General features: G+C 68.9%; 58 protein-coding genes and 1 pseudogene (1 of these 59 cut by a window edge). 30 read left to right on the top strand and 29 right to left on the bottom strand.

The window, feature by feature from the left end; all coding sequences use genetic code 11:
• From C5E07_RS17800 to C5E07_RS17770, 7 genes are all read right to left on the bottom strand, one after another.
• Positions 1–433: the start of an MFS transporter gene (locus C5E07_RS17800; RefSeq protein WP_181058162.1), read on the bottom strand. 791 nt of this gene lie to the left of the window's left edge; 433 of the gene's 1,224 nt are visible here — the first part of the coding sequence; it begins with the start codon at positions 431–433; its stop codon lies off the left edge, out of view.
• Between the two features lie 83 nt (positions 434–516).
• Entirely contained in the window at positions 517–1,737 is a 1,221-nt protein-coding gene (locus C5E07_RS17795; RefSeq protein ID WP_258064034.1) for a zinc-binding dehydrogenase, read from the bottom strand.
• A complete protein-coding gene (locus C5E07_RS17790; protein WP_104301218.1) occupies positions 1,734–2,501 on the bottom strand; it encodes a phosphonatase-like hydrolase in 768 nt (255 codons plus the stop codon). Before C5E07_RS17790 ends, C5E07_RS17795 begins: the two co-directional genes overlap by 4 nt.
• A complete protein-coding gene (locus tag C5E07_RS17785; protein ID WP_104301216.1) occupies positions 2,498–3,670 on the bottom strand; it encodes a TIGR03364 family FAD-dependent oxidoreductase in 1,173 nt (390 codons plus the stop codon). Before C5E07_RS17785 ends, C5E07_RS17790 begins: the two co-directional genes overlap by 4 nt.
• Entirely contained in the window at positions 3,667–5,412 is a 1,746-nt protein-coding gene (gene phnE, locus C5E07_RS17780; protein ID WP_104301214.1) for a phosphonate ABC transporter, permease protein PhnE, read from the bottom strand. Before phnE ends, C5E07_RS17785 begins: the two co-directional genes overlap by 4 nt.
• Positions 5,409–6,236, bottom strand: coding sequence for a phosphonate ABC transporter ATP-binding protein (phnC, locus tag C5E07_RS17775; RefSeq protein ID WP_104301308.1), 828 nt, complete (start codon positions 6,234–6,236; stop codon positions 5,409–5,411). The genes phnE and phnC overlap by 4 nt, the downstream gene beginning before the upstream one ends.
• Before the next feature lie 49 nt (positions 6,237–6,285).
• Positions 6,286–7,206 (bottom strand): phosphate/phosphite/phosphonate ABC transporter substrate-binding protein, encoded by a 921-nt coding sequence (locus tag C5E07_RS17770; protein ID WP_104301212.1) that lies wholly within the window; start codon positions 7,204–7,206, stop codon positions 6,286–6,288.
• Between the two features lie 209 nt (positions 7,207–7,415).
• Between C5E07_RS17770 and C5E07_RS17765 the strand changes: the two genes are divergently transcribed.
• The 3 genes from C5E07_RS17765 to C5E07_RS17755 all read left to right on the top strand — a co-directional run bounded on the left by C5E07_RS17765 (position 7,416) and on the right by C5E07_RS17755 (position 9,018).
• On the top strand, positions 7,416–8,165 hold the full coding sequence (locus tag C5E07_RS17765; RefSeq protein ID WP_258064033.1) for a GntR family transcriptional regulator: 750 nt from the start codon (positions 7,416–7,418) through the stop codon (positions 8,163–8,165).
• A gap of 154 nt (positions 8,166–8,319) precedes the next feature.
• Complete coding sequence (locus C5E07_RS17760; RefSeq protein WP_104307365.1) at positions 8,320–8,796, top strand: hypothetical protein; 477 nt, start codon at positions 8,320–8,322, stop codon at positions 8,794–8,796.
• A gap of 3 nt (positions 8,797–8,799) precedes the next feature.
• Positions 8,800–9,018: a helix-turn-helix transcriptional regulator gene (locus C5E07_RS17755; RefSeq protein ID WP_104239862.1), complete on the top strand. Its 219-nt coding sequence runs from the start codon at positions 8,800–8,802 to the stop codon at positions 9,016–9,018.
• A gap of 47 nt (positions 9,019–9,065) precedes the next feature.
• Here the strand turns inward: C5E07_RS17755 and C5E07_RS17750 are convergent, their stop codons facing one another.
• On the bottom strand, positions 9,066–9,707 hold the full coding sequence (locus C5E07_RS17750) for a TetR/AcrR family transcriptional regulator (protein ID WP_104301208.1): 642 nt from the start codon (positions 9,705–9,707) through the stop codon (positions 9,066–9,068).
• 147 nt (positions 9,708–9,854) lie between these two features.
• Between C5E07_RS17750 and pdhA the strand changes: the two genes are divergently transcribed.
• The 4 genes from pdhA to C5E07_RS17730 all read left to right on the top strand — a co-directional run bounded on the left by pdhA (position 9,855) and on the right by C5E07_RS17730 (position 14,000).
• The gene (gene pdhA / locus C5E07_RS17745; protein ID WP_104301206.1) at positions 9,855–10,958 is read left to right on the top strand and encodes a pyruvate dehydrogenase (acetyl-transferring) E1 component subunit alpha; all 1,104 of its coding nucleotides are present in this window, start codon (positions 9,855–9,857) and stop codon (positions 10,956–10,958) included.
• Positions 10,955–11,950, top strand: coding sequence for an alpha-ketoacid dehydrogenase subunit beta (locus C5E07_RS17740; RefSeq protein WP_104301204.1), 996 nt, complete (start codon positions 10,955–10,957; stop codon positions 11,948–11,950). The genes pdhA and C5E07_RS17740 overlap by 4 nt, the downstream gene beginning before the upstream one ends.
• A 9-nt stretch (positions 11,951–11,959) precedes the next feature.
• A complete protein-coding gene (locus tag C5E07_RS17735) occupies positions 11,960–13,249 on the top strand; it encodes a dihydrolipoamide acetyltransferase family protein (RefSeq protein ID WP_104301202.1) in 1,290 nt (429 codons plus the stop codon).
• Between the two features lie 166 nt (positions 13,250–13,415).
• The gene (locus C5E07_RS17730; RefSeq protein WP_104301200.1) at positions 13,416–14,000 is read left to right on the top strand and encodes a TetR/AcrR family transcriptional regulator; all 585 of its coding nucleotides are present in this window, start codon (positions 13,416–13,418) and stop codon (positions 13,998–14,000) included.
• A 24-nt stretch (positions 14,001–14,024) separates the two neighbouring features.
• Here C5E07_RS17730 and C5E07_RS17725 read toward each other — a convergent pair whose 3' ends face one another.
• Entirely contained in the window at positions 14,025–15,428 is a 1,404-nt protein-coding gene (locus C5E07_RS17725; RefSeq protein ID WP_181058160.1) for an APC family permease, read from the bottom strand.
• Positions 15,429–15,578: 150 nt separating this feature from the next.
• Here C5E07_RS17725 and C5E07_RS17720 point away from each other — a divergent pair, with 150 nt between their 5' ends.
• Entirely contained in the window at positions 15,579–17,264 is a 1,686-nt protein-coding gene (locus C5E07_RS17720; RefSeq protein ID WP_181058158.1) for an amidohydrolase, read from the top strand.
• Positions 17,265–17,293: 29 nt separating this feature from the next.
• Here the strand turns inward: C5E07_RS17720 and C5E07_RS17715 are convergent, their stop codons facing one another.
• Together C5E07_RS17715 and C5E07_RS17710 are read right to left on the bottom strand one after the other, a co-directional pair.
• Positions 17,294–17,488 (bottom strand): hypothetical protein, encoded by a 195-nt coding sequence (locus C5E07_RS17715; protein ID WP_104301194.1) that lies wholly within the window; start codon positions 17,486–17,488, stop codon positions 17,294–17,296.
• 256 nt (positions 17,489–17,744) lie between these two features.
• A complete protein-coding gene (locus C5E07_RS17710; RefSeq protein WP_104301192.1) occupies positions 17,745–18,662 on the bottom strand; it encodes a MerR family transcriptional regulator in 918 nt (305 codons plus the stop codon).
• A 184-nt stretch (positions 18,663–18,846) separates the two neighbouring features.
• Here C5E07_RS17710 and C5E07_RS17705 point away from each other — a divergent pair, with 184 nt between their 5' ends.
• The 8 genes from C5E07_RS17705 (at position 18,847) to C5E07_RS17670 (ending at position 24,082) form a co-directional block, all read left to right on the top strand.
• Complete coding sequence (locus tag C5E07_RS17705; RefSeq protein WP_258064032.1) at positions 18,847–19,194, top strand: GntR family transcriptional regulator; 348 nt, start codon at positions 18,847–18,849, stop codon at positions 19,192–19,194.
• Positions 19,187–20,035 carry an ABC transporter ATP-binding protein gene (locus C5E07_RS17700; RefSeq protein ID WP_181058156.1) on the top strand — a complete coding sequence of 283 codons (849 nt, stop codon included), beginning with the start codon at positions 19,187–19,189 and terminating at the stop codon, positions 20,033–20,035. The genes C5E07_RS17705 and C5E07_RS17700 overlap by 8 nt, the downstream gene beginning before the upstream one ends.
• Positions 20,032–20,670 carry an ABC-2 transporter permease gene (locus C5E07_RS17695; protein ID WP_181058154.1) on the top strand — a complete coding sequence of 213 codons (639 nt, stop codon included), beginning with the start codon at positions 20,032–20,034 and terminating at the stop codon, positions 20,668–20,670. Before C5E07_RS17700 ends, C5E07_RS17695 begins: the two co-directional genes overlap by 4 nt.
• 95 nt (positions 20,671–20,765) lie before the next feature.
• Positions 20,766–21,158: a PadR family transcriptional regulator gene (locus C5E07_RS17690; RefSeq protein WP_104301186.1), complete on the top strand. Its 393-nt coding sequence runs from the start codon at positions 20,766–20,768 to the stop codon at positions 21,156–21,158.
• Entirely contained in the window at positions 21,155–21,694 is a 540-nt protein-coding gene (locus tag C5E07_RS17685) for a hypothetical protein (RefSeq protein WP_104301184.1), read from the top strand. Before C5E07_RS17690 ends, C5E07_RS17685 begins: the two co-directional genes overlap by 4 nt.
• An 85-nt stretch (positions 21,695–21,779) precedes the next feature.
• Positions 21,780–22,283, top strand: coding sequence for a hypothetical protein (locus C5E07_RS17680; protein WP_104301182.1), 504 nt, complete (start codon positions 21,780–21,782; stop codon positions 22,281–22,283).
• 219 nt (positions 22,284–22,502) lie between these two features.
• Positions 22,503–23,405, top strand: a complete 903-nt coding sequence (locus tag C5E07_RS17675; RefSeq protein WP_258064031.1) for an Abi family protein — start codon at positions 22,503–22,505, stop codon at positions 23,403–23,405.
• A gap of 125 nt (positions 23,406–23,530) precedes the next feature.
• On the top strand, positions 23,531–24,082 hold the full coding sequence (locus C5E07_RS17670; RefSeq protein WP_104301180.1) for a GNAT family N-acetyltransferase: 552 nt from the start codon (positions 23,531–23,533) through the stop codon (positions 24,080–24,082).
• 97 nt (positions 24,083–24,179) lie between these two features.
• On the opposite strand, the gene C5E07_RS17665 is transcribed toward C5E07_RS17670, so the two are convergent.
• Entirely contained in the window at positions 24,180–25,016 is an 837-nt protein-coding gene (locus tag C5E07_RS17665) for an SDR family oxidoreductase (RefSeq protein WP_104301178.1), read from the bottom strand.
• Positions 25,017–25,080: 64 nt separating this feature from the next.
• On the opposite strand from C5E07_RS17665, the gene C5E07_RS17660 reads away from it, so the two are divergent.
• Together C5E07_RS17660 and C5E07_RS17655 are read left to right on the top strand one after the other, a co-directional pair.
• Entirely contained in the window at positions 25,081–25,413 is a 333-nt protein-coding gene (locus tag C5E07_RS17660; protein ID WP_104301302.1) for a helix-turn-helix domain-containing protein, read from the top strand.
• Between the two features lie 106 nt (positions 25,414–25,519).
• Positions 25,520–26,632, top strand: coding sequence for an acyl-CoA desaturase (locus tag C5E07_RS17655; protein WP_258064030.1), 1,113 nt, complete (start codon positions 25,520–25,522; stop codon positions 26,630–26,632).
• A 35-nt stretch (positions 26,633–26,667) separates the two neighbouring features.
• Here the strand turns inward: C5E07_RS17655 and C5E07_RS17650 are convergent, their stop codons facing one another.
• Positions 26,668–27,330, bottom strand: a complete 663-nt coding sequence (locus C5E07_RS17650; protein ID WP_219820035.1) for an NAD(P)H-binding protein — start codon at positions 27,328–27,330, stop codon at positions 26,668–26,670.
• 184 nt (positions 27,331–27,514) lie between these two features.
• Here C5E07_RS17650 and C5E07_RS17645 point away from each other — a divergent pair, with 184 nt between their 5' ends.
• Positions 27,515–28,141, top strand: coding sequence for a TetR/AcrR family transcriptional regulator (locus C5E07_RS17645; RefSeq protein WP_104301172.1), 627 nt, complete (start codon positions 27,515–27,517; stop codon positions 28,139–28,141).
• A complete protein-coding gene (locus tag C5E07_RS17640; RefSeq protein ID WP_104301170.1) occupies positions 28,129–28,932 on the top strand; it encodes an alpha/beta fold hydrolase in 804 nt (267 codons plus the stop codon). The genes C5E07_RS17645 and C5E07_RS17640 overlap by 13 nt, the downstream gene beginning before the upstream one ends.
• A gap of 36 nt (positions 28,933–28,968) precedes the next feature.
• Here the strand turns inward: C5E07_RS17640 and C5E07_RS17635 are convergent, their stop codons facing one another.
• Entirely contained in the window at positions 28,969–30,156 is a 1,188-nt protein-coding gene (locus C5E07_RS17635; protein WP_181058152.1) for an MFS transporter, read from the bottom strand.
• 262 nt (positions 30,157–30,418) lie between these two features.
• Between C5E07_RS17635 and C5E07_RS17630 the strand changes: the two genes are divergently transcribed.
• The 3 genes from C5E07_RS17630 to C5E07_RS17620 are packed head-to-tail and all read left to right on the top strand — an operon-like array spanning position 30,419 to position 34,655.
• Positions 30,419–32,350: a glucose PTS transporter subunit IIA gene (locus tag C5E07_RS17630; RefSeq protein WP_104301300.1), complete on the top strand. Its 1,932-nt coding sequence runs from the start codon at positions 30,419–30,421 to the stop codon at positions 32,348–32,350.
• Complete coding sequence (locus C5E07_RS17625) at positions 32,337–33,791, top strand: family 1 glycosylhydrolase (protein ID WP_104301166.1); 1,455 nt, start codon at positions 32,337–32,339, stop codon at positions 33,789–33,791. The genes C5E07_RS17630 and C5E07_RS17625 overlap by 14 nt, the downstream gene beginning before the upstream one ends.
• 36 nt (positions 33,792–33,827) lie before the next feature.
• Positions 33,828–34,655 carry a PRD domain-containing protein gene (locus C5E07_RS17620; RefSeq protein ID WP_104239894.1) on the top strand — a complete coding sequence of 276 codons (828 nt, stop codon included), beginning with the start codon at positions 33,828–33,830 and terminating at the stop codon, positions 34,653–34,655.
• A gap of 27 nt (positions 34,656–34,682) precedes the next feature.
• On the opposite strand, the gene C5E07_RS17615 is transcribed toward C5E07_RS17620, so the two are convergent.
• Positions 34,683–36,110, bottom strand: coding sequence for an MFS transporter (locus C5E07_RS17615; RefSeq protein WP_258064029.1), 1,428 nt, complete (start codon positions 36,108–36,110; stop codon positions 34,683–34,685).
• Positions 36,111–36,171: 61 nt separating this feature from the next.
• Between C5E07_RS17615 and C5E07_RS17610 the strand changes: the two genes are divergently transcribed.
• Positions 36,172–36,810, top strand: coding sequence for a TetR-like C-terminal domain-containing protein (locus tag C5E07_RS17610; RefSeq protein ID WP_104301162.1), 639 nt, complete (start codon positions 36,172–36,174; stop codon positions 36,808–36,810).
• Between the two features lie 40 nt (positions 36,811–36,850).
• Here the strand turns inward: C5E07_RS17610 and C5E07_RS17605 are convergent, their stop codons facing one another.
• From C5E07_RS17605 to C5E07_RS17585, 5 genes are read right to left on the bottom strand one after another with little or no spacing between them, the layout of a single operon-like run.
• A complete protein-coding gene (locus C5E07_RS17605; RefSeq protein ID WP_104301160.1) occupies positions 36,851–38,098 on the bottom strand; it encodes an MFS transporter in 1,248 nt (415 codons plus the stop codon).
• A gap of 9 nt (positions 38,099–38,107) precedes the next feature.
• Positions 38,108–38,665, bottom strand: a complete 558-nt coding sequence (locus tag C5E07_RS17600) for a hypothetical protein (protein WP_258064028.1) — start codon at positions 38,663–38,665, stop codon at positions 38,108–38,110.
• Positions 38,662–39,741, bottom strand: a complete 1,080-nt coding sequence (locus C5E07_RS17595; protein WP_104301158.1) for a LacI family DNA-binding transcriptional regulator — start codon at positions 39,739–39,741, stop codon at positions 38,662–38,664. Before C5E07_RS17595 ends, C5E07_RS17600 begins: the two co-directional genes overlap by 4 nt.
• Positions 39,738–40,574, bottom strand: coding sequence for a TIM barrel protein (locus C5E07_RS17590; protein WP_104301156.1), 837 nt, complete (start codon positions 40,572–40,574; stop codon positions 39,738–39,740). The genes C5E07_RS17595 and C5E07_RS17590 overlap by 4 nt, the downstream gene beginning before the upstream one ends.
• Positions 40,571–41,584, bottom strand: a complete 1,014-nt coding sequence (locus C5E07_RS17585) for a Gfo/Idh/MocA family oxidoreductase (RefSeq protein ID WP_104301154.1) — start codon at positions 41,582–41,584, stop codon at positions 40,571–40,573. Before C5E07_RS17585 ends, C5E07_RS17590 begins: the two co-directional genes overlap by 4 nt.
• A gap of 130 nt (positions 41,585–41,714) precedes the next feature.
• Here C5E07_RS17585 and C5E07_RS17580 point away from each other — a divergent pair.
• Positions 41,715–43,226, top strand: a pseudogene (locus tag C5E07_RS17580) (sugar porter family MFS transporter); the annotation flags it as partial.
• A gap of 154 nt (positions 43,227–43,380) precedes the next feature.
• On the opposite strand, the gene C5E07_RS17575 reads toward C5E07_RS17580, so the two are convergent.
• From C5E07_RS17575 to C5E07_RS17570, 3 genes are all read right to left on the bottom strand, one after another.
• Entirely contained in the window at positions 43,381–43,881 is a 501-nt protein-coding gene (locus C5E07_RS17575) for a MarR family winged helix-turn-helix transcriptional regulator (RefSeq protein WP_104239921.1), read from the bottom strand.
• 21 nt (positions 43,882–43,902) lie between these two features.
• On the bottom strand, positions 43,903–44,076 hold the full coding sequence (locus C5E07_RS19580) for a hypothetical protein (RefSeq protein ID WP_181058150.1): 174 nt from the start codon (positions 44,074–44,076) through the stop codon (positions 43,903–43,905).
• Positions 44,077–44,144: 68 nt separating this feature from the next.
• Positions 44,145–44,894, bottom strand: a complete 750-nt coding sequence (locus C5E07_RS17570; protein WP_181058148.1) for an IclR family transcriptional regulator — start codon at positions 44,892–44,894, stop codon at positions 44,145–44,147.
• A gap of 174 nt (positions 44,895–45,068) precedes the next feature.
• Between C5E07_RS17570 and C5E07_RS17565 the strand changes: the two genes are divergently transcribed.
• Positions 45,069–46,091: a VOC family protein gene (locus C5E07_RS17565; protein WP_104239928.1), complete on the top strand. Its 1,023-nt coding sequence runs from the start codon at positions 45,069–45,071 to the stop codon at positions 46,089–46,091.
• 178 nt (positions 46,092–46,269) lie between these two features.
• Here C5E07_RS17565 and C5E07_RS17560 read toward each other — a convergent pair whose 3' ends face one another.
• On the bottom strand, positions 46,270–47,004 hold the full coding sequence (locus C5E07_RS17560) for an SDR family NAD(P)-dependent oxidoreductase (protein WP_104301150.1): 735 nt from the start codon (positions 47,002–47,004) through the stop codon (positions 46,270–46,272).
• Between the two features lie 140 nt (positions 47,005–47,144).
• On the opposite strand from C5E07_RS17560, the gene C5E07_RS17555 reads away from it, so the two are divergent.
• A complete protein-coding gene (locus C5E07_RS17555) occupies positions 47,145–47,387 on the top strand; it encodes a hypothetical protein (RefSeq protein ID WP_104301148.1) in 243 nt (80 codons plus the stop codon).
• Between the two features lie 15 nt (positions 47,388–47,402).
• On the opposite strand, the gene C5E07_RS17550 is transcribed toward C5E07_RS17555, so the two are convergent.
• Positions 47,403–48,188 (bottom strand): IclR family transcriptional regulator, encoded by a 786-nt coding sequence (locus C5E07_RS17550; protein ID WP_258064027.1) that lies wholly within the window; start codon positions 48,186–48,188, stop codon positions 47,403–47,405.
• Positions 48,189–48,768: 580 nt separating this feature from the next.
• Here C5E07_RS17550 and hutH point away from each other — a divergent pair.
• Both hutH and C5E07_RS17535 read left to right on the top strand, forming a co-directional pair.
• Positions 48,769–50,379, top strand: coding sequence for a histidine ammonia-lyase (gene hutH / locus C5E07_RS17540; protein WP_104301294.1), 1,611 nt, complete (start codon positions 48,769–48,771; stop codon positions 50,377–50,379).
• Between the two features lie 168 nt (positions 50,380–50,547).
• Positions 50,548–51,276, top strand: a complete 729-nt coding sequence (locus tag C5E07_RS17535) for a hypothetical protein (RefSeq protein ID WP_104301144.1) — start codon at positions 50,548–50,550, stop codon at positions 51,274–51,276.
• Between the two features lie 12 nt (positions 51,277–51,288).
• Here C5E07_RS17535 and C5E07_RS17530 read toward each other — a convergent pair whose 3' ends face one another.
• Positions 51,289–52,095 carry a nitroreductase family protein gene (locus C5E07_RS17530; protein ID WP_104301142.1) on the bottom strand — a complete coding sequence of 269 codons (807 nt, stop codon included), beginning with the start codon at positions 52,093–52,095 and terminating at the stop codon, positions 51,289–51,291.
• Positions 52,096–52,263: 168 nt separating this feature from the next.
• On the opposite strand from C5E07_RS17530, the gene C5E07_RS17525 reads away from it, so the two are divergent.
• The gene (locus C5E07_RS17525) at positions 52,264–53,133 is read left to right on the top strand and encodes a ThuA domain-containing protein (RefSeq protein WP_104301139.1); all 870 of its coding nucleotides are present in this window, start codon (positions 52,264–52,266) and stop codon (positions 53,131–53,133) included.
• A 247-nt stretch (positions 53,134–53,380) separates the two neighbouring features.
• Here the strand turns inward: C5E07_RS17525 and C5E07_RS17520 are convergent, their stop codons facing one another.
• The 3 genes from C5E07_RS17520 to C5E07_RS17510 form a co-directional block, all read right to left on the bottom strand.
• Positions 53,381–53,719, bottom strand: a complete 339-nt coding sequence (locus tag C5E07_RS17520) for a hypothetical protein (RefSeq protein WP_104301137.1) — start codon at positions 53,717–53,719, stop codon at positions 53,381–53,383.
• Entirely contained in the window at positions 53,716–54,492 is a 777-nt protein-coding gene (locus C5E07_RS17515) for a class I SAM-dependent methyltransferase (protein WP_258064026.1), read from the bottom strand. Before C5E07_RS17515 ends, C5E07_RS17520 begins: the two co-directional genes overlap by 4 nt.
• The coding region (locus tag C5E07_RS17510; protein ID WP_104301135.1) for a type III polyketide synthase at positions 54,489–55,606 on the bottom strand (1,118 nt) is incomplete at its 5' end. The genes C5E07_RS17510 and C5E07_RS17515, both read right to left, overlap by 4 nt.

Genomic DNA, 55,606 nt, shown 5'->3' with positions numbered 1-55,606 from the left:
CCTCCGCGAGCAGTGTCGCGCCCGGCACGTACAGCGTCGAGGCGAGGCCGGCAACGAGGGTGACCACCAGGAGAGGTCTTCCGGCGGCTGCTCCGTAGCGGAGCCCGATGACCGTGAAGGCGGCCTGGTAGAGCACGCCCGCCTGCGCGACGCCGACCACCACCCATGCGACGACGAACATGGGGAAGGTGCTGGCTGCGGCCACAAGCGCGACACCGGCAGTGGCGAGTGCCGATGACCACGCCATGACGACGCGGCCCCCGAAGCGGTCGAGCAGACCCCCGAAGCCGATACCGACGCCGGCCGAGACGAGAAGACCCGCGGAGAAGGCGGCCATGACGCTGACGAGACTCCACCCGGTGTCGGCGACGATCTCGGCGGCGACCGCGGGGAGGACGTAGTAGAGCGTGCCCCAGCTGATGAGCTGCGTCACGCAGAGGGTGACCAGCACCGGATCCGGACGCCACCGCGTCTTCTGTGCTTCCGAGCGCTGAGGAGACGTGGCAGCCGAGGCGGTCATCTGGGGGTGACCGCCGCCTCGACCTCACGGGTACGCCGCTGGCCACGCGGGGCAGTCCCCGCGCCGCACGATGTCGACAGGTCTATGCCGACGCGTATGGGGCCCCCGGTGGCAGCCAGCGCGACGCCGTCTCCGAGACGCTCGAGGGGGAAGGTGGCCTCGACGAGTTCCGCGAACGGCCACCGGTCGGCGCTGCCTTCGACGAACTCGAGAGCCGCCGCCAGGTCGGCCGAAGTGTAGTTGTGGACGCCGCGGACGGTCACGAGACCCCGGACGAGGGATTCCGGGTCGAGGGCGACGGGTTCAGTGGGGAAGACACTGCCGACGAGGACGACGGCACCGCCGACCTCGACGGCGTCGAGCGCGGCGGATACGGCGGCTCGCGACCCGGATGCCTCGATCACGATGTCCGGGCCAGGCAGGCCAAGCCCCGACCAGGCCTCGGCCGCGGCGCCGGGATCACCGGGATCGATGGCCGCGTGCGCGCCGAAGCGCGCGGCGAGGTCCCGCCGTTTGCCGTCCGGGTCGGCGACGACGACCGTGCACCCGCGGTCGCGCGCGAGCGCGGCGACGGTGAGGCCGATGAGCCCGGCCCCGGAGACCAGCACCGCGGGCGAGTCGAGCTCGAGGACACGGAGCCCGGCGCGCATCGCGGCGACCGCGGTCGCCGTGCCGCAGGTGACGGGGGCGAGGGCAGCAGCCGGCGTCGTCTCGTCGACGGCGACGATGCCCGTTCCCGACCGCAGATGCATGTGGGTCGCGAAGCCGCCGCTCAACTCCCACCTGGTGGTGAGGCGCTCGTGCCCGTACTTGAGCAGGCTCCGGCACTTCTGTGTCAGCCCTCGCGTGCAGCGGTCGCATTCGCCGCAGCTGGCCAGCACCGACCAGACGATCCGGGCACCGTGCTCGAGGGCTTCCCCGTCGATGGTGCGGGCGCCGCCGCCACCGGTTGCGACGACCCTGCCCACGTACTCGTGGCCGAGCACTCCCGGCGCCGGGGACTGCCGGTGGCCGAGCATGGTGTGCACGTCGGAGCCGCAGATCGTCGCGAATTCGAGGGCCACGAGCACCTCGCCCGGCCCGAGCACGACGTCGGGCACGGCGACAGCCTCCAGCGGCCTCTCGACGCCGAGCCACACCATGGCCGTCGCGGCGGGCTGCAGGTGGATCCGAAGCGCAGACGGCTCTTCGACTCTCGGCGCCGCGGCCGACCTCACGATGCGGGCCGCTGGAACGCGGGCAGCTCGCGGAGCGCGGCGACGCTGTCGATGACGGCGTGGGCGCCACTCGCTTCGAGCGTCTCCTGGTCGTGGGCGCCGCTGAGCACGCCGACTGCGAGGCCGGCCCCCGCGCGAAGTCCCGACTGCACGTCGCTCGCGGTGTCCCCCACCACGGCGACGGCCGCGACGCTCGAGGTTCCGGTGCGCAGCACGGCGCTCAGCACGAGGTCGGGGGCGGGACGGCCACGGCCGACGTCTGCGGGTGACAGCGCGAGATCGACGAGCTCCTCCCAGCCGAGGGCTCGGAGGATCGCGTCGCGCGTGACCGGCGCGAAGCCTGTCGTCAGCACGACCGAGAGACCGGCGTCTCGCAGGGACTCGATCGCCTCCCGAGCGCCAGGAATCTCCTCGACCCCCTCTTCCTCGACGAGCTCGGCGTAGGCGACCTCGAATGCGGCGGTCGCCTCCGCTGCGGCCGCGGTGTCTCCGTCCGCGAGGTGCGTGAAGACGTCGAGCTTCGATTGGCCCATCGTCTCGCGGACGTAGGCGAGGGCCTCGGGCCATGGGAGGTGCGCGGCGACCCCCGTGCGGTTCGCGGCACGCTCGAACGCGCGCTCCACGACGCCGTCGTCGAGCACGGTCGTTCCTGCCATGTCGAGCACGACGAGCTCGAGGGGCACGCGAACGGACGCGGCGGTCTGCGCCTGCGTCTGTGCCTGAGCCTGCGCCTGCGCCTGCGCGGAAGTGGTGAGGGTCGTCATCTCAGGCCTTTCGAAGGTGTTCGAGCGGACACGGCGTCCAGCTCGAGAGCAAGGTGGTGCTCGGCGAGGCCGAGCCCGGTGGTCATGCCGATGCCCGTGGTCGCCGCAATGGCGAGCACACCCGGCTGCGGGCGTTCGACGAGGAACTCGTTCGGTGCGGCCGCGTACACGCCCTGCCAGCGCTCCCGAACGCGCATCGGCCCGACGTCGAGGAGCCGTTCGGCTTCGGTGAGCATGAGGTTCACGGCTGCCTCGGATTGGAAGGGCGACACCGTCACGCCACGCCAGTGCGTGTCGCCGACCAGCAGCGAGCCGTCTGGGAGCTGCGTGAACATCTGGTTGAGATCGATGGCCGCGAGGTCCGGGCGTTCACCGTGGAGGCGTTCGCGGACCGCCGAAGCCTCCGGGAGCCCGGCGAACCCGCGGTAGCGGATGAGCGACCAGCCGGTGAGCAGCGGGGCGCCGAGCGGCCTCGCGAGGGGCGCATCCACTCGCAGCATGTCGAGCGCGCACCGTTCGACGGCGTTCTCCTCGGCGGCATCCGGGAGGAGCTGGTCGATGTCGTGGTTGACGGCGACGACCACGAGCCCCGTGGCGATATCACCCCGGCTCGTCTCGACGACGCCGCTGCGGACGCGGCCGACGGCCGTGCGCATCCGGAACTCGACGCCCATGCTCTGCAGGCGGCGGATGATCGCGGCGACCGCGGAACGCGGATCGGTCTGCAGGTCTGCCGCCAGGAATGCGCCACCGGCCGCGACGCCGTGTCTCACCGGAGTGCGATCGGCGACCTCGGCCGCATCGAGCATCCGGATCTCCTCCCCGACGGGGAGTCGGTCGGCTTCACCGAGCGGAGAGCGCCTGGCAGCGTCGAGCAGCGCCAGCTCATCGTCGTGCCGAGCGACGACGACGGTGCCCGTCTCCCGAAGCCAGAACCCGGCATCGGTCGCGAGCTGCAGCCAGAGTTCCCGGGCCAGCACCCCGTACCGTCGGGCGTCGCCCGTCTGCGGCGTGAAGCACAGGTGCCCGAAGTTGCGGATGCTCGCACCGATCGGCTCGCTCGTGCGGTCGACGACGACAACCGACAGGCCTCGCTTGGCTGCAGCGTAGGCGGCACCGAGACCGACGATGCCGGAGCCGACGACGGTGACGTCGAAGCCGCGGCTCATCGGAACACCCGCCTCATCCACATCGCGAGGCCCTCGACCAGGAGCACGGTGACCAGGATCATGAGCACGATGGCCGTCACGAGCGGGTAGTTCGAGCCCTGTCCGGCGTTGAGGAGGTAGTAGCCGACGCCACCGCCTCCGACGATGCCGAGCAGCGTCGCCGCGCGGATGTTCGTGTCGAGCAGGTAGAAGGTGTGGCCGATGAGGGCGGGCATGCCCTGCGGCAGTGTCGCGCTGGCATAGGTCTGCAGGCGGGTCGCTCCGGTCGCTCGGAGTGCCGTCTCGGGGCCGCGGCGCACCTCCTCGAAGGAGTCGGCGATGAGCTTGCCAAGCAGGCCGATGCCGCCGATCGCCAGTGCGATCGTGCCCGCCTGCGTGCCGAGCCCCGTGATGATGATGAGCACGATCGCGAGGATCACCTCGGGGATGCCGCGGATGCCGACGAGCAGCAGGCGCATCCCTCCCTGCACGGTGCGGTTCGGCGCGACGTTCCGGGCCGCGAGGGAGCCGATGACGAGGGAGACCAGGAAGGTGAGGAGCGTTGCCGCGAACGCGATGGCGATCGTGTCGCGCATCGCCTCGAGCATGGTCGCGAGGTCGTAGACGCCGAACGACGGCGGCCAGAACTGCACGGCGATCTCGGGGATGCGGGCCCAGAACGTGAGGAAGTCGAGCCAGTTGATGTCGGCGAACGTGACGGCGGCGACCACGACGAGCGCTGCCACCCACCCCCAGACGACGTGGCTCACGCGGGTCGCGTTCCAGCGGCGGCGGATCGCTTCCGCCGGCGAACGGAAGCGCCGTGCGCCGCCGAGCTGGCCGCTTCGCGAGGTGCCTCGCGAGCCGCGAATCCGGTCGACGAGCCGGTCGATGGGGTTGCGGCTGCCTTCGTGACCGCCGAGCATCGCGGCGCGCACCAGGCTCGACACCACCTCCATCGCGACGCAGAGGACGAAGATGACAAGCGCGATGCCGAGGCCCAGCGAGTAGTCGAGCGACTTGAAGGCGGTCGACATCTCGAGGCCGAGCCCGGCGACGCCGACGTAGCCGAGGATGACGGAGCCGCGAAGGTTGATGTCGTTGCGGTGGAGCACCGTCGCGACCCACGAGGGCAGCACCTGGGGCAGCACTCCCGACGTGAACTCCTGCAGCTTGGAGCCGCCGGCTGCGCGGATCGCGAGGCGCGGCCCCTCGTCGATCTGCTCGATCGCGTCGGCGAACATCTTCGAGATCATGCCGATCGAATGGATGCCGATCGCCAGAATTCCAGGGAGCGACCCGAGGGAGAACATGAGCACGAAGACCATGGCGAGGACCACGTCGGGAAGCGCGCGGGTGAAGACGCCGAGGAAGCGGGCGGAGGCGCGCCAGGAACGGCCTGGGGTCGTGTTGGCCGCAGCCAGGTACGCGACTGGGATCGAGACGACGGCGGCGAAGAGCGTGCCGCACAGCACGAGCCCCAGAGTGAGGCCCGTGAGCTCGAGCAGCTCGGGCCACTCCGGGAAGGCGAGTCCGCCGACGCGGGTGAAGAAGCGCTCGGCGTTGGACCAGCTCTCGAGCATCGCCGGCACGGAGATGTCGATCTCGATGAGCGCGGCGACCGCGATGCCCGCGAGCGCGAGGAGGGTGAGGACGGCGGCGATGCGCTCTGGGGTTCGGCGCTGGCGAGGAGCGCGCGCCTCGAGGTCCGTCTGGTGAGGGGCGGATGTGCGCGGGGGCGGGGGCGCGACGGTCGCGGTCATCGTGCCGCCTCCGCCGCGAGGAGTTCGTTCTGCACGGCCTCGAGCTCGGCGGTGCTGGTGGCGACCCGGCCGTAGATCTCCATGACCTCGGCCTTGGTGAGGCCTTCGACGGGGGTGTCCAGCACGACTGCCCCGTGGCGGAGCCCGACGATGCGGTCCGCCCAGGAGATGGCGAGGTCGACCTGGTGGAGGCTGCAGACCACGGTCAGGCCATCGGCGGCGGCGATCTCGCGGATGAGGCGCATGACCTGCTCGCTCGACTCGGGGTCGAGGGAGGCGACGGGCTCGTCGGCGAGGAGGATGTCCGGGCGCTGCATCAGGGCGCGCGCGATGGCGACGCGCTGCTGCTGGCCGCCGGAGAGCGTGTCAGCGCGCTGGTAGGCGCGGTCGAGCAGGCCGACCCGGTCGAGGTGGCCGAGCGCCTCCAGCTTCCTCGCCTTGGAGTAGCCGAACAGTCCGAGGCGCGGACCGCGGATGGTGGCGAGCGCCCCGGTCAGCACGTTCTCGAGCACCGTGAGCGACGGCACGAGCTCGAACTGCTGGAAGATGAACCCCACCCTGCTGCGCAGCCGCCGGAGTGGGCGGCCGCGCAGTCGCGACACCTGGTCGCCGAGGACGTTCACGTCTCCCGACGTGGGCTGCTCGAGCGCGTTCAGGTGGCGCAGCAGGGTGGACTTGCCGGACCCGGACAGGCCGAGCAGCACGACCATCTCGCCGCGAGCGACCTCGAGGCTCACGCCATCGAGCGCGGTGGTCTCGCCGAAGCGCTTGGTGACGTCGGCAAGCGAGATCACTGGGGACGTGGTGTCAGCGGTGGTGCTCATGTCGGTGCTCATCTCGGGTCTCGGCTGATCAGACGGGGTCAGGCGTGGGTCAGCTCTGGCACTGCGTGGCGTTGGTCGCCTCGCAGATGTCGCGAACCGTGTCGTAGTACTGGTCGTCGACCGGCTTGGTCTCGAAGAAGACGCTGCGGAAGCCATCGCTGTCGGCGCTCTCCACGCCGGCGGCGATGATGTCGTCGATCGTGACCTCGGAGAGGATGTCGCGGAGCTGCTGCTTGAGGTCGTCCGGCAGCTTGTCCGACTCGACGATGGGGGCACCGGGGACCATGGTCTCGGCGATGACCTTCACCTTGTCGGATTTCTCGACCTCGCTGTCTTCGGCGAATCCTGCCTCGCATTCGACGCCTTCGCCGACCTTCTGCACGCTGACGTCGTGCTTGCCCGCCATGACGGGGGTGATGTCCGCTTCGGGGTCGATGCCTGCTTCGAGGAGGTTGTAGCTCGGGAACAGGTAGCCGGAGGTGGAGGAGGGGTCGACGAAGCAGACCTTCTTGCCCGCGAGGTCTTCGATCGATGCGATGTCGCTGTCGACGGGCACGATGGCCTGCGAGTAGTAGCCGGGCTCCTGGCCCTCGGACGTCACGATGGAGGAGATCGGGGTGAGCTCGGCGCCGTTGTTCGTGGCGGTGACGTAGGTGAACCCGGAGAAGGAGGCCACGTCGACCTTGCCGGCGATCGCGGCTTCGATGAGCGCCGCGTAGTCCGTGGACTCGTGGTACTCGACGGTCTTGCCCGTCTCGAGCGCGATGTAGTCCATGAGCGGCTGGTAGTTGGTCTCGGTGTCGACGGAATCGGGGACGACGCCGAAGACGAGGGTGTTCGAGTCGACGGCGAAGCCGGAGGAGTCGGTGGATCCGGAGGCGTCTGCTGCGGGCGTGGAGCAGGCGGCGAGGCTGAGTGCGAGGATGCCGGCGCCTGCGAGGGCGATCGCGGGCTTGAGAGCGCGGGTCATGTGCTGTGCCTTTCGGGCGGGGTCTCGGAGCGGGACGTGAAGAGACTGCCAGAGACACCACCAACCTGTATGCCTATCTTTGCACAATTCACGAGTTGTTCACCTATGTTGGAGACTTCGGCAACCAGGCTTCGCGAGAAATGGCCTTTAAGAGCCCGGTTTCATGCTTCACCAGCACGCTGGCGGGCATGAGCAAGTAGTATGCCTATGTGGCCGACGTTATGTACAAGCAGATCGCTGACGACCTCCGACGACGCATCGCCAGCGGTCAACTCGCACCCGGCGATGACGTCCCGTCCGAAGGGGAGCTCGCCGAGCGCTGGAGCACCTCCCGAGGCCCGGTCCGCAACGCGCTCGCGGCACTGCGCAGCGAGGGCCTCATCGAGACCGGCCGCGGTCGACCGGCGCGGGTCGTCGAGCGCAAAGCCCACCAGGCCGTCGACGTGTCCATCCCGTTCACGAAGTGGGCCAAGGAGATCGGTACCGTTCCTGGCGCCGAGACGCAGGAGGTGAGCCTGCGGCGTCCAGACCCAGCGCAGGCTGAGACCTTCGGGATCGACCCGTCCCAGCTTGTTGTGCACGTCCTTCGACTCCGCAGCCTCGACGGCCGGCCGACGATGCTCGAGCGCCTCACGTTCACGGAGGAAGTCGGACGCCACCTCTTCGAGGTCGACCTGAACACCGTGTCCATCACCGAGTTCCTCGACAGCCGCGGCTACGGCTACACCGACATCGACCACGAGATCGACGCGAAGGCCGCCGATGCACTGGACGCCAGGCTGCTGGAGATCGAGGAAGGATCCCCCGTCCTGCGCCTGCGCCGGGTGACGCGAGACAACGACGGCCGCGTCTTCGAGGTCTCCGACGACCGCTACCGGAGCGACATCGTGCGCTTCACGGTGTCAGCATCCGGCAGGTCGCAGCGGGGGACGCACTACGTGCGGCCGATCGCGTTCTGACCTTCGACGGTCGGCGCCCGAGGCCGCCGGTACTGCCATATACCGACCCACTTGAGCCCGCCTGAACGGGCGCTGACCTCACCCTTGTGTCAAGCGTGCTTGACGTGTATAACTCTCTCAACAGTCAAGTTAGCTTTACACATGGGAGTGCAACATGGACACCGAGCGTTCTTCGTACACAGCGGACACTCGAAGCCGGTGGGGCCGAGTGAAGTTCGGCGGGCGCTGGTCGGCGCTCTGGCTGGCGATCCCCTCCGGCCTGCTCCTCGCCTGCGCTATCGCAACGATTCTGGTGCTGACAGGGTCCGCCGGCCCGCACCCGCTCGTCGGGTGGTTCGCGACGGTGCTGGTGTCGTTCTGGGCCTGTGCCGGTCTCGTGTGGGCGCTGTCCGTCGACCGGGACAGCCTTCGAGGGGCCACCCCGCGCCCCGAGCAGTCGGTGGAGTCGGCATGGATCGAACGCGCGACGAGCGGAGCGTTCGGCGACACCCTGCTCGTGACCGGACTCGGCACCGCGGTCATCGCGGTCGGGAACCTCGACATTCCCGCGCTCCTTGCTCTGGTCGCCGTGATCATCGTCGCGATGGGATCGGTGAGCATCCGGTATGGCCTCGAGCGAAGGCGAGGCTAGTAGGTGAAGAACGAGCTCCCGGCGCTTCGCAAGCAACGCGGGTGGTCGCAGCAGCGCCTCGCGGAAGAGCTCGGCGTCTCCCGCCAGACGGTCATCTCCATCGAGCGCGGCCGCTTCGACCCCTCGCTACCCCTCGCGTTCCGACTCGCGCGCGTCTTCGAATGCCCGATCGAGAGCATCTTCGACGACGATGACGCCGACGGGGCCGACGACACCGAGTGACGGGTCCCCTCTGACGACTCCCGCAGGCATCCGCGAGAAGGGCCGCGTCAGCCGTCGTCGCGCGGGCGTTCCGTCAGCCCGAGGAGGGCGATGACCTGCTCGGCGTGCGCGCGCGCAGCCGCCGCGCTCGGTGCGGGCGCCAGCCCGAGCAGGCGGCGCCGGTGCGGCTCACCGAGGAGCAGCCCGAACAGCGCCTCCGCCAGCGCCAGTGCCTCCGCGTCCGTCTTCACCTGCACGAGCCCGCTCGCAGGAGGGAGGCACTGCGCAAGCAGGGCGACGTAGCCCCGTGGGCCGCTGGAGTAGAAGCCCGACGCGAGCTCCGGGAACTGCGCCGCCTCTCCGATCATGAGCCGGTGCAGGCCGACGGCGTTGTCCGAGTGCAGGACGAAGACGAGCCGCGCTGCGGTCTCGAGCAGTGACTCGGCGGTCGCCCCGTGGTTCGCGAGGTCGCGAGCGCGGAACCGCTCGATCGCTGCGGTGAACACCTCCGCCTTGTCGCCGAAGTAGGTGTAGATCGTGCGCTTGGTGACCCGCGCCACTGCTGCGATCTCGTCGACGGTGACCTGGCCGTAGCCATTCGACACGAACAGCGCGACGGCGGCGTCCAGGATCTGGTCTCGACGCTCCTCCCGCTCCTCCGCGGTCGGGCGACCCCGCTTGCGGCTCGTGCTCGACACAGTCTCGCTCATCCGCAGTGCTCCCCACCTCGTGCTTCGCATGTCGACGCTCGACAACAACCATCCTATAATGAGACGTGTTCGTTTCATTACACGCGTGGTCATCCCTCGCGGTCGATCGCGCCGAGCCCCAGAAGGGCCAGGCGAGAGGAGCTCCCAATGGCTGCACGCAGATCCGCAACCCCGCGGAAGACAGCGTCGAATCCACCCTCAGCACACACCACGTCCCTCGACAGCGAGGGACTCGTCGAGTTCTACCGCCAGATGGTGCTGATCCGGCGGTTCGAGGAGCGCGCCGCCCGCTCGTACACGCAGGCGGAGATCGGTGGCTACTGCCACCTGAACCTCGGCGAGGAGGCGACGGTGGTCGGCCTGATGGCAGCGATGGAGTCGACCGACTACCTCTTCACGAACTACCGGGAGCACGGATACGCGCTCGGGCGAGGCATCGCGCCAGGGCGGATCATGGCAGAGCTCTACGGGCGCAGCGGCGGCGTATCGAAGGGGTGGGGCGGGTCGATGCACCTCTTCGACCTGGAGTCGCGCCTGCTCGGCGGGTACGGCATCGTCGGCGGGCAGGTGCCGCTCGCCACCGGTGCGGCCCTCGCGATCGACTACCGCAGCGGCCAAGAGGCCGTGGTCTGCGTCATGGGAGACGGCACCACGAACATCGGGGCGTTTCACGAGTCGCTGAACATCGCTGCCCTGTGGGACCTGCCGGTCGTCTACGTGGTCGTCAACAACGGCCTCGGGATGGGCACCACGGTCGAGCGCGCCTCCGGCGAGCCCGAGCTGCACAAGCGGGCATCCTCGTACCGGATGGCATCCGCCCGCGTCGACGGGAACGATCCCGTCGCCGTCCGGGACGCCGCGGCCAGCGCGCTCGCGAGCGCCCGGGCCGGCAAGCCGTTCCTGCTGGAGACGGTGAGCGAGCGGTTGAAGGGCCACTCGGTCGTCGACCCCGCGAAGTACCGCACCCGCGAGGAAGCCGAGGCCCTCAAGGCCGGTGACCCCATCGCCGCGTTCGCGGTTCGCCTCGCCGAGCAGGGACTCCTGGCTGACGACGCGATCGCCGACATCGACGCTGCCGCCATGGCCGCCGTCGCCGAGGCCGTCGCGTTCGCCGAGGCGAGCCCGCACCCGTCGGTCGACACGCTCTTCGACTACACCTACGCCACTCCGGTTCCCAACGATTCCCGCAGGCTGCCCGGCCAGCCGCTCTTCGAACCATCCCCCTCACCCACGATCGGAGCATCCGCATGAGCATGATGACCTACCGTCAGGCGCTCCACGACACCCTCCGCGCCGAGATGCTGCGAGACGAGAACGTGCTGCTCATCGGCGAGGAGATCGGCGTCTTCGAGGGCTCGTACAAGATCACCGCCGGCATGCTCGCGGAGTTCGGCGAGAAGCGCGTGCGAGACACCCCCATCGCCGAGGAGGGGTTCACGGGAGCCGCCATCGGCGCCGCGATGCTCGGACTGCGCCCGGTCGTGGAGATCATGACCATCAACTTCTCGCTGCTGGCCCTGGACCAGATCGTGAACCACGCCGCGAAGATCTATGGCATGTTCGGCGGTCAGGCCCGGGTCCCCCTCGTCATCCGCACCCCGGGCGGAGGCGGGCAGCAGCTCGGCGCCACACACTCGCAGAACATCGAGCTGTACTACGCGTTCGTGCCGGGCATGAAGGTCGTCGCCCCGTCCAGCCCCGCTGACGCGAAGGCGCTGCTGCTGGCCGCGATCCGAGACGACGACCCCGTGCTGTTCCTCGAGAACCTCGCGCTCTACAACACCAAGGGCGAGGTGCCGGACGACGACACCCCCGCCGAGATCGGCCGGGCCGCCGTGACCCGCGAGGGCGCCGACATCACCGTGGTCGCATACTCGCGCATGGCGGCCGTCGCCCTCGAAGTGGCCGAGCGGCTCGCCGAGACCGAGGGCATCGACGTGGAGGTCGTCGACCTCCGCAGCCTGCGCCCGCTCGACCGCGACACCGTCATCGCATCCGTGAAGAAGACCCACTGCGCCGTCGTCCTGGAAGACGACTGGCTCACCTACGGCATCGGCGCCGAGATCGCCGCGACCATCTCGGACGGCGCCTTCGACTGGCTGGACGCACCCGTGCGCCGGGTCGCGATGGCCGAGGTGCCCATGCCCTACTCCAAGCCGCTCGAGACCGCCGCGCTCCCCTCCGCGGACGACGCCGCCACCGCCATCCGGCAGACCCTCGCCGCGGTCTCCCGCCGCATCTAAGGACACCCCATGATCGATATCCTCATGCCCCGCCTCTCCGACACCATGCAGGAGGGCGCCATCGCCGCGTGGCACAAGCGACCAGGCGATGCCGTCGCCGTTGGCGACCTGCTCGTCGAGGTCGAGACCGACAAGGCCACCATGGAGTACGAGGCCTACGACGCCGGCGTCCTGCGCGACATCCTGGTCGCCGAAGGCGAGGTGGCGACCATCGGCACGGTCATCGCGCGCCTCGACGACGGCAACGACGACGCACCAGCCGCGAGCGCGGACGCTCAGGCTTCGGAGGCCGCTCGGGAGGTCGCTTCACAGGCCGACTCCCAGGACGCAGCAGGACAGCGGCTATTCGCGACGCCGCTCGCGCGCCGACTCGCCCGCGAGCACGAGATCGACCTGTCGGGCGTCCTGGGATCCGGCCCCGGCGGCCGGATCGTCCGCGCCGATATCGAGGATGCACGCGCACGTCAGGCCTCCCCCGAGGACACGGCCATCGCGTCGCCCGCTCGGTGCACGTCGCGCGCGACGGCGGGCCAGACCACCGGTGGCACCAGCACCAGCACCAGCACCAACACCAACACCACCAACACTCCTGATGCGCGACAGCCAACGGTCGTCCCGTTCGACAAGACCCGCGAAGTGATCGCTCGACGCCTCAGCGAGAGCAGCAGCACGGTGCCGCACTTCTTCGTCACGGCTGCGGCCGACGTCGAGGCCCTCATGGCGCTCCGCGCCGAGCTGAACGGCAGCCTCGAATCGACGGGGCGCCCCAAGATCAGCGTCAACGATCTCCTCGTGCGCGCCTGCGCCATCGCGCTTCGCGAGCATCCGGGAGTCAACGCCTCCTACTCCCCGGAGGGCCGCGGAGAGACCCTGCTCCACGGGCGCGTCAACATCGGCATCGCCATCGCCTCCCCGACCGGGCTCGTCGTGCCGGTGATCGACGACGCAGACCTGAGGCCGGCGTCGCAGATCGCGCGCGAGTCTCGGCGACTGGCCGGACTCGCGAAGGAACGCAAGCTCGGAGCCTCGGACATGGCGGGCGGCACGTTCACCATCAGCAACCTCGGCATGTACGGCGTCGAGCAGTTCACCGCCATCATCAACCCGCCGGAGGGGGCGATCCTCGCGGTCGGCGCGGCGAGGCCAGAACCCGTCGCCGTCAACGGGGCAGTCGAGGTGCGTCACCGCCTGCGATACACCCTCTCCGCCGACCACCGCATCATCGACGGAGCCCTTGCCGCGGAGTTCCTCGCCACGCTGACGGGGCTCCTCGAACGCCCCATGCACATCATCGCCTGAGCGACTGGAATCGCGGTCGCGGGGACGGTCGCACCCCCGCGACCCCGACCCGGTGTTGGCGGTCCGGCTTCCCGGGCGGCGATCTCGTACTGTGGTGGGACCGTCGCTCGAAACCGGAGAGCCCGGGCGACGCCCACTCCAGGTGGGAAGCTGAAGGAGGGACCACATGGGCCGACCGAGTCTTGTGCATGAGCGGCGCCCGCAGATCGTCGCGGCCGCGAAGCGAGTCATCGGGAAGTACGGAGTCGAGGGCGCGACCCAGGAGCGCATCGCTTCCGAAGCTCAGCTGAGCCGGGCGCACATCCGTCACTACGTCGGCAACCGCGACGAGCTCATCCAGCTCGTCTGGAACTCGACAATGGACCCGTACGCGCAGGAGATGCACGAACGGGTGCAGGCCGCGCGCTCCGGCCAGGGGCTCGAGGGGGTGCTCGACTTCCTCTTCGGCACCGGTGTCGAAGCGAGTCCAGACGATGCCGTCTTCGATGCATTCCTGGCCTGGTCCCAGCACGACGAGCAGGTCAGGCGGCGCCTGCTCGACAGCTACGCGACCGTGGTCACCGAGGTCGCCGCGGCGATCAGGGCGACGCACCGGGACATGGACGTCGCACGGAGCGAGGCGCTCGGCTACGCCATGCTGTGCCTCACCATCGGGTCCTCGAGCATGAGCGTTCTCCAGTTCCCGGACGCGCAGACCAGTCCGCTTCGCGACCTGGCGGCGTCGATGATCCAAGCGGCGGCGGCTGCCTGAGCGCCGCCGCCGCCCGATCGTGGCTCAGCTGCGATCGGCGCTCGGCACCTCGAGACTGCGGGTGCTCTCGTCGTCGCCGACCTCGTCCTCCGATCGGATCTGCGCGGGCAGACGGCGGAAGCCCTTCGTCAGGAAGCCGAGGTAGATCACCCCGATGATCAGCCAGGTGATGCCGAGCATCTTCGCTGAGGAATCGATGCTCACCCAGAGGGCGACATTGGTGGCGACGCCGATCAGCGGGAGGACGAGGTAGCGCACCACATCCATCCCCGAACGCCGGTGCTGGCGAACGAAGTAGTGGTTGATCACGGCGATGTTGACCATGATGAAGCCGGTGATGGCGCCGAAGCTCGTGAGCGAGGTCGCGCCGAGGAGGTTGTCGGTGAAGAACACGGCACCGAGCGCCGCGACGGAGACGAGCACGATGTTGTTGACCGGGGTTCCGAATCGCGGCGAGAGCTTGCCGAAGAACCGCTTCGGGAGCAGACCGTCGCGCCCCATGCCGTAGAGCACGCGGGAGACGGCGGCGACGGCCGCCATCGCGCAGAGGATGCTCGCGGCCTGATCGGCGACGAAGAACGTGATGTTCAGTGCTTCTCCCCCGATCCGGGGCAGGAGCTCGAAGATGCCGGTATCCGGATCCTCAAACTCCGCGTACCCGGTGGGCCAGGCGATCTGCAGGAAGTAGGCGATCGTCGCGAAGCCGAGGCCCGCGCCGATGCACATGATCAGGATCGCTCGAGGGATCGTGACGGTCGGCTCGTGGGTCTCCTCGGCGAGCGTGGAGACGGCGTCGAAGCCGAGGAAGGAGACGGCGAGGATCGAAGCCGCCCACATCACATTCCCGAAGTTGAACGTCTCGGGGTTGTAGATGGCCTCCGGCACGAAGAGGCCACCGGCTCCGCCGCCCTGCAGGACGTAGCTCGTGATCAAGCCGATGAGTACGACCGCGAAGATGATCTGCGCGGAGACGACGGCGATGTTGAGCCGCCCGGAGACCCGTGCTCCGAGGATGTTCATGACCGCGCCGAAGCCGGCCGCGAGCAGCACCCAGATGGCGGTCGGAATGGCGGGAACGTACTCCTCCATGTAGATCCCGAACAGCAGGTAGCAGATCATCGGGAGCAGCATGTAGTCGAGCAGGAACACCCAGCCGGTCGCGAAGCCGAGGTAGGGATGCACGCTCTTCTGCACGTAGGTATACGCGGACCCGGCGACCGGGAAGGCCTTCACCATCTGCGCATACGAGTACGCGGTGAAGAACATGACGACCAGCGTCACGAGGTACGCGAGGGCCATCATGCCCCCGCTGAGCTCGGTGGCGATGCCGTAGAAGTTGAAGATGGCCGTCGGGGCGAGGTAGGCAAGCCCGAACGCCAGGAGGTGACGCAGCTTGAGTGATCGAACGAACTGGGTGGCTTGACTCACGGGTGCTCCTCTGGGGGTCTCCGTCGACTGCACTGTCGCGTGGAGTGGGGCACGAAGCGTGCCCTCTGGCGAATAGATTACCAACATTGCTAATTTATGCCAGACTGCATTTCCAAGTTGTTACGTCTCTACCCGCAAGGAGCGCTCATCGTGGACCTGATCCTGACGAACGGCAGATTCTTCACCGCCGACGAGGCCGCTCCGTGGGCGAGCGGAGCCGTCATCCGTGACGGCCGGATCGCGCAGATGCTCAGGGAGGAGGACTCGCTGCCCTTCCCAGCGGAGGGGCTTCCCAGCTACGACCTGGGCGGACGACTCGTGCTGCCCGGCCTGATCGACGCCCACACGCATCCCAGCGGCGTCGCGAAGAGCGCCTGGCACGTCTCCCTCCCGCAGACGGACGACGTGGACGCGATCCTCGCCTTCATCCGCGAACACGGCGAGCGGCACCCCAAGGAGGAGGCGCCCTACCTGTTCTTCGAGTACTACCCGAGCACGCTGTTCGCGGGAAGCGCCCCGACGAAGGAGCTCCTCGACTCGGCGATCAGCGACCGCCCCGTGCTCTGCCAGGACTTCAGCGACCACGCACACTGGGTCAACTCGAAGATGCTCGAGCTGCTCGAGGTCGACGAGCACACGCCAGACCCCGTGCCTGGCCTCGAGATGTTCGTCCGTGACGCACACGGCGTGCCGACGGGGCACATCCTCGAGTTCGCGCACCTCCGCTTCATCGACCGCCTGTACGACTCCATCGGGTGGCGCCCACCAGAGGAGCTGACCGCCGAGAGCCTGAAGCCGTTCTTCGAGTTCATGACCCGGCACGGCGTCACGTCCCTCTTCGAGGCGCTCATCGAGGACGAGGACGTACTCCCCGCGCTCCACGAGCTCCACCGACGCGGGGAGCTGCACACCAGGTACGAAGGCGCCGTTCGGTTCCGGACCCTCGCTGACCTCCCCAACGCGATCGAGCGAGCCCAGCGCCTCGACCGCGAGCACGGCACGGATCACATCCGCGTGCGAACGCTCAAGCTCTTCCTCGACGGCACGAACGAGAGCGGGAACAGCGCGGTCCTCGCTCCGCTGGTTCACGACGACTCCGGCAGCCTCGGCGAGATGCAGATCGAGACCGACGAGCTCGTGAGCTGCCTGCTGCTGGCGAACGAGGCGGAGATCGACGTGCACATCCACATGGTCGGCGACCGCGCCTTCCGGGCTGGATGCGATGCCGTCGCGGCCGCCAAGGAGTCGCTCGCCGGGACGGGCGGTGCCTGGCGGACGCAGGTGACGTTCGCGCACTGCGAGCTCATCGACCCGGCCGACATGCACCGGCCGGCCGAGCTCGGCATCATCGTGAACTGGACGAACCACTGGTCGGCGGGGTACTTCGGTGAAGAAGCGAAGAGCTACCTCGGGGACGAGCGATGGAATCGGATGTACGACTTCCGGGGCGTCCTGCAGGCCGGCGCCTCGATGACCTTCGCGAGCGACGTCGTGACGAACTTCGAGCTCCACCGGGGAAACCCGTTCTTCGGCATGCAGGTGGCCGCGACGCGGGTCGACCCCGAGCTGCCCCTCGATCCCGACCGCTACCCGGGGAGCGTCCGGCCGAGCCGCGAATCGCGCTTCGAGGTCACCGCGCTCCTGCGCGGGCACACCATCGAGGCGGCTCGACAGCTCCGGATCGATGACAGAGTCGGGTCCCTCGAGGTCGGGAAGGATGCGAACCTCGTCGTCCTCGACAGGGACCTCTTCGACGTGGAGCTCGACCAGCTCGGCCAGGTGAGCCCGTCGGCGGTCCTGTTCGAAGGAGAGCTGGCCTTCGGCTCGCTCACCTAGACCGACGGCGGTCTCCGTCCGCGAAGTCCTCAGCGAGATGTGCGCTTCGGAACGAGCAGAGTGATGAGGAGAACGGCGAGACCTGCGCCTCCGGCGACGAACCCCGCCATCTGGAGGATCCCGGCACCGATGTTCGCGTCGAGTGCGGTCGGGTCGGTGATGAGGACCGCCGAGGCGAGCGCGATGAATCCGATGGCAAGAAGAATCGTTCCGAGAAGTCGCATGCAGTGTTCCTTTGGTTGAAGCGCGGTTGGGTGTGGTCGTGATGTGTGTCCGGCTCAGCCCTGATCGAGCCAGACCAGAACCCCGCCGAGGGCCGAGACCAGTACAAGCGGCGCCCACCACCGGGCGTCGAACTTCGGTGTGCGCGGAGTGCGCGGAGTGCTCATGGCCTTCTTCCCGTTTCAGCTCTCAGACACCTCACCGCACCGCGACCTCCGCAAAGGCAGGATGCGCGACGATGACTCGCGTCGTGGTGGGTCAGTAGAGCTCGAGCGCCAGTTCCTGGGCGAGTTCCATGCTGCGCCAGCGCGCGGGCGAGAAGTCGTACGGCATCATCTGGACGGCCTCGGCGAGGCTCGTCCCGCGCGCCGCACGGGTGTCTTCGGCATGTTCGGCGGCATCCTCGGCGCCCTCGTCGTCATCGGCAGGAGCAGGAGCAGGATGTGATTCCTCCCAGGCGTCGAAGCGGTCGTTGTCGGCCTGCGCGAGGCCGGAGCTCTCGATGACCCCGTTGAGGGTGGCCTCGAAGGCGGCCCGTTCAGCGGCCACCTCAGCCACGCGGGGGTCGTCGACGGCGACGGTATCGTCCAGCGCCTCCTCGGCGGCGTCGATGCGGTCGGCCTCCTCCCGCAGCTCCGGGTGGGTGGCCAGGGCGATGAACCGGGATGCCTGGACGGAAGCACCGAGTGCGCCGAAGATCCGCTCGGTCACGAGGAGGGTGTCCAGGTCGTCCTGCCGCAGGGCCCCCTCTGGCAGCTCTGCCAGGCGGTCGCTCACGACATCGGAGAGCAAACCCAACCTGCTGCCCTGCGCGCGCATGCGCTGCACCGCCGTCCGCTGCCGCTCGAGTTCGGCCTGCCGCGCGACGAGGGACTCCTCCAGCCGCTCGAGGATGCGCGCGACATCGCCGCCGCTGCCGACCGAGTCGGCCACGTCCGCGTCCGCGAAGGCATCGCGGATGTCGTCGAGCGCGATGCCGGCGTCGGCCATCCGACGGATCCACAGCAGCTGGATCATCTCGTCGTAGCCGTAGCGGCGGCGGTCGTCGCTCCCCCGCGCCGGCTCCGGGATCAGCCCCAGCTGGTGGTAGTGGCGAATCGCGCGGGGCGTGGTCCCGACGAATTCGGCGGCTCCGCCGATCGTGACCTGGCGGGGCGGGATGAACGACGACAGCATGTGGGGCCTTCCTCGGGGGTGGCTGGATGCATCCACTGCACCACATGACGCTGCGGAAGGTGCAAGTCCGCCGTCGATCCGAGCCGGAGACGGCGGGGTCTAGAATGAGAACTGTTCTGGTGTTATGGTGTTTATGTACAGTGGAGTTCGCATGCGGAAAGTACTGATTTCAACGAGCGCCTCGTTGCCCATCTACGAACAGATCAAGACGCAGGTACGGTCGGCGATCCTGTCCGGAGATGCCGCGGCAGGCGAGACGTTGCCGTCATTGCGCCAGTTGGCGGCAGACCTCCGAGTGAGCGTCATCACCGTGACTCGCGCGTACAACGACCTCGTCCACGAGGGCCTGGTCCGCAACGAGCACGGCCGCGGATTCGTCGTGCTGGAGGTCGACCCCACGATCGCCTCCGGAGCCCTGGAGGAGCGAGTCGCCGCCACACTGCACGAGCTGCTCATCGCAGCTCGAAGCGCCCACATCGACATCGACGAAATGCACCGACGCCTTGATGAGGCTTGGAGGAACAATGACTGACGACGCAGCGCAGATCTCAGACCTGCGCATCACTCGACCCGACTTCACGGTCGAGGACATCTCATTCAGCATCCCGCGCGGTTCCGTGGTTGGACTCGTCGGCCCGAACGGCGCCGGGAAGACCACGATCATCCGCTCTCTCTTGGGCCTGATCACCCCCGACGCGGGCCGCATCGAGGTCTTCGGCGGCCCAGCTGGAGCGAGCACGGCTCTCGCGAAGACGGGCATCGTCCTCGACCGGCCGACAGCCGCCGAGGACTGGCGCGTGACGTCGCTCGGCCGAAGGCTCGCCCCGTTCTACCCGAAGTGGGACCACGCTCGCTTCGCGCAGCTGCTCGACCGGTTCAGCATCCCCGAGAAGCGGCGAGTCGGTGAGCTCTCCCGCGGCCAGGGCGTGAAGCTCGCGCTCTCCTGCGCCCTCGCGCAGCAGCCGGAGCTCCTCATCCTGGACGAACCCTCGAGCGGACTCGATCCGGCATCGCGCCGGGAGATCACGGACGTGATCCGCGAGTTCATGGTGGACGCGCGGCACGCGGTGCTGTTCTCGACGCACATCACAACCGACCTCGACGAGCTCGCCGATGACCTCATCGTGCTCGTGGGCGGGCGCATCGCGCGCCGAGGCCCACTCCCCGACGTCAGGGAGAGCTACGCCATCGCGCGCGGCACAGGCACCGTGCCCGCGAGCGCACTCGGCCCCCAGCACACCGGCCAGGGATGGTCCGCACTCATCCGCGTCGACGACTCCCCCCAGTACGGGCCCGAGGTCGTGATCGACGAGGCGACCATCGACGACATCATCATCCACCTGGCTGCCGCACACGAGGAGGCAACGGCATGACGCTCGCATTCACTCGCTTCGACCTGATGTCCTGGGCCGTCAAGAAGCAGACGCTGCTGCTGCTCGCGTTCATCGCCCTGGTCGGCATCGTGCTCCCGCTACCGGGGATGGCGATCGCCGCATCCGCCCTCGTCACATCCCTGATCCTGTCCGCCCCGTTCCTGGGAGACGAACGCGATCGACTCGACACGCTCTACGGAGTGCTCCCGATCTCGCGGGGCGCAGTTGTCGTCGGGCGCGCGATCTCGGTGCTTCTCTACGGCCTCGCCGCGGTGGCCGTAGCGACAGCAGTGACCTTCGTCATGGCGTGGGTCCGCAACCGCGAGCTCGCGCCCGAGCTGCTCCTCGTGAACTACGCGGCGGCGTTCGCGATCATCGGCCTGGCGGTCGGCGTGCAGCTGCCTGTGCTCTTCCGCGTCGGCTACACCCGTGGACGCTTCATGGTCTACGCCCCGGTGATCGTCATCGCGGGCGGAGCCTGGGTGGGCCAGGCCGCCGGCGTCCTCGGCGACGACACGTTCTCGGCCCTGCCCCTCGAGGGCATCGTCGCGGCGTGCGCCGCCATCGGCATCATCGGCATCACCGTGGGCACCGGTCTCGCTGCACGCTTCTACCGGGCGCGCGAGCTGCGCTGACCGCATTCCTGCACTCCGCCACTCCCGCACTCCTGGCGACCCGCATCGAACAGCATGCATTGCAATACCTTGCATTACAAAGTAAAGTGCAATGCATGACAACCTCAGTCGGTGCGCAACTCCGCAAGGGCGTCGTCGAGTACTGCGTCCTCGGGCTCCTCCAACAGGGGCCCATGTACGGGTGGCTGATCTCAGAACGACTGGTCTCCCTCGGGCTCATCGGCAGCATCGGAACGCTCTACCCGTTGATGACTCGACTGCGCGACCGCGAGCTGATCGCCGCGCACGCCGACGACTCCGACTCTGCGCGACCCCGGAAGTACTACGCCATCACCAGTCAGGGACACGCCGAGTTGGAGCAGTTCAGGTCCCAGTGGGCGCCGTTCGCCTCCGCCGTGGAGGAAGTCACGCAATCACGAACGACCACCACCACGACCGCGAGCGACAGCATCCGCTCACGCGACCAGACGGAAGCAGGAGACCGATGAAGCCTTTCGAATCGCAGAACGAAATCGCAGGCAGCTACCTGAAGGAGCTCCAAGCAGCGCTTCGCGATGGGGCACCCCAGGTCCGAGACGAGGTGCTCAACGACATCGCGGACACGCTCCGCGGCCTCGATGCCGACGAGACTCGAGTCCGCATCCGAGAGCTCGGGGCACCGAGCACGATCGCAGCCGACGCCATGGCGGAGACGCCCTCGCCCGAAGGGACCGGGCCGAGCCGCGCGTACCCGATCATCATGTCCATCGTCCTCATCGCCGGCTGGTACCTGGTGCCGGTGCTCGGCTGGGTGGCCGGACTCATCATGGTCGGCGCGAGCCAGCACTGGTCGTCGCGAGTGCGCAGGAACGGCATCCTCGCGTCCGTCGCCGTGATCGCCGTCTCCACAATCGGCCTCTTCGCGTTCCGCGGGACAGACGCGTGGGTCGCCGGCGTGATCATCTTCGCTGTGCTGCCGCTCCTCGGCAACATCTTCGTCGCCGACTACCTCCGCCGCCGCTGGGCGCTGCCCGGCCAGCACTAGGTCCGACGCGCACCCGGCCCGATCTGGCCCAGCTCGACAGCTCTGCCGATGACCGATGATCCGAACTCTGGAGGAGAATGCCGGTATGCGCCTCCGTCGATTCACTCCAGTGCTGCTCGTCCCCCTCGTGCTCGCAGCACTCGTTGGATGCTCGCCCACTGCGCCCACGGAACCGGAGCCGCCGAAGTTCAAGCTCTCCCTCAACGAGGTACGCGACGCATCGGTGGAGGTGGCCGAGGGGATGGTCGCGGAGTTCCCGGAAGCAACGGGGCTCATCGAAGCCGATCCCAACGTCTCAGCCTGCGCCGGCGAGGAACCCAGAATCGGTCGTTGGGTGTGGGCGACGACGTTCTCGTCCACCGACCTCGTGAACACCGTCACGAAACTCCAAGAGGAGTATGGCGACGCCGTGACCTCCACGGGCACCGCGAGTGAGACGGTCGAGTATGCCGACGGCTCCACATGGCCTGCGACTGGCTCGCACACCTTGATCGAAGACGAGACCGGGTCGTACCTCCTGAACTACCCAGCTGGAACCGAAGGACAGGTCCTGCTTCGCGTGGTCACCGCCTGCGGAGTGCTGCGCTGAGCATCCCGCCACCGAGACGATTCGGAACCCACGGGTCTCGCGTATCTGGGCGCTAACGCCTCCCTGCCGAACCCTGCTAAGTTAGGTGCAATCGTTCAGCCCGCCCGGTCCACCGGTGTGGGCTGGATTTTTTTGTCCGAGAGGATGCCGAGAGTGTCACCTTCACCGAAGAAGTACCTCACGATCGGAGAGCAGGCTCAGCTCCTCGAGAGCCGGGGCATGGAGCTCGACGGCAACCCCGAGCAGTGGCTGAAGTCGATGAACTACTACCGGTTGAGCGGGTACTGGTACACGTCGCGTCGATTCGAGACAACCACTGAGGGCGCGCCCTCACGATCCGATCAGTTCCAACCGGGGACCAAGTTCTCAGAGGTTGCGGCACTGTACGAGCTTGACCGCAAACTTCGCTCTCTTGTACACGTCGGGCTCGAGCGGGTCGAAGTAGCGCTCCGCAGTCAGGTCAGCTACGTCCTCGGGCGCTACGGCCCTTTGTCCTACGAGGACAAGTCCCTGTTTCGGGATGCCTTCAACCACTCGTCGTGGGTCGACAAGACGCACGAACGGGTGAAGCGGACGGCCCGCAGATCGATGTTCATCAACCATCACATGCAGAATCACGCTGGGGTGATTCCGATCTGGGTGCTCGTCGACGTCCTCGACTTCTCGGACGTATCGATGCTCTACGACGGAATGCGCGCAACAGACCAGTTCGATGTGGCTGAAGGCATGGGTATTCGTCTCCGACTCGACCGGTTATCGCACAGGCAACGCGGCAAAGCCGTCAAGCATCATCCGTTCGCCCGGTGGCTCGAGCAGCTGACGGTCGTTCGCAATATCTCTGCCCATCATGGACGCCTTTGGAACCGCTCCCTCGTCCCGGCTGCGACAGGGGCGATGAGGACCATCGAAGAGTTGGAGAGCCTTCCTCCTGGACAGAGCGAAGATCTCTACGGAGCGCTCGCGGTCATCGCGCAGATCTTGACAGCTGCCGCGCCCGACTCGAATTGGGCACTCAAGGTCGCGTCGGAAGTCGAGCGCGGGTTCGCGGCGCTGCCCGGGCGGGATGTCAGTGAGATGGGGTTTCCCGGCGATTGGCGCGATGTCGGCGTCTGGAGGGCCTGAGAAGCGCGCCGTCCGCAGTGGGTCGTTTGCGCAGGATTTCCTGGGTGGGCCACACCTATCTCGCCGAGCACGCTCGCAGAGCGTCCCCTCGGAACCGGTGACCCGATCAGCGATAGCGTGATCGCATGACAGGCGGCACTCTGCGTTGGGCGACCGAAGCTGATGCGCGGGCAGTCGCCATCGTGCACGTCGACTCGTGGCGAGCGGCCTACGCGGGCCTCATCCCCTCGGAGGTGCTGGCCGCCCTGAGCGTCGAGCAGCGCACCGCCGGCTGGACACGGTGGATCGCCGCCTCCCTGCGCGGCGATGCGACGGACCTCGACGCCGTGCGCCCGCATCGGCTGCTCGTCGCCGAGGACGGGGAACGCATCGTCGGCTGGGCCGCGTTCGGGCCTGGGAGAGACCCCGACGATGGGCACCGAGGGGAGCTCGGTGGCCTGTACGTGCATCCAGACCACTGGTCGACGGGGGTCGGCGCCGCGCTCATCCGTCGCGCCGAACAAGAACTCCGCACGGCCGGCCACTCGGACGCCTACGTGTGGGTGCTGACGGGCAACGACCGGGCGATCGGCTTCTACGAGCGACAGGGCTGGCGTGCGGACGGAGCCAGCAAGATCGCGGATGAGGGCAGCGCACGCGCGCTCGTCGAACTCCGACACACAAAGCCCCTGTCTTAGTCATGCCGAAGAAGCGCTGACCGAGAAGGACCTGGGGCGGCTGGCCTCAGCGACGGATACGCTGGGCCAGCCGCCCGACCTGGAGGCGACGCCTGGACTAGACGCCCAGCTGCCCCAGCCACTCTGTGACGGAGCGAGGCGTGATGCCGAGGCGCCGCTGCGCGCTCGTCGCCTCCTCGATGACCTCGTGGGGCTGCGTGGCTCGCCACTTGTAGGACTCGACGACGGGCGCAGCACCGGGACCGATGACACGCCTGAGGTCCTCTCCGAACGCATCCGGATCACGACTCTCGAAGCTGACCGGACGACCAAGGTGCGCTGCGAAACTCTGCGCCAGATCGTCGCCGAGCAGACCGGGGAGGGCGCCGACGCCGACGATTCCGGTGATCGCATCGTCCTGCAGCAGTCCGACGACGACGTCAGCGACGTCGAGGTGGGAGCTCCAAGAGACCGCATAGTCCGCACGGATGGGGTAGCTGAGAACGCCACGCTCCTGCACCGACTCGACGACGAACGGCAGCAGGAGGTTCTCGAGGTAGAGGCGGGGCTGCACGATGGCGGTCGAGATCTCGGCTTCCTCGAGCCTGCGCACCAGCACGGCGAGCGCGCTCTCTGGGTCCTCCAGCGTGTACCCGCTCGTGGAGACCACGACTCGGGCCGGAGTCGACGCCTCGGCGGCGTCGGCGACCGCGTTCGCTGCGGACAGCTGGTCGGCCGGCGATCCGATCGGCAGGTGGACGAAGATCCCCTGAACTCTGCGATACGCGTCGGTCAGCGAGGCGGCGTCGGTGAAGTCGACGGCAACTGCCGTTCCCGGGCCGGCATAGGAGCTCGGTGTGCGAACCGCGGCGGTGACATCGAGGTCGGCCTGGGCGAGGGCTGCGATGACGGGGGCGCCCTGGGCACCAGTGGCGCCATGAATCAAGTAGGTCATACGCCCATTAGTGCACAGGATGCATCGGTTACGTCAACTGCACTAAAGGGATATGCTCAAACTCATGCCAAGATGCGACGATCTCCCCGAGTGCGGTGTCGCCCGATTCCTCGTACTCCTCGAGGGGCCATGGGCCACCTTGATCGTGCGGGAACTGCTCCACGGCCCCCTCCGGTTCACCGAGATCAAGGACCGCCTCCCCGGCATCAGTGCGCACACGCTCACGAACCGGCTGCGGCGCTTCGAGGCCAACGGGCTCGTCACACGGACGTCCTACCCGGAGATCCCGCCGAGGGTCGTCTACGAGCTGACCGAGGTCGGTAAGCAGCTGCGGACGGTCCTCGACGCCATGAACGCGTGGGCCTTGTCCGTGCCTGAAGTCGCCAACGCGGAGTGACCGGTTAGCTCCGCCATCACCGTTCTACTAAAATCCTTGCTCGGAATTGCTAGCCATGTCACGAGGTTCGCCTGATGCCTCGTGCCGACCGAGCAAGGAGCCGGCCGTGCAGTCGCCCGAGTCAAAACTCACCCCAAGCAGCTACGGCGCGGTTCGCCGGACGACCAAGGGAGAGAAGACTCCCCGGATCACGCAGAGCTATGGCGCAGTCTCGAAGGCGATCCGTGGGGAGGGACTCCTCGATCGCACGCTCGGGTTCTACGGCGCCCTCGCAGCAGGTCTTCTCGTCGCGCTTGCCGCCGCGATCACTGGGTTCATCCTGCTCGGGGACAGCTGGTTCCAGCTGCTCATCGCGGCGGCACTCGGGGTCATCTTCACGCAGTTCGCGTTCCTCGCTCACGAAGCCTCCCACCGCCAGGTCCTGACCTCGGGCAGGGCGAACGACCGGCTCGGTCGTTTCCTCGCGGCCGGCATCGTCGGGATGAGCTACAGCTGGTGGATGACGAAGCACACGCGTCATCACGCCAACCCCAACAAGAAGGGGAAGGATCCCGACATCGACTTCGACACGATCTCCTTCACGGAGGAGTCGGCGAGCGAGCAACGGGGTCTGCTGGCACTGATCACCCGCAAGCAGGGGTACCTCTTCTTCCCGCTGCTGACCTTCGAGGGCTACAACCTCCACTTCCGGTCCATCAAGTCGCTCTTCGCCAGGGAGAAGATCACGGGTCGGTGGGTGGAGCTGACGATGATCGCGGTCCGCTTCGCGATCTACCTCGGCGCGATCTTCTGGATGCTCCCGCTTGGCCTCGCGGTCGCGTTCGTCGCCGTGCAGATGGCCGTGTTCGGGGTCTACATGGGGGCGTCGTTCGCGCCCAACCACAAGGGCATGCCGCTCATCCCCGCCGACGTGAAGCTCGACTTCTTCAGCAGGCAGGTCCTCACCTCGCGCAACGTGCGGGGCGGCTGGTGGGCCAGTGCGCTCATGGGCGGACTCAACTACCAGATCGAGCACCACCTCTTCCCGAGCATGCCGAGGCCGCACCTCGCCCGTGCTCGCGAGATCGTGCGCGCCTACTGCGACGAGCAGGACGTGCCGTACGCGGAGACCTCGCTCCTGGAGTCGTACCGCATCGTGATCGAGTACCTCAACAGGGTGGGCCTCCAGGCGCGCGACCCGTTCGACTGCCCCGTCGCCGGCGACTTCCGGCGCCGCTAGGCGACCACGCCCACTTGCCTCGATGAGCCCAGAGCTCAGAGCTCGCGCGCGAACCCGCGAACGGCGTCTACGACCGGCGTCTGCCCCTCGTTCAACTCCAGGATCTGCCGCCTGATGGACGGCTCGAGCACCAGCGCCTCGAGGACTGCGGCCACATCCTCGCGGGGTATCTCGCCGTGCTCCTCTGCGGGCCCGAGGGAGACTTCCCCGGCTCCAGCGTCATCCGTCAAGAGCGATGGGCGGAGGATCACCCAATCGACATCCTGTCGGGTCAGGCTCACCTCTGCCCGCTTCTTGACCGCGAAGTAGTGTTCCTCGTCGTCGCTCAGCGCTCGTTCACGCCACGCTTCTGGAAGCACGGAGAGCAGAATGAGTCGCACCCCTCGGACGCGCTCGACCGCCTCCGCCACGCGACCGAGGGCGGCGAGGTCGATATCGTCCGTCACGCGCTGGGGGCCAGCGTTCGAGCCAGCGGCGTACACGACGACATCGCAGTCCCGGATCATCGCCCCGAGCTCGTCTGTGGTGGAGGCTCCGAGGTCCCCGAGCAGCGGCGACACCTCGGCCCGCTCGAGCGCTGCGGCCTGCCGCCGCGTCCGAACGAGACCGGAAACGGGCACGCCCTGACCTTGGAGGCGGGCCGCGAGCAGCCGGCCGACCCTGCCTGAGATGCCGAAGATGAAGACGCGAGGAGGCACCGCCCGCTTCGGCGCTGACTTCGACGTCCCATCGACCTCGGCATCACTGTCGGCATGAAGAGTTGAGTGGACGGGCTGCGAAGTGATGGCGGTTCCTCTCATCCGCGAGTTGGACGCCGCCTGTTGGCACCGCAACTCGATAAGCTACTTTCTGTAGCAACAGTAACCTACTGAAGGTAGCTTAATGACGGCCCAAGCAGCACCACCCCCCGAGGAACCACGGAAGCGTCGCCTCCCCTGGGACGCTCGCCACCAGGATCTGCTGGAGAAGGCGCTGGCCATCGTGCGGCAGGACGGGGTAGACGCCCTGACGCTGGGCACCCTCGCCGAGCACGGGGGCGTGTCGAAGCCCGTCGTCTACGATCACTTCGAGTCGCGCTCGTCGCTGCTGACCGCCCTGTACCGGTGGATCGACGCGGAGCGGAAGCGGGCGTTCCAAGAGGGGATGGCCCAGGACGGCCTCGCCCACGAGCCCACGATCGACGCCCTCTCCGAGACGTACATCCGGTGCGCGACGGATGCCAGCAGCGAGTTCTTCGCCGTCGGGGCTGCGATGACGGGCAACGAAGAACGTGCCAGCATCTACCGCGAGCTCGAGGAGACGGGCGTCCAGATGTTCGAGGCGATCCTTCGGCCGCACGTCGTCATGCCAGAACCGGAACTCCACCTCCTCTGCATCGCCCTTGTCGGCGCGGGCGAGTCCCTGTCGGCCTCGACCCTCAAGGGGGCGATCACGGAGGCCGAGGCGATCGCGACGTACGCCCAGCTGATCGGACTGGCGACGAAGAAGGACAGCGGATGTCGGAGCTGAGCGCCGACGACCGCGTGATCCTCGTCCATGGGTGGCCGGGACTCCCGTCGGACTACGACGCGGTGCGAGACGCCCTCCAGCCCGCGACGACGCTCGTGCCCGACCTCCGCGGATTCGGAGCAGCGTTCGCGGGCGAGCTCCCGCTCGCTGAGGCCACTGCGGAAGCGCACGCCCGCCGTCTCCTCGATGGGCTTGCGGACCCTGCCAGCGGCGGCCGCACCATCATCGCCGGCTACGACATCGGCAGCCGAATCGCTCAGGCGGCGCTTCGCCTCGACCCGTCGCGGTTCGACGGGGCCGTCCTCACCCCCGCGTATCCGGGTATCGGCGACCGAGCGACGGCGCCGTCCCTCGCACCGACATTCTGGTACCAGCACTTCCAGCGCGAGCCGATCGCTGCCGAGCTGATCGATGGCAGACCCGACGCGGTCACCAGCTACCTCGACTACCTCTGGCGCACCTGGAGCGGAGCCGCCGCACCCCAGCGTCACCCGCAGCGCGAGGAGCTCATCGCGGCCTACTCCCGGCCGGGAGCGTTCGCCGCGAGCATCCAGTGGTACCTCGCGAATCGCGGGTACGCGGGCGAATTGCCACCGATCGAGACCCCGACCGTCATGCTCTGGCCGACGGAGGATCCCCTGTTCCCGATCGAGTGGGCCGACCGGCTCGACGATCACTTCAGCCGCGTCAGCCTGCACCCCGTCGTCGGAAGCGGACACCTCCTCCCGATCGAAGCACCCGCCGCGTTCGTCAGCGCGATCCGCTCCCTCGTCGTCGCCAGCGAGCACTGAACACACCGGGCGCGCGGCGGCCGACGTCGCCAGGACTCAGAGCGCTCCGTTGCCGGTGGGTCCCTCGGCGAGGTCCCTGAACCGGGGCGCGCCCAGATGCATGCAGAGGGCCGCGAGGCTCAGCAGCGTCGCGAACACCGCGAGTACGACCTCGGTCCGCACCACGCTCCCGAGGACTCCGATCGCCAGCACCGTCGACGCGGATGCGGCGTAGGTGGCGACGGCGAACTTCGACGCGAGCGAGCTCTGCTGGCTCGCGGCCGCTCCGCGCGTCAGATGCACCAGCGACGTCCGGTAGGCCACAGCCCCTCCCGCACCGAGCAGCGCCATCGCGAGCAACGCGAGCGGGTTGTTCGAGAGCAGCACCGACGTGACCGCGAGCGCACAGCCGACGGCGAACGCGAGGTGACCGCTGGCTGCGGGGAGCAGCCGACCGAGCGGCACGCTCGCGAGCTGAGCGACGGCCGCAGCAACCAGCATGGTGACGCTGCCGCCGAACTGCGCCAGCGGCATCGCGGCATCGGAGAACACCGTCGGCGCGTAGACGACGCCAGCGCTGAGCCCCGTCCAGACCACCGCGGCGCGCGCGATCGTCCGGACGTCGGCGCGCGTCAGCCGACGGGAGGTCGGAGCCCCGACTCCGCGCTTGCGCGCAGCCCGTGGCACGCTCCGGGGAAGCAACAGGACAAGGGCCAGTGCGAGCAGGAGCGCTATCGCGGCGCCAGCAACGTACATGGACATCGCCCCGGCGACGGTCTCGAGCGCCGCAACCCCCTGGGCGATCGCGGTGCCGACGACAGCGCCGACGAGGTTCCCCGTCGCGGCCAGCCCCCGCCCACGCCCTTTGAGCGCATCCACCACCAGACCGGCCGCACCGCCGGTCGCGAGCCCGACCGCGACCCCGGTCGCCGCCCGCCCGACGAGCAGCTGCACCTCGTTCGATGACGCGAGGAGCAGGTTCGCGAGCGCCGCGATGAGCAGGGCCGCGACCACGGCCGAACCGGGTGTCACTCGCAGCCGGGAGAATCCGACGACCAGGAGGGTGGCAACCGCTGCTGACACGTAGACCACGAACGTCAGCGACACACCGAGCGGGCTCAGGGGCACCTCGACCCGGAGCATGGGCAGCAGCGGGTTGATGCTGTTGGCGCCGGCGATCACGAAGCCGAAGGCGATGGCCGCGAACGCAGCCAGCGCACGCTCCCTGGGGCGGATGTTCGTCAAGGGGACTCCAGATATCGCTCACCGATCGGATCGCGAAGGCCCCGAAGGTCACCTGGCGCGCGGGTGCCACGCGCACACCCTGCTGAGCCCGAGTGTACCTCCGAACTGCCGGTGGACACCGCCCCAGGATCCGTGTAGGTTCATGCAACGGACATGTGACTGGTCATGCAGGCAGGATCCGATTGTTGCTCTACAGAGCTACGGTCGGGTCCTTTTTTGTTGCCCGGAAGCTGTCCCCCGAGTTCCAATGGAGGAGCACAACATGAACATCAGCTCAGAGGCGGCAGAGATCCTCGAGCACGTCGGCGGGAGCAGCAATGTGTCTGCCCTGCAGCACTGCTCGACCCGCCTGAGGTTTACCCTCAGCGACGACAGCCCCGTCGACGAGGCGGCACTCAAGTCCATCCCCGGCGTGCTCGGCGTGGTCCGCGGACCCCAGACGCAGGTCATCGTGGGAGGACGAGTTCTCGAGTACTACCGAGCGGTCGAGAAGCTCCGCTCCGGGTCACCGACCGCCGCCGCGACCGAGAAGCCCCGGACCCCGTGGACCGTGAAGCGGGTCGGCTCCAAGGTGCTGGACTTCGTCGTCAGCGTCTTCGTGCCCATCATCCCCGCCATCGCGGGCGCGGGAATCTTCAAGTCGCTCCTCGTCCTCGCGGCCGCGCTCGGCTGGATCGACCGGGAGAGCGACTCGTACGCGCTCATCGCCGCCGTCCCCGACGCCGTGTTCGCGTTCCTGCCGCTGCTTGTCGCCTACACCACCGCGAAGAAGCTCGACGTGAACCGGCCGGTGGCCCTCGGCTCCGTCGCGCTGCTCCTCTTCCCCGGGTTCACGAGCCTCGTGAGCCAGGATGGCGGCGCGGCGCTCTTCGGGATCCCCGTGCCCGTCGTCAACTACAACGCGCAGGTGTTCCCCGCGATCCTCGCCGTGCTGCTCCTCTGGGGTGCAGAGCGCTTCTTCACGAAGTTCTCGTGGCCGCCCATCCGCACCTTCTACGTGCCCCTCATGTGCTACCTCGTGGTCGCGCCCGCCACGGTGTTCCTCATCGGTCCGTTCGGCTTCGAGATCGGCGACCTCTTCGCAGGCCTGCTCTTCAACTTCCACAACACCTTCGGGTGGATTGCCGTCGCGCTCCTCGCCGCCATCCTGCCGTTCCTCATCTCGGTCGGCATGCACAAGCCGCTCCTGCCGCCGACGATCACGACGATGGCCACGTACGGCAAGGAGAGCTTCTACCTGACCGCCTCCCTGGCGCACAACATCGCCGAAGCCGGCGCGAGCTTCGCCGTCGCTGTCCGCACCCGCAACCAGGTGCTCCGCGCCACGGCCGTCTCCGCAGGCTTCTCGGCGCTGTTCGGCGTTACCGAGCCGGCCCTCTACGGCGTCACCCTCCAGAACCGACGCGCACTCATCGCGGTGCTCGCCGGCGCCATCACCTCGGGCGCGTACCTCGGCATCACGCTCGTCGACACCTTCGCGATCGTCAGCCCCGGCCTCGCGAGCTTCTCCATGTTCATCGACGCCCTCGACCCGTGGAACCTCATCCACGCCCTCATCGGCCTCGTGATCGGCGCGGCTGTGTCGTTCATCGTCGGCGTCGTGCTCTGGAAGGACTCCGACTCCGGCACCCTGCGCGTGCTCGGCAAGACCGACGAGCACGCGGATGCGAGCGCGGACGCGGGGGCGGATGCCGCAGCGGGCTCGGCACAGCCTCGCGCGCTCACGATCGTCTCCCCCATGCAGGGTGAGGTCGTCGAGCTCGCCTCACTCGGCGACGGGGTCTTCTCGACGGGTGTGCTCGGTGACGGCGTCGCGATCCGCCCCACGGATGGACGCGTGGTCGCCCCCGTGTCGGGCACCGTCACGTCCCTCCTCGACTCGCAGCACGCGATCGGCATCCGCACTGACGACGGCGTCGAGGTGCTCGTGCACGTCGGCATGGACACCGTCGTCCTCGAAGGCGCCCCCTTCACGACGCACGTCGCGCAGGGCGACCGGGTCGAGGCGGGCCAGCCCGTCATCGACGCGGACCTCGACGCCATCGCCGCGGCCGGCCTCGACACGATCACCCCCATCGTCGTCGTCAACACGGCCGGGGGCGACGCGCAGTTCGACACCGGCCAGCACGTCAACCGGGGTGCATCCCTCATCTCACTCACCAACATCAAGGAGACCGCACATGGCACTGTCTGATCACTTCCTCTGGGGTGGCGCAATCGCCGCGAACCAAGCCGAAGGCGGCTGGGGCGAGGATGGCCGCGGCTGGGTCGTCACCGACGTGCTCCGCCGGCACCCGAACGCCAACAACGACGACTTCGCCGCGCTGCACGCCGTCACCCTCGAGAGCATCGCCGAGGCCAAGCGCGACCCGGACCCCACGTACTTCCCGAAGCGGCGCGCCATCGACTTCGTGCACCGCTACAAGGAAGACCTCGCCCTGTTCGCCGAGATGGGCTTCAGCGTGCTGCGGGTGTCGATCCTCTGGTCGCGGCTCTACCCGACCGGCGAGGAGCTCGAGCCCAACGAGGACGGCATCGCCTACTACCTCGACCTGTTCGAGGAGATGCAGAGCCACGGCATCCAGCCCCTCGTGACGCTGTCGCACTTCGACGCGCCCCTCGAGCTCGCGGTCACCCGCAACGGCTGGCTCGACCGGGCCACGATCGGCCTCTTCGAGCGTTTCGCCCGCACCTGCTTCGAACGGTTCGGGCACATCGTGAAGCGGTGGATCTCGTTCAACGAGATCGACGGCATGGAACGCCACCCGTTCACCTCGGGCGGCATCATCGAGGAGACCGTCACGGGGACCTCGATCACGCAGGCCTGCTACACGGCCCTCCACCACCAGTTCATCGCCGGCGCATCCGTCACCCGCATGCTGCGAGAGCTGCACCCGGACGCGCAGATGGGCTGCATGATCACCATGCTCACGACCTACCCGCGCACCTGCCACCCGAACGACGTCGCCGCGACGCGCGCGAAGGAACGCCTCCTCTACATGTGCTCGGATGTGCAGGCCGGCGGGTCGTACTCGCCGATCGTGCTCCGCCAGCTCGAGGAGATGGGCGTCACCGTGCCGTTCGAGGACGGCGACGTGGAGCTCCTTCGCCAGCACACGGCCGACTTCGTGTCGTTCAGCTACTACATGTCGATGACCGAATCCGTCGACCCCGACGCCGAGCGCACGCCGGGCAACACGGTCCTCGGCGTCAAGAACCCCTACCTCGGCTCGTCCGAGTGGGGCTGGCAGATCGACCCGATCGGGCTGCGCATCTCCCTCCTCGACCTGTACGACCGCTACCGCAAGCCCCTCTTCATCGTGGAGAACGGGCTCGGGATGCGCGACACGGTCGACGAGGACGGACGGATCCGCGACGACTACCGCGTCGAGTACTTCCGAGCGCACTTCGAGCAGATGATCCAGGCCGTGGACGAGGGCGTCGACCTGCTCGGCTACACCAGCTGGGGGCCCATCGACCTCGTCAGCTCGTCGACATCGCAGATGAGCAAGCGGTACGGGTTCATCCACGTCGACCTCGACGACCTCGGGAATGGCACACTGGAGCGCCGACGCAAGGACTCGTTCCACTGGTACCGCCAGGTCATCGAGTCCAACGGCGCAGACCTCAGCTAACCCCCTCCCCTCCAAGCGGCGTCAAAGGAGACCACCGTGCCCGCCATCAAGAAGGTCCTCAATTCCAGTGTGGTGCTCGTCGTCGACGACCGCGGCGTCGAGCGCGTCCTGCTGGGCAAGGGCATCGGGTACGGCCAGAAGCCGGGCGACGAGGTTTCGGCCACGATCACGGACCAGGAGTTCATCTCCCTCCCTGACTCGGATCACCGGAACCTCGTCGAGCTGCTCGCTCAGATCCCGGCAGAGTACGTCGAGCTGACCCGCGAGATCGTCGCGGATGCGGGTCGAGCGGGACTCACCCTCGACCCGCACGTGTACCTCACCCTCACCGACCACCTCCACTTCGCGGTGGAGCGCTACCGGAAGGGCATCGCCCTCACGAACCGGCTCGCGTGGGAGGTGCGCACCGTCTACCCGGACCACCACGCCGTGAGCGTCCGCGCCCTCGACGACGTCGAACGACGCCTCGGCGTGCGGCTCGGCGAGGAGGAGGCAGCCAACGTCGCCTTCCACCTCGTCAACGCCGACACGGGCAAGCTCGGCGTCGACTCGATGCGCGTCGTCGACCTGGTCGCGAAGGTCACGAGCATCGTGACGATGACCTCCGCCGTCCGGGTCTCCAGGAAGGACCTCCACGCCTCGCGGTTCCTCACGCACCTGCAGTTCTTCGCGGAGCGATTCTTCGCAGGCCAGCTGCTGGGCGGCGACGACTTCCTGTTCCGGAACCTCAGCGAGCGCGCCCCTCGTGCGATCGCGACCGCGGAACGCGTGCGCACGTTCATCCGCGAGACGCACGGCGTGGAGCTTCCCGACGAGGAAGTGGCCTTCCTCGCAGTGCACATCGCGCGCGCCTCGCCGGAGTAAGGAGATGAACGCGGCGCCCCATCCCTCCTACCGGCGTCGGTCCCCGGCTTCGGCCGCCTGACCCCGGAGGCGACCCGCGACCCACACACCGACCAGGGCGAGTGCGGCGGTGGACCCGAAGACCGCGAGGAACGCGGGCGTCGTGGCGCCGAGCCGTGCGACGGCCGCCCCACCGAGGCCGGCGATGACCGCCGTCGCGAGGGTCTGCGCGAGCTGCAGGCTCGCGCTGATGCTCCCCGCGGCCGAGGTCGGCGTGGCCGACATGGTCGCCGCCGTCGACGCGTTGAACGCGATCCCCATCCCGATTCCCGCGATGCCCCAGCCGACGACGGCCCAGCCCGGCCAGACCGCCGGAAGCGCGACAGCCGCCCCCATGAGCAGCTGGCCACCCAGCAGGACGAGCATCCCGACCCTCGTCGAGCGAGCGCGCTGTCCGGGCCGGGCTGCGTCGATCCGCGCCTGCACGAACGACCCGGCCGTCCAGGCGAGCGCGCCGGCCGCGAGGCCCAGCCCTGCGATCGTGACGTCGAGGCCGTGGATGCTCGTGAGCCCGAGGGGCAGGAACGCCTCCGACCCGAAGTACACGCCGCACAGGATGAAGCGCACGACGACCCCGGCCGGCGCACCACGGCGCGCACGGAATGATCCCACGGGCAGGGTGCTGCGCAAGCCGATGGCCGCGGCCACCAGGCCCACGACAAGCAGCGCGAGCATCAGCGGGAGCGCATCCACCTCGAGGCCGAAGAGCACGGCCCCCGTCCCGACCGCCAGGAGCACCGAGAACCAGACGGGCGCGGAGAACAACCGGCCACTCCGCACCCTCGGGCTTGCCGAGACCCGGCGTGCACCCGGCAAGACGAGCGGGAGGAGGAGGATCGTGATCGGCGCGATGGTCCAGAACACGACGCGCCAGTCGAGCACCGTCGTGAGCACCCCGGCGAAGACCGGGCCCAGGAGCGACGGGATCGTCCACGCAGACGACAGGAACGCGAACATGACGGCCTGGAGCCGAGGCGGATACGCGAGGCCGACCAGGCTGTAGGCGTACGCCATGATCGCTCCGACCCCGAACCCCTGGAGCGCTCGCGCGGCCACGAACACTTCCCACCCGGGGGCGAGACCAGCGAGCAGGCAGCCGAACGCGAAGACCAGGCTTCCGACCACCACTGCCCGGGCGGGCCCCCTCCGGTCGATGTCGTTCCCGGCGACGACGGTGCCGACGATGCTGGCGAGCATGAGCGCCGAGAGCCCCCAGCCGTATCTGCGCAGGCCTCCCAGCTCCTCGGCGACGGTCGGGAGGACGGTCGCGACCCCCAGCGATTCGAAGGCCACCGCCCCGACGCTCACGAGGATCCCGATCGTGGACCCGCGCAGACGGGGCGAGAAGACACCTCCGGCCTCGACCTCTGAGGGTGTCGTCGCCTCCGCCGTCGAACGCGATTCATCCTGCTGCATGCGCACTCCCATTCATTACATTCCACACCGGAACGTAATGAATGTAGGGTACGGTGAGGCAATGCCGCAACCAGAGCCGCACGCTGCACCCCGGACCCGATCACTGCCGCACGGCCGCCCCCGCGACGCGACGATCGACGCCAGGGCGACCGAGGCGGTCATCGGCCTCCTCGAGACCGGCCAGTACCGCTCGCTCACGATGGAGAACGTCGCGGCAGCCGCCGGGACGAGCAAGCCCGCGCTTCGACGACGCTGGAAGAGCCTGCCCGGCATCGTCGTGCACACGCTCATCTCGGTGCTCGGAACGACTCCGACACCAGATACCGGCTGCGTGCACTGCGACCTCGTCAGCGGCATCTCGAACATCGCCGACGGGTTCAGCAACTCCCCCATCACCCGCGCACTCCCGGGACTCCTCGCCGACCTGGAGGCCGACCCGGAGCTCCGCGAGCTGTTCCTCCGCGAGTACTTCGAGGCTCGCCGCGCGACGAGCAGGACAGTCCTCGAGCACGCCATCGAGCGAGGAGACCTACGGGCGGGACTCGACATGGAGCTCACCCTCGACCTCCTCGCGGCACCGCTCTACTACCGAGCGTTCTTCGGCCACCAGCCGATCGACGCGAAGCTCGCCGAGCGCACGGTGCTCAGCGTCCTGACCGGTATCGCCGACCCCTCCTGGCAAGAACGGCACCACTCCTAGAACAGGGCCAGCCGCGATCCGTCTCCCACATAGAGCGACCCTATCGACGCATCGACTCTCCGGATGCCTGAGAGGAACTCCCCGGACGCCGACCGGATACGCCGCCCCGCAGCGCGCCAGCAGCAACCAAGCTGCAGACCACGAACACTCCGGCCCCGGTGGCGACCGGTATCGCGAGGTCGACCACCCCCAGGAGACCGCCCATCGTCGCCCCGATGGCAAGCCCCAGGAGACCGAGCACGCGCGTGCTGGCGCCGACGCGTCCGAGCAGCTCGTCCGGGATGAGGCGCTGGCGGAGGGACTGCGAGCAGATGTTCCAGACCGTCGCGTGCAGGATGTAGAGCGCCAAGAGTACGCCGGCGACGATCGGGTTCGTCGTGAGGCACAGCCCACCGAGCGTCAGCGCCCCCAGCGCCAGACTTGCCACGATCGTCCATCGGTATCCGAGCCATGCGCGAAGCCGGGCTGCGAGGAAGGAGCCGAGCAAGCCACCGAGGGCCGACGCCGCGAGCAGCAAGCCGTATCCGGTGCTGTCCAGGCCGAGGCGCTCCTCGGCGAACAGCACGAGAATCGAGAAGGGCAGCATGTAGCCGACGCTCGCGAGCGCTCCGATGAGCGCAAGGCTCCCGACCACACGGTGGCGTGCCAGCCAGGCGATGCCCTCGCGCACCTCGACGGAGACCGAACGTCGTGCGTCGCGCGCATCCGATCCTGGCCTCGACAGTCGCCGAATCGGCAGCGCGAGGGCGACGAGGCCCGCGACGGCCCACAGCCCACCCATCGCGAAGACAGGAGCCGCTGCGGCGAGGGCGAACAGCAATCCCCCGAGGGGAGGGCCAGCGAACTCGTCCGCGACGAGCTGCGCCGCCGCGACCCTCCCGTTCGCGGAATCGAGTCGCTCTCGGTCGACGAGCGACGGCAGCATGGCCGATGCGGCGTTGTCCGCCGCGCTCTCCAACGTCGCGACCACCGCCATCGCTGCATACAGGACCATGAGGGAGGAGAAGCCGAGCTGGATCGCCAGGGCGAGCCCCAGCAGGGCGCAGCCGCGCAGCACGTTCGCCGCGACGATCAGGGTCCGGCGGTCCACCCGATCGACCCAGACGCCGATGGGCAGCGCGACCAGGAGGCGGACCAGGGCGTAGAGCGTCGCCAAGCCCGCGACGAGGCGCGGGTCGTCGGTGACCGAGGCGGCCAGCAGCGGCATCGACACGAACGCGATGCCGTCTGCCAGGTTCGACAGGGCGTTCGCGCTCCAGAGCACACGAAATCCGCGACCGAGTGGCATCCGGGAAGCCTACCGATGCGTGGCTTGCCTGATATCCCTCACCAAGCGCGGAGTCCGAAAGCGTCGCACCTCTGGCAGCCAGGCCCGGGCCGGGTAGCTCAGCCGCACGACGAAGTAGTTGAGGTACTCGACGGCCCCGAATGCCCATGTGAACAGGACGAGCACCGCGACCAGCCAGGAGCTGGGCCACCAGGCCACGACGCCGACGAGACCGCCGACGAGCACCGCGAGGTTCAGCCACTTGAGCACCCAGAACGTGCGCGCGAGCCCGACGGGCATCCTGGAGGTGCCGACCCAGCGGCGGGCGAGCAGCCAGTACGAACCACCGTGCAGGAGCACAAGCAGCAGGGGTGCGAGCGCCGACCAGAACGCGGCCACGTCACTGCCCGACGGCAAGATGGGTGGCACGACCCACACCCCCAGCATCGTGAAGGTCAGGACCGACGCCAGCTCGCCGGTGCCGAGCGAGAAGTACTGGCGGCGGGCAGCGTCGCGCAGCCCGGGCAGCGAACCGCTGGGACGGGACGGACTCACCCCGTCGAAGCCCGGCGTCCGACGATCCGTCACCTCGACCGCTCGACCGAGTTGCCATTGCCGCTGCTGCTGCTGCGCACGACGAGCCTCGTCGGCAGGATGCGGTGCTCCCCGCTCCGCGGCTGCTCACCTTCGGCGCTCGCGTCGACGCGCCCCACCACCATCTCGACGGCCGCGGATGCGAGCTGCGCCGGATCCTGCGCGAGGCTCGTGAGCTGCAGGTACGGCAGCTCGGCTTGCTCGGAATCGTCGAAGCCGACCACGGCCAGGTCCTCCGGAACACGCTTGCCGAGGAGGCGCGCCTGGGCGACGACGCCCTGCGCGCTCCGGTCGTTGAAGGCGACAACCGCAGTGGCGTCCGGGTAGCGCGCCAGCGCCTCCTCGATCACCTTCGCGCCGGCGGCCTCGGAAGCTCCGCCCGCGAGGATCGCGACCTGGTCGCCGAGTCCGGCAGCAGTCGTGGCGGCGAGGAACGTGGCCGTGCGCACCTCATCACCCGAGACGCCAGGCGCCCCGAGGTACAGGATGCGCGAGTGCCCGCGCTCGTGCAGGTGCCGCACCGCCAGCTCCATGCCGCGCGCGTCGTCCATGGACACGCTGTCGAACGACGCCGACGAGTACTGGCTGGCGACCGTGACGACGGGGACCTCCTCGGCGATGCGGTCGAGCTGCTCCTCGGGCAGCGACGCTCCGAGCAGGACGAGCCCCTCGACCCGCTCCCCCAGCAGCGCCTCGATCGCATCCGCCTCGCCCCGCCGCTTCGTGACCGCGGCGAGCGACACGTTGTACCCGGCAGACCGGGCCGCGAGCTGGAGCTCGTCGATGAGCTCGCCGTGGAACGGCTGCGCCGCGTGGAAGACGATGCCCACGAGGCGCGAACGGCCCTGCTTGAGCATCCTCGCCCGCTCGTCTCGCCGGTACCCGAGACGGGCCGCGACCTCGAGGACGTGCGCGCGAGACTCCGGGCTCGCGCCGGGCACGTCGCGCATGACGATCGACACGAGCGGCTGCGAGACGCCAGCCGCGTCGGCGACGTCGCGCATCGTGACGCGCTTGCCGCCGCCCGGTCTCGCCGGGCGGCGGGCGTCTCGTGCGTCAACGTCGCTCATACCTCGATGCTAAAGGCCTCCCGGAAGCTGCGGAGCGCGAGGTCGGAGTCACCGGACGCGAAGGCCTCCATCGCGACGACCCCGCGGTAGCCGAGCTCGTCGAGTTCCCGAGCGACCCGCGGGTAGTGGATCTCGCCCGTTCCCGGCTCGCAGCGCCCTGGCACATCCGCGACCTGGATCTCGCCGATGTAGGGCAGCGCGCGCCCACACAGGTCGACGAGGTCACCCTCGCCGATCTGCGCGTGGTACAGGTCGAGGTTGAGCCGGAGGTGCGGGCTGTCGACCGCAGCGACGAGCGCGATCGTGTCGCTCGCCCGGTTGAACGGAACGCCGGGGTGGTCGACGGCGTGGTTGAGGTTCTCGAGCGTGAACTCCTTGCCGTGCTCCTCGCCGAGCTTCGCGAGGCGCTCCAGCGTGCGCAGCGCGGCGAGCCAGTCGGCCGGAGTGGTGTGCGCACTCGGACGCACGGGCAGGCCGTTGTCGTCGAGGCCGGTCCCGTGGATCACGAGTCGCGGCACGTCCAGCACCTGGGCTGCCTCGAGCGACTCGCGCGCCGTGGCGACGATCGCGTCGGCCCCGTCCGGGTCGATGAGCTCTCCGCGAATGTACCCCGACATGGAGCCGAACGTCGCGCCGGTCGCGACGAGCGCATCCAGGTCCTTCTCCCACCATCGCCAGATCTCGACCTCGAAGCCGGCCTCATCGATGCGCCGCACTCGCTCCTCGAACGGGAGGTCGAGGAACAGCATCTCCGCGCACGCGGCGAGCACGAACGGCGACTCGGCAGCGCCCGAACCAGCACTCGAGCCGGCGCCAGCGACGGCCCCGCTCATCGGACGACCTCGACGGGTGCGCCGGTCTTGACCGACTCGATGCAGGCGAGCGCGATGACCATGGCCTCGAGCGCGGCCTCCGTGCCGGGGCGGGGGCTCTCGACGCCGGCGACGGCGTCGACGAACGCCTGCAGCTCGCCCGTGTAGGCGGCTCGCATGAGCTGCGTGTCGGCGCGCACCGTGTCAAAGGACGCGCCCGCCGCGCCATAGAGGCGCAGGCTCGACGCCGCCAGCTCACCCGCGGTCGCCATGCCGGCGCTGCCGAAGACCTCGGCACGGGTGTCGTAGCCGTAGGCGGCCGAGAAGTTCGCCTCCGCAGTTGCGATGGCGCCGTTGTCGTAGCGGATCGTGACGACAGCGGTGTCGAGGAGGCCCTTGTCCTTGAAGTCCGGCGCGACGAGCGCATCCGCGACCGCGTAGACCCGGGTGGCGCGGGCGCCCGGGTTGAAGAAGTTGAGGGTGTCGAAGTCGTGGATGAGGGTCTCGAGGAAGATCGTGAACGGCGGGATCGCCGCAGGGTTCGCGAGGCCCGGGTCGCGGGTCACCGAGCGCAGCAGCTGCGGCGTGCCGAGGACTCCCGCGTCGAGGGCGGAGCGAAGCTCAGGGAACCCGTTGGCGTAGCGGCGGTTGAAGCCGACCTGGAAGATCACGTCGTGGCGCTCGACGGCGGCCTCGACGCGGCGCAGCTCCTCGAGCGAGACACCCGTCGGCTTCTCGCAGAAGATGGCCTTGCCTGCCGCGGCCGCCTGCTCGACGAGCGCCGTGTGGAAGCGGGGCGGGGCCGTGATGACGACCGCGTCGAGGTCTGGGCGGGCGAGCAGCTCGGCGATGTCCGTGTACGACTGCTCGACGCCGAGCGTCTCGGCGAGCTTCGCCGCGGCGCCCTCGACGGGGTCGGCGATGGCGATGAGCTCGGCGTTCGGGATGTCGCGGGCGATGAGCGCGGCGTGGTTGCTGCCGATGCGGCCGGCGCCGATGAGCGCGACACGAATGAGGGGGGTCTTGGACATGGTGCTTCTCCTGAGGACGGCGGTGCCGACACGACACTGTGCTGCTGGGTGCGCCCAGCACGCACAGACTATTACGTACTAGCGCTCGGCGTCTAGTACGTATAAGGTTGCCTCCAATCGGCCGGGAGACCCGGCCAGAATCGCGCAGAGATCACCCAGGAGCGCGACGAACCGCGGAGACAAAGGAGTTCTCATCACTTCCACGCATGGGGCATCAGCGTCAGAGACGACCCTGCCCAAACTCACGCCAGGCCCGTACCGCAAGCGGCTCGGACTCATCTCGATCGTCGCCTGCTTCGGCGGACTGCTCTTCGGCTACGACACGGGTGTCATCAACGGCGCGCTGCGCCCCATGGCCGCGGAGATCGGCCTCGATGCCTTCACGGAGGGCGTCGTCACCAGCTCCCTCGTGTTCGCCGCCGCCTTCGGCGCGCTCTTCGGAGGACGCATCTCGGACGCCATCGGCCGCCGCCGCACGATCATCATCCTCGCCGTGCTGTTCTTCCTCGGCACGGTCGTCGTCGTCGCATCGCCGAACTTCGCGCTGCTCGTCGTCGGGCGCATCATGCTGGGGCTCGCCGTCGGCGGCGCATCCACCGTCGTGCCCGTCTACCTGGCAGAGCTGGCGCCGTTCGAGATCCGCGGTTCGATCACGGGGCGCAACGAGGTCGCGATCGTCACGGGCCAGCTCTCCGCGTTTGTCATCAACGCCATCCTCGGCAACACGCTCAGCCACATCGACGGGGTCTGGCGCATCATGTTCGCCGTCTGCGCGATCCCCGCCATCGCCCTCTTCTTCGGGATGCTGCGCATGCCCGAGTCGCCGCGCTGGCTGGTCGAGAAGGGCCGCCACGCGGACGCGCTCACCGTGCTCAAGACGGTGCGATCTGAGGAACGCGCGATCGCCGAGCTCGGCGAGGTCGAGCAGGTCGCGATGGAGGAGCAGACGGAAGCGAAGGTCGGCCTCGGCGCGGTGCTCACGAACAAGTGGCTCATCCGCATCCTGCTCATCGGCATCGGCGTCTCCATGATGCAGCAGCTGACGGGCATCAACTCGATCATGTACTACGGCCAGGTGGTGCTCATCGAGTCGGGCTTCGAGGCGGATGCGGCCCTCATCGCGAACATCGCGCCCGGTGTGGTCGCCGTCATCGGCGGGTTCATCGCGCTGTACATGATGGACCGCGTGGACCGCCGGAAGACGTTTGCGATCGGCCTCACACTGACGACGACCTGCCACCTGCTCATCGGCGCCGCGTCGCTGCTGCTCCCGGTCGGCAACCCGGCCCGCCCGTTCGTGATCCTCATCCTCGTCGTCGCATTCGTCGCGTCCATGCAGACCTTCTTGAACGTCGCCGTCTGGGTGTACCTCGCGGAGATCTTCCCGCTGCACATGCGCGGCCTCGGCATCGGCGTGTCCGTGTTCTTCGGCTGGATGACCAACGGCTTCCTGGCGCTCTACTTCCCGAGCCTGATCGCCGGGATGGGCATCAGCGGGGTGTTCTTCCTGTTCGCCGGTATCGGGGCGCTCGCGTTGCTCTTCACGATCACGCAGGTTCCCGAGACCCGCGGGGTGACCCTCGAGAAGCTCGAGGTCGGCGTCACGACGGGAGCAATCCACGTGCTCGGGAGGACCCGCTAGCCACCACAGAATTCACGACTCGGCCGCTTCTGCGAGCGGCCGATCCGCCCGCGGGATCGGCTTCGATCTGGACGTCCGAGCCGACTCCGCGGGCTCTTTCCGCTCTACCCGACGTCGTCGCCTTCAGAGCAACGGCGACCCACCTGCGTCAGCTTCAGCTGTTCGACGACTCCCCGTCGACGACCGCGGTGACGCGGTCGAGGTACAGCGAGACGAGCTTCGCCTCCTGCGGGGAGAGGTCCTCGGAGAGGCTGCGGATCTGGCCGGAGACGGGGTCGATCTCGTCAGCATCGAGGTCGGTGTCGACCGGAACGATCATCTTGCGTCGACGGTCATCCGGGTCCGGCGCCGTTCGCACGAGGCCCGATTCGGTGAGGCGCTGCACGAGCATCGTCGCCGACGCGCTCGTGACGTCGAGCCAGTCGGCCAGCTCGCCTGGGCTCGTTCGCTTTCCCTCGCCGGTGCGCTCGAGGATGAACCGCATCGCGGACCGGTGGGTCTCGCTCAGCTCACCGGTCGCCTGGCGGCGCCGCCCGAGGCGCGCCTCCGCGCGGCGGAGTTCGTCGACGGCCTCAGAGGCCTCGTCCCCTGGAGTCGCGGAGGGGCGCTCACGGGTCGTCGAGTTCTGTTCGCGGTTCCTTGAGACGTCAGTCATGAGCTGTGGTCACCGGCCCGATCAGAGGAACGCGGAGACGGCGGCGATGCAGCCGACGCTGAGCGTCGCGCCGATGACGGACAGGGCGAGGAACTCCTTCGGGAGCGTGCGTCGCTGGTAGGCGTCCCAGTAGCGGTCCGAAGTGGAGCGCTTGGCTGACTTCTCAGAGGCGGAGGTGGGAGCGAGGGAAGTCATGTAGTTAGCCTAGCTATGTTCATGGAGGGCAACAAGGTGAGAACTCCCCCACTCCGCCCACGACGGGGTCACCGCCCGAGCGCACCCGAGATCCCACGCGCCGCCATCCGCACCCCGAGTGCGAACTGCGGCTCGGCGAGGCGCTCGACGTGCGCGATGATCGACACCGCCGCGACGACCTCGCCGTGCGCATCCACCACCGGAGCGGCCATCGAGAACGCACCAGGCGTCATCTCCTCGACCGACCTGGAGAGGCCCGTCGCCCGGATCTCCGCGAGCCGGCGCCGAAGTGCCTTCTCCTCGGTGATCGTGTTCGGCAGGTACTGCCGCGGCTTCGACGCGACGACCTCGTCGAAGACCTCGATGGGCGAATGCGCGAGCAGCACCAGCCCGACACCAGTCGCGTGCAGGGGCAGCCGCGTGCCGACATCCGAGATGACCCGCACCGCGTTCGGGCTCGAGATGCGCTCGAGGTAGACCGCGCCGAGGCCGTCCCGCACCGCGATGTGCACGTTCTCCTCCGTCGCCTCCAGGAGATCCTCGAGATACGGCCGCGCGATGGCGCGCAAGCGCTCGACCGTCGTCCGCCGCGCCCCGAGGCGCCACAGCTTGATGCCGACCCGGTAGGTGCCCGACTCCGTACGCTCGAGCCCACCCCACTCGGTCCAGGACGCGAGCATGCGGTGCGCCGTCGACACCGGCAGGTTCGCCGCCGCCGCGACCTGCGTGAGCGTCAGCTCCTCACGAGCCGCGAACGCGTCGACGATCGCGAACAGCTTCTGCGCCACACTGCGCTCATCACCACCGCCACCGGACATGCCGCAATGGTAGCCGCGAGCGGACCATCCACATCGATGATGCTCGCCATCATGAACTTCAGCTTCCCTGATATGTGGGTTCCGGACGAAAGTGGTGTTGTGCCCGAGACGGCACATGCAAGCCGCGGCCGAGAACCGCCACAGACGCACCGCACCAGACGAAAAGGATCGACGATGATCAAACTGCTCTCCCACCTCTCGCACATCGAGATCGCGACGCCAGACGTCGAAGCCTCGGTCACGTTCTACGAGAACGAATTCGGCCTGCGCGTCGTCGCACGCGAAGACGGCAAGGTCTACCTCCGCTCGTGGGGCGACTACTACACCTACAGCCTCGTCATCGCCGAAGGCCCAGAGGCCGCCCTCAACGTCATGGGCTGGCGCACCTCCAGCGCCGAGGCACTCGACGAGGCGGCCAAGCGCATCGAAGCCGCCGGCGTGCACGGCGAATGGGCAGACCGCAGCGTCGGCCACGGCAAGTCGTACACCTTCACCGGACCGTACGGTCACACGATGGAGCTCTACTGGGACGTCGAGAAGTACCAGGCGGACGCCGAGCACGCCTCCGTCTTCCCCGACCGCCCCGAGAAGCGCTCGAAGCACGCCGTCGGCCCCCGCCAGCTCGACCACGTCACCGTCGCCGCCTCCGACGTTCGCGGCTTCGCGAAGTGGTACAACGAGGTCCTCGGCTTCCGCATCATGGCCTACACGGTGCTCGACGACCACCCCGTCACGGTCTTCTCCGTCCTCACCACCAACGAGAAGTCGCACGACCTCGGCGTCGTCCTCGACAGCTCGTCGCGCCCCGGCCGCATCAACCACTACGCGTACTGGGTCGACACCCGCGAGGAGCTCCTCCAGGGCGCCGACGTGCTCATGGAGAACAACATCCCCATCGAGTACGGCCCCTCCATCCACGGCATCGGCGAGCAGAGCTTCCTCTACCTCCGCGACCCAAGCGGCATGCGCATCGAGGTCAACACGGGCGGCTACCGCAACTACGTGCCCGACTGGGAGCCCAACGACTGGAAGCCCTCCACCGGCTCCAACAACCTCTACCGCAACGGCGCCATGCCGATCTCGATGACCGAGTCGTTCCCGCCGGACGCCGGACGCCCCACCGCGACCGAGGAGGGCATCCTCCCCGGAACGGAGGAAGCAATCCTCAACCCGTACGCAGTGCAGGGCCGCGGCTAGGTCACTCCGCTCCGGGCAGCGCCCAGCCCGTCGGCTGCTCCACCGGCGAGCTGAGCACCGCACTCGCACGATCCGCGCGGGCCCCCGCATCCACCAGGTTCCTCCTTTCCTGGTCCCGGATGCGCGGGCCCACGTCAGTGCGAGCACTCATCTGTGCGCGCGTGCGCGCGTGCGCGCATCAGCGCGTCGGCAGGGCGACCCCGGTGACCTCGGCCAGCTCCGCGATGAGGCGCGCCCGGAAGTCCGCGTCACGCACACCGACCGCCGGCTGCTGCTCGGCGCCGTGGTGCCAGTAGCCGCCCGTGACCTGCAGACTCGGGTCGACCGCCAGACTCTCCTGCGTCTCATGGCCGAGATCGAAGTCATCTGGCGCCCCTGACCCGCCCATCTTCGTCGCCACCCAGCCCGGGTCGACGGAGTTGGCGAGCACGCGCGGAGCCCACAGCTCGGCGACGCCCGCCGAGAAGGCCGCGACGAGCAGCTTCGTATCGGAATAGCTCGCCGTCACGGAACCACCCGACCAGTCGAGCCCCGCCAGCTGTGCCTTGCCGTCTCGGTGCATGCTGCTGCTGAGGTAGACATGCCGGCTCGGAGTCGTCAGGAGAGCCGTGCAGAGATACGGCGCGACAACGTTGACGGGCAGCAGGCTCGGCCCCGTCAGCACACCCGCGTTGTGGATGACCGCGTCAATGGCCCGCCCCTCGTTGAGTTCGTCCGTCGCGTCGAGCACCGCCCCGCGGTCGGCGAGGTCGGCGATCACCAGGTCCGCGCCGCGGTCGATGAGGGCCGACACGGCCTCCGCCCGAGCCGCGCTCCGCGCGTGCACGATGACCTCGTGTCCCTGATCGAGGAGCGACTCCGCAGTCGCGTATCCGAGGCCGTCGGTGGAACCGGTGATGAGGATGCGTGTCATCGCCCCATCCTCACACCCCGACCGCTCAGCGCGCTCATACTCCGTCGGGGCCCGGCGCAGGAGGTATATTCACTGGAAACTGACGCGGTCGACCCGGTCGCCGTGACCCCCATTCGCTTCCCTGGCCTGAAGAGACGCATATGACACGACAAGAAGTTCTCGCCCTCGGATACCTCATCGCGGGACTCGCGCTCGGCGTGATCGCCGTCATCGCAGACCTCATGGGCGGACCCGCCTACCTGCACGCCCTCACGTGGGTCGGCGGATTCGCCGGCGGCTACGGCCTCATCACGATCATCAAGAGCGCGCGGCAGCGCAAACGGCACCCGCTCGGGACCAAGGACTACGAGCCGGACACGAGCAACCCGCCGCACCTCACCTGAGTCCCCGCGGCCGGGCTACCCGCCGAAGATGCGGCGGGTGATCTCGGCCGCGGACCTCTCGAGGAGCAGCCGCAGGCGCGGCTCATCCTGAGGGCGATCCTCCGACCAGGTGACCGCGATCGCAGCCGCCGGCCACCCAGTGTGGTCGAGCACTGGCATCCCCACCGAGCGCATCCCCACCGACACCTCGCCGTTCTCCGACGCCAGCGACCCGCTGCGGACCCCGTCGAGCACCGCCCGCAGCTCGCGCGGAGTCCTCGGGCCGCGACCCGTGCGATCCGCGAACGAAGACGCATCCGGGAACAGCGCACGCACCTGCTTCTGCGGCAGGGCCGCGAGCATCGCACGACCGGACGCGGTGAGGTGCGCCGGCAGACGCACCCCCACGTCGGCGACCAGAACCGGCCGGCGTGGTGCGCGCTCGTCGACGATGTAGAGCACATCCCGGCCGCTCATCACCGCAAGGTGCGCGCTCTCCCCCACCTGGTCGACGAGGTCGGCGACCACCTGATGGCCGACCCGCGCGAGCGGCTCCTGCCGCGCGTATCCGCCAGCCAACTCGAACGCGGCCGTGCCGAGACCCCAGCGACGCTCGCCGCGCAGATGCACGACGAAGCGGTGCTCGAGCAGCGTCGTCAGCAGGTGGTAGACGCTCGAGCGCGGGATGCCGAGCTGCGTCGCGATCGTGCTCGCCGCTACCGGCCCCCGCTGGCGACTCAGGAAGCTGAGGATCGCGAGCGTCTGGTCGGCCGCCGGCACCTGGGCGCGGCCAGCAGCAGCCTTGCCGCCGGCCGCCGTCACGCGCTCATCCCGGCATTGCCCTCGCGCGACCTCGACCTGGACCTGGCCGCGCGCGTGACCAACATCAGTGCGAAAAGCGGCCCGAACCGCGCCGAACCCCCTCGGACGGCAGATATTGCACTCAAGTTGGTCAGGCGCGCGGGCGACTCCGCCGGGCCCGCCGCGTCCGCCGGGCACGGCTCCCGGGCAGCCGTGACCAACATGAGTGACAAAAGCGACCCGAACCGCAGCAAACGGCCTCGAGTGGCGGGTATCTCACGCAAGTTGGTCAGGCGCGCGGGCGACTCCGCCGGGCCCGCCGGGTCCGCTGCCGCCACCGGCCCCGCCACGTCCTTCGAGTCCACCGCGTCTCTGTCGAACGCCTCTCCGGCAGCCGTGACCAACATGAGTGCAAAAGACGGCCCGGAACACCGGATGAGCCAAAAAGGCGCCGGATGAGCACTCATGTTGGACACCGGGTCGACCGTCGGCAGCGCACGCGCGAGCTGGCCCGCCAGCGCGGGCACTCTGTCTGGGATCACAGACACTGAGTGTCCTCCCCGCACTGACAATGCGCAACGGGTGGGGTGGAATCGAGGTCATGAGCACACCCGCATCCGCCGCCGGCCGCCCCTCGTCCAGCTCCGCCGAGCCCGGCTCGGGACAGGCAGCGCCGCTCGGGCCCGTCACTCTCGGCCTTCGCCCGCTTGAGCCTGCGGAGGTCGTCGCTGTCGCGAGGCATGGCGCGCGCGTCGACGTCGCACCGGCCGCGCTCGCCGAGGTGGCGCGCACCCGCGACCTCATCGAACGCCTCGCCGACGACCCGAACCCGCACTACGGCATCTCGACGGGCTTCGGCGCGCTCGCGACGAAGTTCATCGCGCCCGAGCGGCGCGTGCAGCTGCAGGCGAGCCTCGTCCGCTCGCACGCGGCTGGCACCGGGCCGGAGGTGGAGCGCGAGGTGGTCAGGGCGCTGCAGCTGCTGCGCCTGCAGACTCTCGCGACGGGGCGAACCGGCGTGCGGCCCGTCGTTGTGGAGACGTATGCCGCCATGCTCAACGCGGGCATCACCCCGATCGTGCGCGAGTACGGCTCGCTCGGCTGCTCGGGTGACCTCGCCCCACTCTCGCACCTGGCCCTCGCCGCGACCGGCGAGGGCACCGTCCGCGACGAGAACGGCACCGAAGTGGATGCGGGTGCGGCACTCGTGGCCGCCGGCATCGAGCGGCTTGTCCTGCGCGAGAAGGAGGGCCTCGCGCTCATCAACGGCACTGACGGGATGCTCGGGATGCTGCTGCTCGCGATCCACGACATCCGGATGCTGCTCACGACGGCCGACCTGGCCGCCGCGATGTCGGTGGAGAGCCAGTTCGCGACCGATGCCGTCTTCGCCGCCGATCTGCAGGCCCTGCGCCCGCAGCTCGGCCAGGGCGAGTCCGCCGCGAACCTGCGCCGATTCCTCGCCGACTCCCCCATCGTCGCCAGCCACCGCGGGCCCGAGGACGGCCGCGTGCAGGACGCCTACTCGCTGCGCTGCTCGCCCCAGGTGCACGGGGCCGCCCGCGACACGCTGGCGCACGCGGCGATGATCGCCGGGCGGGAGCTCGCATCCGCCGTCGACAACCCGGTCGTGACGCTGGATGGTCGGGTCGCGTCGAACGGGAACTTCCACGGGGCACCCGTCGCGTACGTCCTCGACTTCCTGGCCATCGCGGTCGCCGACGTGGCCAGCATCTCCGAGCGCCGCACCGACCGCGCCCTCGACCCGTCCCGCAACCGTGGGCTCCCGCCGTTCCTCGCGCACGAGGTCGGCGTCGACTCGGGTCTGATGATCGCGCAGTACGCGGCCGCGGGCATCGTCTCGGAGCTCAAGCGGCTCGCGGTGCCCGCGTCCATCGACTCGATCCCGTCATCGGCCATGCAGGAGGACCACGTCTCGATGGGCTGGGCTGCAGCGCGCAAGCTGCGCCGCGCCGTCGACGGGCTCGGGCGGGTGCTCGCCATCGAGGTGCTCACAGGATCCCGCGCGCTCCAGCTGCGCGCTCCGCTCGAGCCAGGCCGGGCCACCGGCGCCGTCCTCGGCCTCGTCTCCGGCGTCTCCGAAGGGGCCGGTCCCGACCGTTTCCTGAGCCCCGAAATGGAAGCCGTCGCCGAGCTCGTGCTCGCGGGAGAGGTGGCGCGGACAGCTCTGGCGAACTCCACCGACGTCTGACCCGCGACGCGGGGAGCGCAGCGCGCCCGCCGGATGCGGATGCAGTTCCGACGGCTTCCGGATACTTCTCCCTCACAATCGGCGCGGAAGCCGCATCCCCTTCCCCACCTCCCCTCGGCTCCGTTCCTTCCCCGTGGCACCTCGCCGCCCCCACTCGAAAGGTCCTCCATGTCGCACCCGAGCCCTTCATCTCGCCAGCCCGAGCTCTCGCGAAGAGCGCTCGTCACGGGCGCGGCCTGGTCCGTGCCGCTCATCGCCGCCGCATCCGCCGCCCCGGTCGCTGCAGCATCCGGCGTGTGCACGCAGGACGCGCAGCTCAGCTGGCAGAACACCTTCACCGCCACGGATACGAGGAACGGCGTCGGCACCTTCACGACGCCGACAGGCGAGGTCGTCACGTACACCGTCACCGTCGCCACTGGGCCGAGCATCGAAGTTCCCGCGACCTCCGACAACCTCAACACGACCGGCGACGGCATCTTCCTCGGCGACCGGCAGACGGTGGCCGCAGCGAACAAGGAGTTCGATGCCGCCTACACGCAGACGACGACGATCACCTTCGACCGCCCCCTCGCGAACATCCGCTTCCGCGTCTTCGACGTCGACGGAAGCGACTTCTACCGCGAGCACCTCCGCGTCATCGGACTTCCGGGAGCGGTCGCGACCCCCGGGAACCGGGTCGAGCTGGAGCCCGTATCCAACACCTACCGCCCGACTGAAGACCTGCCGATCGGGCCGGTCGTGGCGGGTTCCGTCACCTACTCGTCGACCGGCTCGACCGACTCCTTCGTCGTCGAGCTGACGACACCACGAACCGCGGTGCCCCCGCAGGGGGTCCTGAGCCACGGGGTGCGGATGACGAACCTCACGTACACGACGGCGTGTCCCGCCGTGTAGTCCAGCCCGCGCCTACGTCGTCGGCTCGTCCTCGTCCCAGCCTCGCTGCGGGGTCTCGCACGTGTCGCGGAACACGTACTGCGAGGGCAGCTTGCGCTGGTGCGACGACCAGTCGATGGCGGGGCGGCGCTGCTCCTTGGGGAGGTAGCCGAGGCGGTACACGGCCATGAGCTCGAACTCGTCCGGCACCTTGAGGAGATCGACGATCTTGTCCCACTGCCCCGGCACCTCCATGGGGAACGACACGAACTGGATGCCCATCCCGATCTCACCCGTGGTGAGCCAGATGTTCTCCATGGCCGCCCCCATGCTGAACACCGAGTAGAACGAGGACAGCTCCCCCGGCCGATACTCGGCCCGGTCGAGCATGACCCCGAGCAGCAGCGGGGACCCGGCGACGAGTTTGCGGTTCTCCTCGCCGAGCGTGTTGGGCACGCGCAGCGAGTTCATGAGGAACTGGCCGCGCTTCGTGAACACCTGGCTCGTGAAGGGCCGGAGAGGCGCGGGGAGCTTGTCGAACAGCATCCCGTCTCGCCGCTCCTCCATCTCCTGCTTGCTGAAGCGGAAGTACGGCTTGTAGCGCTCGAAGAACGTGCCGTTGCTCATGGCGGTCGTCATGCTCTCGCCACTGATGCTGGCGATGGCCTCGATGGTCTCGCGGGCCTCGACGACCACGAACCGCCACGGCTGGCTGTTGAGCTGCGATGGGGCGCGGCCGGCGACCTCCATGAGGAGACGCTGATGCTCCTCGCTGACGGGGTCGGGGAGGAACGGGCCGTTGGTGGTCTTGCGGCGACGCAGCACGTCAAGGAATTCCATGCGCTGAGTCTGGCGCATCCGCCTGAAACGTATGCCCGAGCTTGCGTGCGGACCTCGGGGCTCGAAAGTCCAGCTCCTCAGCCTGATGCCGGTGATCCGAACTTCTTATGTGCGATTTCGACAGAAGCGTGGAAGCCTGGCGTGAACACCCGGCTCAAAGGAGAACCAGTGACCAGTCCCCTCAACGTGCTCATCCTCTCGGGGCACATGACGTCCGAGCATGACAACGAGTTCCGCAGCTTCCGCCAGCACAACCAGTGGCTGACGACGCTCCTCGAAGACACTGGTCGCTTCAAGGTGCGCGTCACCGAGGACCCCCGCGGTCTCACCTCCGAGATCATCGACAAGTACGACGTGCTGCTCATCGTCTTCGAAGGACGCGACGGCTACCACGACCAAGGCACCGGGTTCGGTCCCGAGACGGATGCGGCGATTCTGAAGTTCGTGCACGACGACGGCAAGGGCATCGTCTGGTTCCACGGCTCGGCCGTGCAGGAAGACGACTGGGGGTACCCGGAGGAGTACAACGTCATGCGCGGCTCGAAGCTCAGCGTGCCAACGGGCATCCGTCCCCGCCCCTGGGGTGAGGCGCAGCTGCGCACGACCGAACCCCGCCACGCCATCACCGATGGCATCAACGACACCTGGACGGTCACGGGCGACGACATCCTCGTCGGCGTCGAAATGTACGAGGGCGCGCAGGTGCTGCTCACGACCTTCGATGACCTCGAGTCCTACGAGAAGGCGCCCATGTGGCCCATGCCGCACTACCCCGTCGCGATCCCGCCGGAGGGCATCGCCGCGCTGCCCGGAATCAACACCGACCAGCCCCTCGCCTGGATCAACGAGTACGGCACTGGCCGCTCGTTCACGATCACGATCGGGCACGACATCGACACGTTCCGCCGCATCGAGTTCATCCGCATGTTCCCGCGCGGCGTCGAGTGGGCAGCGACCGGCGAGGTGACGCTCACCGGACCGGACCGCCGCGGCGACCGCCGCATCAACCCGTGGCCGTACTACAACGGCGAAGGCTGAGGCGCTTCGGCGCCGGATGTGCCGCCGCGCGGTCTGGCGGCCCCACCTACATCGCAGTCACCCGCGCCTGAGCCCGCGCCCGCGAGATCGCTGCCAGTCGAATACCCATCCAGCGCTCATCCTGGAAGGCAATTCGACTGGCAGCGATTGACCGGTCGGGGCGCTGGCGGGCAGGGCAGGCAGGGCAGGACAAGGCGGCAACGCGGCAGCGGTGGGGCAGGGCGGCAACCCGGCAGGGCAGGGCTTCTCAGCGGCGAGCGGATGCTCGCACCGCGAGCGCGTAGAAGGGTGCGGCCGCGAGCGCGATGGCGGGGTGCCGTCGGGAGTGGGTGCCTGCGTACGGGATCGCGGCGAGCGGGAGCGCGGTCGGCAGCAGCAGCGTGCCCGCGCGGCGGCGGCGCTCGTCGCGGCTCGTGAGCAGCGCGACGCCGGCGGCGAGCGTGAGCGCCGACGTGCAGATGTAGAGGGCGTGGTGGATCCAATGCCAGCGGCCGGTGCGCACGACGCCCGTCGCGACGCTCACGCCGAGGGCGCAGTTCGCGGCGTAGCTGGTCGTCGCGGCGACCAGCAGCGGGGGCACGTTCACGTCGCCGACGGTACACCGGCGGGCTGGGGCTGGCCATGAGGCGAGCCCTGCGGCGTGAGCGTCTGGTCTCGGGTCAGCAGCAGCCGGTATGGGAACTCGCGCCGCACCGTCCATCCCTGCGGCGCGACCACTCGAAGCTCGGTCGCCGTGTAGCTGCGACGGATGGAGAGCGTCCCGTCGTAGTGCACGAACGACCCGCGGTCGAGGGGCTTCGTCGCGGCGCCGAACGCGGCGAGCGCGAGGCGTCCGCGCTCGATGTCGCTGTGCAGGGTGAGCGGGGCGAGGGCCGCGCTGTCGGCGAGGAGGCCGGTGAGCGCATCCGCGTCGAGGTGGTGCAGGAGGTGATTGGACGTGACGATGTCGTAGCGCTCCCCCGCGGCGACGAGCTCGCTGCTCGAGGCCGCCCGGAAGTCGACGCCGCTCCCCGTGAGGCCGCGCGTCTCGACGAACTCGTGCGCTCGCTCGTCGGGGTCGATGGCGGTCACCTCGAGGCGCAGCCCGTCGTGCGCGGCCCACCGGGCGAGCGCCAGCGGAATGTCGCCGCCCCCGAAGCCGATGTCCAGCAGTCTGGATGCGCGCGTCCGGTCGAGCACGGGCCGCACGTCGCGCAGGTACACGCGCCGCCAGCCCGCGACGAGTGCGTTGACGGCGCGGAACTGCCCGTACGTCGCGAAGAGGCGATCGCGGTCGCAATCGGGGTCGTCCATGAGCTCGAGCGACGTCGTATCGCGCGGGAGGGCGAGCACCGAGGCGACCGCGCGGAGTGCGCTCACGCGCGCGTCCGCGTGAATCGTCCGACTTCGACCGTGAGTCCGGGACCGAACGCCATCGCGCAGAGCGCCTCCCCGCGGTCGCGACCGCTGGGGTTCTCGACGCTCGGATCGCCGATGGTCGAGTCGCCTGGGCTGTCAGCACTCGGGCCGTCATCGCTCGGCCCGTCGACGCTCGAGTCGCTGGCGTTCTCGCTGAGCAGCCGTTCGAGGATGAACAGCACCGTCGCGCTCGACATGTTGCCGTGATCGCGCAGCACGCCTCGCGACGGCGCGAGCTGCTCCTCGGTGAGGCCGAGGGCCTGCTCGACCTTGTCGAGGATGCTCCGCCCGCCCGGGTGGATCGCCCACAGCGGCGTCTCGGCGGGCACGGTGGGCGCGAGCAGAGGAGCGACGACGTCTTCGATCGACGCCCCGATGATGCTCGGCACGTACCCCGAGAGGCGCATCCGGAACCCGCTGTCGCCGATGGTCCACGCCATCTCCGACTCGCCCTCGTCGGTGATGGTGCTCGCAAGGGCGTCGATGGTCAGGATGCGCGTGCCGGCCGGGGCGGGGCGTGCCGTCACGAGGGCTGCCGCGGCCCCGTCGGCGAAGACCGAGGTGGCGACGATCTGCTCCGGGTCGTTCGAGCTCGTCAAGTGGATGGTGCACAGCTCGACGCACACGATGAGCACGACCGCGTTCGGGTCGGCCCTGGCGAAGGCATCCGCTGCACGCAGTGCCGGGAAGGCGCCGTAGCAGCCCATGAAACCGAGGTGGAAGCGCTGCACGCGAGGCGACAGGCCGAGGCCGCGCACGAGCTCGTAGTCGGGGCCGGGCGCGTAGAAGCCCGTGCAGGAGACGGTGACGACGTGCGTGATGTCGCCGGTCTCGAGGCCGCTACCCTCGAGCGCGGCACGCGCGGCGCCGAGCAGCAGCTCGGGCACGCGCTCGGCGTAGACCGCATTGCGGGCGCCGGTGGAGGCGTCCAGCACCAGGCCTTCGGCGACGAGCGCCGAGTCGGTGCCGCCGGCGAGCGCATCCACGACCGTGTGCCTCGTCTCGATCGCGGAGCCGTCGAAGGCCGCGCCGATGAGGCGCGCGCCGAGGCGGTTGATGCCGGGCTGGGCCGCGA

This window comes from Pseudoclavibacter sp. RFBJ3 (genome assembly GCF_002931375.1).
GTDB lineage: Bacteria > Actinomycetota > Actinomycetes > Actinomycetales > Microbacteriaceae > Pseudoclavibacter.
The sequence above is the reverse complement of the archived record's forward strand: the minus strand, read 5'-3'. Positions and strand labels throughout refer to the sequence as shown.

Excerpts from the sequence above, each read along its gene's own strand:
- C5E07_RS17790 (WP_104301218.1), bottom strand. The coding sequence starts at position 2,501 with ATGACGACCCTCACCACTTCCGCGCAGGCGCAGGCGCAGGCTCAGGCA.
- C5E07_RS17785 (WP_104301216.1), bottom strand. The coding sequence starts at position 3,670 with ATGAGCCGCGGCTTCGACGTCACCGTCGTCGGCTCCGGCATCGTCGGT.
- phnE (WP_104301214.1), bottom strand. The coding sequence starts at position 5,412 with ATGACCGCGACCGTCGCGCCCCCGCCCCCGCGCACATCCGCCCCTCAC.
- phnC (WP_104301308.1), bottom strand. The coding sequence starts at position 6,236 with ATGAGCACCACCGCTGACACCACGTCCCCAGTGATCTCGCTTGCCGAC.
- C5E07_RS17770 (WP_104301212.1), bottom strand. The coding sequence starts at position 7,206 with ATGACCCGCGCTCTCAAGCCCGCGATCGCCCTCGCAGGCGCCGGCATC.
- C5E07_RS17760 (WP_104307365.1), top strand. The coding sequence starts at position 8,320 with ATGGACACCGAGCGTTCTTCGTACACAGCGGACACTCGAAGCCGGTGG.
- C5E07_RS17750 (WP_104301208.1), bottom strand. The coding sequence starts at position 9,707 with ATGAGCGAGACTGTGTCGAGCACGAGCCGCAAGCGGGGTCGCCCGACC.
- pdhA (WP_104301206.1), top strand. The coding sequence starts at position 9,855 with ATGGCTGCACGCAGATCCGCAACCCCGCGGAAGACAGCGTCGAATCCA.
- C5E07_RS17740 (WP_104301204.1), top strand. The coding sequence starts at position 10,955 with ATGAGCATGATGACCTACCGTCAGGCGCTCCACGACACCCTCCGCGCC.
- C5E07_RS17735 (WP_104301202.1), top strand. The coding sequence starts at position 11,960 with ATGATCGATATCCTCATGCCCCGCCTCTCCGACACCATGCAGGAGGGC.
- C5E07_RS17730 (WP_104301200.1), top strand. The coding sequence starts at position 13,416 with ATGGGCCGACCGAGTCTTGTGCATGAGCGGCGCCCGCAGATCGTCGCG.
- C5E07_RS17715 (WP_104301194.1), bottom strand. The coding sequence starts at position 17,488 with ATGCGACTTCTCGGAACGATTCTTCTTGCCATCGGATTCATCGCGCTC.
- C5E07_RS17710 (WP_104301192.1), bottom strand. The coding sequence starts at position 18,662 with ATGCTGTCGTCGTTCATCCCGCCCCGCCAGGTCACGATCGGCGGAGCC.
- C5E07_RS17700 (WP_181058156.1), top strand. The coding sequence starts at position 19,187 with ATGACTGACGACGCAGCGCAGATCTCAGACCTGCGCATCACTCGACCC.
- C5E07_RS17695 (WP_181058154.1), top strand. The coding sequence starts at position 20,032 with ATGACGCTCGCATTCACTCGCTTCGACCTGATGTCCTGGGCCGTCAAG.
- C5E07_RS17690 (WP_104301186.1), top strand. The coding sequence starts at position 20,766 with ATGACAACCTCAGTCGGTGCGCAACTCCGCAAGGGCGTCGTCGAGTAC.
- C5E07_RS17685 (WP_104301184.1), top strand. The coding sequence starts at position 21,155 with ATGAAGCCTTTCGAATCGCAGAACGAAATCGCAGGCAGCTACCTGAAG.
- C5E07_RS17680 (WP_104301182.1), top strand. The coding sequence starts at position 21,780 with ATGCGCCTCCGTCGATTCACTCCAGTGCTGCTCGTCCCCCTCGTGCTC.
- C5E07_RS17675 (WP_258064031.1), top strand. The coding sequence starts at position 22,503 with ATGGAGCTCGACGGCAACCCCGAGCAGTGGCTGAAGTCGATGAACTAC.
- C5E07_RS17670 (WP_104301180.1), top strand. The coding sequence starts at position 23,531 with ATGACAGGCGGCACTCTGCGTTGGGCGACCGAAGCTGATGCGCGGGCA.
- C5E07_RS17665 (WP_104301178.1), bottom strand. The coding sequence starts at position 25,016 with ATGACCTACTTGATTCATGGCGCCACTGGTGCCCAGGGCGCCCCCGTC.
- C5E07_RS17660 (WP_104301302.1), top strand. The coding sequence starts at position 25,081 with ATGCCAAGATGCGACGATCTCCCCGAGTGCGGTGTCGCCCGATTCCTC.
- C5E07_RS17645 (WP_104301172.1), top strand. The coding sequence starts at position 27,515 with ATGACGGCCCAAGCAGCACCACCCCCCGAGGAACCACGGAAGCGTCGC.
- C5E07_RS17640 (WP_104301170.1), top strand. The coding sequence starts at position 28,129 with ATGTCGGAGCTGAGCGCCGACGACCGCGTGATCCTCGTCCATGGGTGG.
- C5E07_RS17630 (WP_104301300.1), top strand. The coding sequence starts at position 30,419 with ATGAACATCAGCTCAGAGGCGGCAGAGATCCTCGAGCACGTCGGCGGG.
- C5E07_RS17625 (WP_104301166.1), top strand. The coding sequence starts at position 32,337 with ATGGCACTGTCTGATCACTTCCTCTGGGGTGGCGCAATCGCCGCGAAC.
- C5E07_RS17615 (WP_258064029.1), bottom strand. The coding sequence starts at position 36,110 with ATGCAGCAGGATGAATCGCGTTCGACGGCGGAGGCGACGACACCCTCA.
- C5E07_RS17610 (WP_104301162.1), top strand. The coding sequence starts at position 36,172 with ATGCCGCAACCAGAGCCGCACGCTGCACCCCGGACCCGATCACTGCCG.
- C5E07_RS17605 (WP_104301160.1), bottom strand. The coding sequence starts at position 38,098 with ATGCCACTCGGTCGCGGATTTCGTGTGCTCTGGAGCGCGAACGCCCTG.
- C5E07_RS17595 (WP_104301158.1), bottom strand. The coding sequence starts at position 39,741 with ATGAGCGACGTTGACGCACGAGACGCCCGCCGCCCGGCGAGACCGGGC.
- C5E07_RS17590 (WP_104301156.1), bottom strand. The coding sequence starts at position 40,574 with ATGAGCGGGGCCGTCGCTGGCGCCGGCTCGAGTGCTGGTTCGGGCGCT.
- C5E07_RS17585 (WP_104301154.1), bottom strand. The coding sequence starts at position 41,584 with ATGTCCAAGACCCCCCTCATTCGTGTCGCGCTCATCGGCGCCGGCCGC.
- C5E07_RS17575 (WP_104239921.1), bottom strand. The coding sequence starts at position 43,881 with ATGACTGACGTCTCAAGGAACCGCGAACAGAACTCGACGACCCGTGAG.
- C5E07_RS19580 (WP_181058150.1), bottom strand. The coding sequence starts at position 44,076 with ATGACTTCCCTCGCTCCCACCTCCGCCTCTGAGAAGTCAGCCAAGCGC.
- C5E07_RS17570 (WP_181058148.1), bottom strand. The coding sequence starts at position 44,894 with ATGTCCGGTGGCGGTGGTGATGAGCGCAGTGTGGCGCAGAAGCTGTTC.
- C5E07_RS17565 (WP_104239928.1), top strand. The coding sequence starts at position 45,069 with ATGATCAAACTGCTCTCCCACCTCTCGCACATCGAGATCGCGACGCCA.
- C5E07_RS17560 (WP_104301150.1), bottom strand. The coding sequence starts at position 47,004 with ATGACACGCATCCTCATCACCGGTTCCACCGACGGCCTCGGATACGCG.
- C5E07_RS17555 (WP_104301148.1), top strand. The coding sequence starts at position 47,145 with ATGACACGACAAGAAGTTCTCGCCCTCGGATACCTCATCGCGGGACTC.
- hutH (WP_104301294.1), top strand. The coding sequence starts at position 48,769 with ATGAGCACACCCGCATCCGCCGCCGGCCGCCCCTCGTCCAGCTCCGCC.
- C5E07_RS17535 (WP_104301144.1), top strand. The coding sequence starts at position 50,548 with ATGTCGCACCCGAGCCCTTCATCTCGCCAGCCCGAGCTCTCGCGAAGA.
- C5E07_RS17530 (WP_104301142.1), bottom strand. The coding sequence starts at position 52,095 with ATGGAATTCCTTGACGTGCTGCGTCGCCGCAAGACCACCAACGGCCCG.